This is a genomic window from Pirellulales bacterium, assembly GCA_019636335.1.
Taxonomy (GTDB): Bacteria; Planctomycetota; Planctomycetia; order Pirellulales; family JAEUIK01; genus JAHBXR01.
This window is the reverse complement of record JAHBXR010000017.1, coordinates 57,672-115,342: the sequence shown is the minus strand read 5'-3', so window position 1 is coordinate 115,342 and position 57,671 is coordinate 57,672. Positions and strand designations below refer to the sequence as shown.

The window sequence follows — 57,671 nt, the reverse complement described above, 5'->3', positions numbered from 1 at the left end:
CCGAATCTCCCACCAGCCGGTCGGGCACGTCCGCGTCGATGTGGCAGATGAGCTCGAGCTCCTTCTCGTGCGCCCGCAAGGCGAGCGCATGCAGGGCGTCGCCCACGTCGTCGCGCAGGCGGAATTCGGTGGGATCGAGCGTCAGCTTGCCGGCCTCGATCTTCGAGAAATCGAGCAGCGTATTGATCAGCGCCAGCATGAATTCGGCCGATTCGAGCACGCCGGAGAGTAGCCGCCGCTGCTCTTCGCCCAAGTCGCTGGCGAGCGACAACTCGGTCATGCCGATGATGGCGTTCATCGGCGTGCGAATCTCGTGACTCATGTTGGCCAGAAAGCGGCTTTTGGCGCGATTCGCCTCTTCGGCGACCAGCTTCGCTTCCTTCAGCTCGGCCTCTTCCCGCTTGCGCTGCGTTACGTCGCGGACGATGAAGAGCACCGTGTCATCGCCGCAGACCACGACGCGCGATTCGAGATGGCGCAATCCCTCGGGCGTGGGCAACCGCAACTCCAGCGTCTGCAATTGCCCGGTCGACAACGCGCGATAAATCACCGCCAGCAGCCGATCGGCCAGGTCGTGCGGAAAGTAGTCGGTTACCTTGGCCCCGACGGTGCCGGCGGGAAGCGCCACGCCGAACTCGCGGCTGGCCCGGGCTTCGAGGCATTTCCCTTCGCGATCGACGATCAGCAGCAGGTCGGGGGTGGCATCGAGCATGGCGCGATTCTTCGCCTCGCTCGCGCGCAGGTTTTCTTCGGCCTGCATCTGGTCGTCGATGTCGCGCAAGAACGACAACGACGCCGGGCGTCCCTCCCACGTGACGATGACCGAGTTGATCTCGACCCACAGCTTACGGCCGTCGCTCGTGACGGCGCGAAAGCGGTACCGGCTCGGCACGTCCTCCCCCTCCAGTCGGCGCGTGTAACGCTCGACGACCAGGGCACGATCTTCGGGAGCGATGATCTCGGTGAAGGGCATCGTCGCCAGTTCGGCGAAGGAATAGCCCAGCATCGCCTCGGTCTTGGGGTTGGCAAAGTGGACCGCACCGTCCTGCGCGATCACGATGGCGTCGTTGGCATTTTCGACGAGCGCACGGTACTTTTCTTCGCTGGCGCGGAGGGCCTCTTCGGCCTGGCGGTACTCGTCGAGATAGCTTTGCAGTTGTTCCTTCTCGCGCGTCAGCACGGCCGTCTGCTTGAGCAATTCGAGATCCGTGGATTCGCCGGTTCTCGATGACTCGGGAGGTGTGGCGCCGGGCAAAAGACGCCGCCCCAACAACCAGGCGGCCGGGGCGAGGACCGCCACGGTCATGAGCACCGCCAGAAACCACCCAAGCTCGTTCACGCGATTCGCTCTCCCACACGCGTCGCACTCGTGCCCCGACTCTCACCCTCGGCACGTCGCGAGCCGCGCGAAACGTGGCGCTCAACTCCAGAGTTGCCACCAGGGCCGTTTCGCCCGCGCGCGGAACGCCGGTTGTTCGGCCGTGCGGCCGCGCGCGTTGACGGTGCCGTGCATCTTGGCGCCGACGAGCCGCGCGGTCGTGAGATTGGCCCCCGCCAGGTTCGCCCCGTCGAGATTGGCCCCCGACAGGTCGGCCCCGCTGAGGTTCGCACCGCGCAGGTCGGCCTTCATCAGGTTAGCACCTTGGAGGTTCGCCCGCAGGTCGGCCATGCTCAAATCGGCGCCGGCGAAGTCGGTGCCCACCATGATGGCCCCGGCCGCCTGGGCGTAACGCAGGATGGCCCCATCGAACTTCGCGCGAGAAAGATTCGCCCCGATCAAGAAGGCGTCGGTCAGATTCGCGGCACTGAGCAAGGCCTCTTCAAAATTGGCATTGTTCAGATAGCTGCTGTTGAACAGGGTTCCCTTGAGCCGAGCCCCGCGGAAGTTGGCGTCGCGGAGGTCGCAATTCGCCAGGTTGGCCCCGGTCAGATCCAAGTCGGCCAGGTTCGCCTCGCGCAGCTTCGATCCCGTGAGCTTGGCGCCCGAGAGCGTGTCGGCCTCGATGCGCAGCAGGACCACGGAGGTCTTTCTGTGCCTGATCTCGATCACGGCACGTACCCCAAACTAGGACGCCCGAACGGCGCGGCCTCGCGAGCGCGAGACATGACGCAGACAGGATAAGTGGGGCCTCTCGCTGATCCGACGCTGTCAGGCTATCGCGGCCGGGCAAGTTGGGCAAGCAAATGCGACCTGCCCCCTGTCCCACTCGAGCCACTAGCCCTTTGGACGGCGAGCAACCACCAGCGATTCAGTTTCGCCTGCCGCCGTTCCCCCCACAAGTAGTTATTCTCCCTAGACGAGCAAAGGGGAGCTCAACTGGGTATGTTGGGAAAAGGCCTTGCCGCTTCGCACCGGACAGGAACGTCCCGCTGGCAGCCCTTTCGCCGGCGAACGTTGCAGGTCGCTTCAAGTTTGCCGGGCCAACAGACGAATTGGTCGATAACTCGTCATGGCCCTGTAGGCGTGGGCAAACTGCTCCTCTTCATCCTTCGCCGGAACTTATGCCCCCCGTGGACTTTCGCGTCGATCTCGAGGTCTTTCGCGGACCGCTCGATCTGCTCCTGTACCTGGTGCGCAAGCACGAGGTCGAGATCACCGATCTGCCCGTCTCGCTGATCACCGAACAGTACGTGCGTTACCTGGACGTGATCGAACATCTCGACGTGAATGCGGCGGGGGACTTTCTCGAGATGGCCAGCACCCTGGCCGAGATCAAGTCGCGGCTGGTCCTGCCACACGGCGACGAAGGAGAACTCGAGCTCGAAGATCCCCGCCAGGAGCTCGTGCGGCAACTGCTCGAGTACAAGCAGTTCAAAGATGCCGCCAGCATGCTCGACGAGCGGAGCCGTGCCTGGCAGGAGCACTTTCCGCGGGTGGCCCCCGACGCGCCCCCGCAAAATCGCGACCTCGCGCACGAGTCGCTGCAAGAGGTCGAGCTGTGGGATCTGGTCAGTGCCCTGGGACGCGTCATGCGCGACAACCTGGGAGGTCCGACCTCGAACATCGTGTACGACGACACACCGATCCACGTCTACATGTCGCGCGTGCATACCCGGCTCAACGAACGGGGAAGACTCGCCTTTAGCGACCTCTTCGAGCGTGGCATGCACAAATCGAGAGTCGTGGGCATCTTTCTCGCGCTGCTGGAGCTGGTGCGACACCACTCGGTCCGCGCCGAACAGAACGAGCTGTTCGGCGAAATCTGGCTCGTCCCGGGAGAGAATCGCCGCGAGGACGTCGATTTCAGCGGAGCGGACTCCTACGAGCATCAGCCGGCAACGAACTCGGCGGAGCCGGTCGTGGAATCGACCGCCCCCGCCGACGTGGAAGAAACCACCGAGGCGCCCGCGATCGAAGAAGCATCGACCACCGAGCCGGCCGCTGAAGAACCAGACGAGTTTCCGCAGTAGGCGTGAAGCTTTTTTCGCGGAAGTCGGAAGCTCGTCGGTGTCGCGCCGCATCATCGACGGTGCCACCCGGCTTGGGAACCCGAAAATCAGGCTTTGACAGAGCACCACCTCCGCTGTGCTTAGGTGTGGAACTGGAGGAGCGCGACCATGTACAACAGGTATATCGTCACGAACATGCCTCCTTCGAAGCGCGACACGCTCCGTCCCGTGATGAAGACGGGAATACAGAGCAACGCCACGGCCGCCATGATGGGAATGTCGAAGAACAACAACTGCGGCTCGACAGGGATCGGCTGTGGTGAGGCCAGGCAAGTGATCGCCAGGATCACCAGGATGTTGTAAATGCTGCTGCCCAGCAGATTGCCGACGGCAATATCGCGTTCGTTCTTGATGGTCGCCACGACGGTGGTCACGAACTCGGGCGCCGAGGTCCCCACGGCCACGATCGTCAGGCCGATCATGGCATCGGAGACGCCGAAACTGTGGGCGATGCTGACCGCGCCACCGACCAGCCAGTCGGCGCCGAGAATCGACAACACGATGCCTATGCCGAGGATCGTGGCAAACTTTATCCGCACCCGCCTCGAAGGTTGCACGACCTCGCTCGGCTCGACGCCGAACTGCTCCTGAAACTCTTTGGCCGTGTTGCGAGATTCCTGGCGACTCAGCCGCACCAGCGCCACGGTGTAGAACCCTGCCGCCGTCAGCATGAGCGCGCCGTCGAGCCGAGACAGGATCCCGTCGAACGCCAAGACGGTCATCATCGTCGCGGCGACCACCATCACCGGCAGTTCCAGCTTGAACACCTGCAAGTGCAGCGGGAGCGGACGCAGCAGGGCGCTCAGGCCGAGAATAAACAGGATATTGAGCAGGTTGGTGCCCGCGATATTGCCCACGGCAATCGCCCCGCTCCCCTGCACGCACGCCGTGATGCCGACGGCCAGCTCGGGAAAGCTGGTGCCAATCGCGACCACGGTCAGCCCGAGAATGAGCGGCTTGACCCCCAGCGAGGCCGCCAATGCCGCGCCCCCCCGCACGACGAGCTCGGCGCCGACAATCAGGACGACGAGTCCCCAGATGAATAACGCTGCGCCCCACATATCCAGCTTGCCTCCTGTCGCGCAGCCTGAGCGAAATCGATGTCTGCGATGTACGTTCGGATAGCATTCCCGTTCGACCCGTCCGGCGACGATCAGCAGTCGTGCGACCCGTTGGCGGCTGACTCGACGGGTCCACGCACGATCTGCACTGAGCAGGGCGCGCCGGTCGCCACCGCCAACGAGACGGAACCGAGCAGGAAGCGACGAACCGGGCTGTATCCGTGCGACCCCACCACGATGAGATCCGCGTCCCACCGCTCGGCCTCGTCCAGGATCGCGTCCTTCGGCAGCCCTTCGAGCAACAGCGACATAACGCGTAGACCAGGAGCGCGCTGCTCGAGCGTCTCGACCGCGGCCGTAAGATGGCCTAGTGCCTCGCTGCGCTGTTGCTTCACGAGCTCATCGAAGATCGTGGGCGAGGACTTCAACAGGCTCGGCTCCGCCGGCCGGTGGACCGTCACCACGTGTACTTCGGTATCCGGCGGCCACGGACGCCGGCAGACCTCTTCGACGGCGGCGTTGCTGCAGGGCGAACCATCTACGGCTAGCAGAATCTTCATGCGTGTGTCTCCTGGCGAGATTCACGAATCACTCGAAGGAGCGCTCGTTCGAGCACTACACTTCCGCCGCGAGCAACAAGGCACGAGTCTCGTCGACGGTCTCAGCCTCGCGGAGCAGCCGACGTTTGTCCTCTTGTCCCGCGATGCCCGCGATCAAACTGAGCAGCAGCACCTGCGTCTCGGGGTGTTCCACCGGCGTGACGATCAAGAACACCAACTTCACCAATTCGGCCGAAGTTCCGCCGAATTCGACACCTTCCGCCGAACGACCGAAGACGACCAGCGGATTCGCGAGACCCGGGCAACGCGCGTGCGGAATGGCCACTCCGCCACCCACGTGCGTCGGCAACTCGCGTTCGCGCTCGATGGCCAACTCGGCCACATCGACCCCGTTCGGCAGGCGGCCGGCTGGAATCTTGGCAGCCATTTCGACGATGACCTCCTGCGAGGTGCGCCCCTGCAGTCGCAGCAGGCTCTCGTCGGTCCACAAGACGTCGGTCAACATGAGCTTCGAATGACGAGGATACTCGTCTTCCATGCGACCGATGACACGTTCCAAGATATCCTCGATCGTGAGGATGCCCACCGGCACGCGATTATCTTTCACGACGCAAATCGTGGCGCCATCTCGTTGGAACTGCAGCAGGATCGCTTCGACGTCGTCCTGCGGCGTGACTTCGATCAGCGGCCGTATGAGCGAGGTCCAATCCACGCCCGACGAGTTCAGGGCGATCAGATCCTTGGCCAGCAAGTAGCCCACCGGATCTCCGGCGGCGTCGACCACCGGCCAGCGCGAGAACTTCTGCTCGCCGAGCTGGCGCCGCACGTCCTCGAGATGGGCCGACTGCGACAGGCGGCGCACGCGCGTCCACGGAATCATGATGCTGTGGACCGACTGTGAGCGCAGGTTGGAAACATTCTCCAGAATCAGTCGCAGGCGGATGTCGCGCACGGCGCCCTCGATGCGTTCGCGACCGGCGCCCGCATCCACCAGCACGAGCCGCGCCAGCGCCACGGCGGCCTCGCCTTCCTCGTAGATGGCGGCCGACGCGCCGGCCTGTTCGAGATCTTCGCGCTCGCGCAGGTAGCGGGCGCGCACCAGCACCTTAATGCGGGGATTCAACGTCCGGGCCAGCGTGACGATGGCGGTGCGGTTCGTGGCCTGGGGCAGCGTCAGCACGAGGTAGGCCGCGCGCGGCACGCCGGCCTGCTCGAGGATCGCTTCGCGCGAGGCATCGCCGTAGATGGATGTTTGTCCCTGTCGCTGCAAGTCGATCACGGTGTCAGAATTCATGTCGATGACGACGGTCGCCATGCCGGCATCGCGCAACAGGCGATTGACCGTCTGACCCACGGGGCCGTAGCCCACGACCACGGCCAGCCGCTGTTCGCCGGCCTTGTGCTGCGCGATGTTTTCGGCAGCCTCGACATTGATCTGCCCCACGCGTCGCTCGGCGCGGGAGTTCAACAATGCCCACAGGCGGGGCTTGGTGCGCAGCCAGCGTTCGATGGGATCGAGCGATCGGAACAGAATCGGATTCAGCGTGATCGACAGGATTGCGCCGCCGACGAGCACGTTATGTCCCGCCTCGGGCATCAGGCCGAATTTCGTGGCGGCATCGGAGAGGATGAACGAAAACTCGCCGATCTGCGCCAGGCCCAGAGCGACCGTCAACGCCGTGCGTACGGAGTGCCCCAGCACGGCCACGATCAGCAGTGCGACGAGCGGTTTGACGATCAAGATCACCCCCATTGCCGCCAGCATCATCAGGGGCTCGTGCAGCAGAAACATGGGGTCGAAGAGCATGCCCACCGCGACGAAAAACATGACGGCGAACGCATCGCGCAGCGGCAGCGCGTCGGCCGCGGCCTGGTGGCTCACGGGAGACTGGGCCACCATCATGCCGGCGAGAAATGCCCCCAGGGCCATCGACGCGCCGAATAGCACGTACGCGCCGGCGGCAATCGCCACCGAGAAGACCATCACGGTCAGCGTGAAGAGCTCGCGCGAGCGCAGTCGCGCGACCTGTAACAACGCCCACGGCACCACGCGCGAACCCACGAAAAGGACGATGGCCACGAGCGCCGCAAGTTTGACGAGCGCCATCGTGATGGCCATCCACGGGTTTGTTGCCGCCGCGACCTCACCGGCGGCAACGACCTCCGTGCCCAGCACGGGAATGATCACGAGCACGACCACCGTAAGCACGTCCTCGACGAGCAACCAGCCCACGGCCACGTGCCCCGCCACCGAGTCGAGCACCTCGGCATCCATCAACACGCGCATCAACACCACCGTGCTCGCCACCGCCATCGCCATACCGATGACGGCGCCGGAACGCGGCTCGATATCGAACATCAGGAAGATGGGAATGCTGATGAGCGTCGCAGCCAGGCTCTGGCCGAGCGCGCCGGGAATCGCCACCGATTTGACGGCGATCAGGTCCTCGAGGTGAAAGTGCAGGCCGACGCCGAACATCAGCAGGATGACCCCCACCTCGGCGAGCTGGTGCGCCAGGTGGATGTCGCCCACATAGCCGGGCGTATGCGGTCCGATCAACACACCTGCCAGCAGATAGCCGACGATCGGCGACAGGCGCAGACGCTGCGTCAGCAACCCCAGCACCCACGCAGCCGTAAAGCCCGCGGCAATGGTCGTGATCAGAGGCAGATCGCTCATCTACAGTCCTCATGTCTCTGCGCGCGGCCAATTCGAGCTTGCCCAGCAAGCTCAAAACAGCAAGTCGACGATTTTTACCAAGACCCAGGGAATCAGCACCAGTACCAGGAAGAAGATCACAATCCTCAACATGAACTGGTAGCTCATGGGTTCATATTTTGCATCCGGCTTCGTTTCCGGTTCTTGCTCGCTCATGGAATGCTCCTGTGTGACAGCACAAACCGCGGACGCGGTTCGCCCTTCGCTACAAATCAGGTACGCGAGTTGATTCGACCAACCGGGCGAATCAAACCTGACAGCGAATATGCTGCGACTGGAGCGTATGGGGCGCGGCAGCCACGTGGACCACCGCCGATGATCTGCCTATCTGCGGCGCGAGCGTATCGCCGCCAAGAGTCGAAAACACCCATGCCGCGAGGCTGGGCCGGAACAGGTCGTGAATCGATTTTGTCGAGCGCACGACGATCACCAGCAACAGCGAGCCGCGCCCGTCATCCGAGCGGGCTCCGCAGAGCGCGTCGGGGCGCTCCGGAGCCCCCTCAGGGCAGACTCCGAGCGTACTCACGAACAGCAGCACCAACGTCATCAGCAAGGTGAAACATCGCACGCGGACATTATGCCGGAATCGCTCGTTGCGGTATAGTCAGAGTCCGCTCGATCGACTGCAAAACGCTGGACTTTTTTCCGGACTTTTCATCGCTCGCACCTTCTGCCCGAAAACATCGCGCCATGAAAGCTGCCTACATCACCGACACGGGGCCGCCCGAAAACATTCAATACGGCGAAGTACCAACTCCCGAACCCAAAGAGGGACAGGTGCTCGTGCGCGTCGAAGCCGTCGCCGTGAATCCGATCGACACGTACCTTCGCGCCGGCATGGTCAAGATGAATCTGCCGCTGCCCTACGTCGTGGGCTGCGACCTGGCTGGCATCGTCGAGCAGGCCGGCCCGGGTGCCTCGCGATTCAAGCAGGGCGCGCGTGTCTGGGGCAGCAATCAAGGACTGCTCGGCCGGCAAGGCACGTTCGCTCAGTTTGCCGCTGTCGATGAACAACTGCTGAATCCGCTGCCCGACGGAATCGATCCGCAACAGGCGGCGGCGCTGGCCCTGGTGGGCATCACCGGCTGGCTGGGGTTGGTCCCGCGCGCAAAGCTGCAGCCCGGCGAAACCCTGTTCGTCAATGGCGGGTCGGGGGGCGTGGGTTCGACCGTGGTACAGATGGCCAAGGCGCTGGGCGCCCGTGTCCTCACCACGGCTGGCACGCCCGAGAAGGTGGCCAAATGTCTCGAGTTCGGTGCCGACCGGGCCGTGAACTACAAGACCGACGATGTCGATGCCGCCCTCAAGGCGTTCGCCCCTGGCGGGGTGAACGTCTGGTGGGAGACACTGCGCGAGCCCGACTTTGAACGGACCGTAGGCCACCTCGCCCCGGCCGGCCGCATGATCCTGATGGCGGGCCGCGATGCGAAGCCGGCCTTTCCCGTGGGTCCCTTCTACGTGAAGGGGTGCTCGCTCTACGGCTTTGCCATGTTCAACGAGCCGGCCGCCATGCAACGGGCCGCCGGCAACCAGATCAACATCTGGATGAAGGAAGGCCGGCTCAAGTCTTGCATCGATCGGGTACTCCCTTTGGCCGAAGCCGCCCAGGCACATCGGCTGCAAGAAGAAAACACGATCGGCAAGGCCGGGACGCTGGCCGGCAAGATCGTGCTCGTACCGTAAACGTGTCGCGCCTAGGCAGCGGCGCTGTGGCTCGTGCCTTGCCCGGCTCGACTGGCCAACACTTGCAGGAAGTACGTTTCGTACTGCTGCGCGATCGACTCCACGCGAAAGCGCCGGCTGTGCGCCAGAAATGCCTTGTGGATGGCCAGCCTCCGCTCGTAGGGGAGCAGTTCGGCAATGGCCTGCTCGAGCGAGGCCTCGTCGCTAAAAAAGCGGACGTTGCCGTCGTCGGTCTCGCGGTACGAGGACTCTTCGGCATGCGCCACCGCAGGCAGGCCGGCCGCAAACAGGTTGGCCAGCTTGACGTTTGATTTGTAGCGCTTGGCCATCAGCGTGCCATGGCGCCCGCCCCGCACGGCTAGCCCGATGTCGAGCGTTCCGAGCGCGGGAGGATTGATCACGAACTCGAGCCCGAGTCGCTCGCACACGCGGGCGGTCGTCTCGGCCCAGGGACCGAGATAGTCTTCGCGCCCCTCGTAACCCACGCGTTGGGCCTGGCGACAGACGATGATCGGCTCTTGATAGACCCGATGGTGGTGATAGAGATGCACCGGATTCGGCACAAGCTGGCCCAGATCGCCGAGCATCGTAGCGTTGGGAAAGATCACGCCATCGACCGGCATCGGCACCAGCAGGCGGCGAAAATAGGCGATCGCGTCGTTCAGCGTGGGATGCGCTTCGCCATCTTCCGGCTGCTTCCAGGGATCCACGACGTCGTAGACGACGGCCTTGCCCTGCGATCGTAGCCATTCGGCCTTGGCGGCATCGAACCGCTTCACGATGCAGAACAGATCGAAGCGCGCCACGTCCCCCGCACGAAGATCCTTCGTGGCCAGGGCCTCCCAGGCCGGATTCATCTCGGCGATCTGCGCGGCGCGCATCTGCCACGAACCGGAAACGCCGTCCCCCAGAAAACAGACGCGCACGCCCCCCCCCGTTGGTTCCGCGTCGCGTCGCCACCATCGTTGCCAGGATTTGAGCCACTGAAACATGCGAGTCATTCTCTACCGCGTGAAAGCTGGGCCTCAGGCCACTTCCTGATCGAGCTTGCGGTTACGAAACTGTGTTGTGCGTTCGAGCCAGGCGGGATCGCGATGCTGGGCGGCACGACTCAACCATTGGGGATGGTTGAAGCACGTGAAGGCCGTCTCTCCCACCTCGCACAGGCGCAATCCCAGGGCGCGCACGAGAAACGACGCGCCGATTTCCGCCGCAATCGCTTCACCGTAATTTTGTCCGAGCGGAAATCCTCCGATGCGGGCCAAGACCTCGCGCCGCGCGAACATCACCAGCGATTGCACGTGCGCGCCGGTCGGCGCCGGCGGAATCCCCTGGCGTCGCCAGAAGTCGCGATAACAAGTCAGCCGATCGACCTGTCGACCACTTACTTCGTGCCCCGGCAGAATCTTCTTGCCGAACTGCCATTCGAGATGCGACCAAGACAGATCCCAGGTCGGCGGGATACGTTCGCCGACGAGCCCGACGTCGGACTGCGACGCTTTCTCGACGAAAGGAAGCAGCCAGTTCTCGCGTGCGACGATGCACTCGTCTTGCAAAAACAGATACGCGTCGCGCGGCGGATCGAGGCGCCAACCTTGCTCCCAGGCGCCGATATTGAAGCCGCGATTCTCGCGATGGACCACCGTCAAATGGCGATGGCGCTCGGGCAGTTCGCAGGGGCGCCACGTCTCGTGGTTGATGACGACCCGCACTTCATAGGGAAATCCCGCGGGCGTCTCGGCCAGGCCATCGAGCAACTGCACCAGCGGCTCGATGGGGCGCGCGTCGTAGTGCGAAACGATGACCCCGACAGGGCCTTCGATCTTGACGTCTTCCCCTTCGCCGACGAAGTGCTGCACGGCATGCCCGATGCGCCGACCGGTGCTCCAGGTCGAGTTCAGCTTGGCTCGAAGTCGTTGCCAGACGTTCACGACCAGTACCTCGTTCAACTCGAACAGGAGTGATTCCAGGGGAGTGGGTTTCCGCTAGGCTGCCTGCCGCAGGGCGAAATTCGTCGAGCGGAGCGAAAGCTGCGGATGATAGTAGGGATCTTCCGCAAGCAGCCGTCCCCAACGCCGTTGCATCCAGGCAATCGCCTGCTGGAATTGGAGGTCGTCGCGGGTATCGCGCCCGCGACTGACCGACTCGTGGTGATACAGCTCGGCCGTCGGCGTGAAGACGATGCGGTGCCCGCGTTCGCCCAGCCGCAGGCAGAAGTCGACGTCGTTGTAGGCGCGGGGCAGCGATTCTTCCAAACCACCGACTTGCCAGAACAAATCGCGGCGCGTCAGCAGGCAGGCGCCGGTAACGGCACTGCACTCGCGCACCGAGGTGAGCAGGCCGTGGTAGCCGACATCGCGGCGCGAGAACCGCTTGTGCGGATGCGAGGCGATCCCACCGATGCCGAGCGCGACTCCGGCGTGCTGAATCGTGCCGTCCGTGTAGAGCAGCTTCGCTCCCACGGCGCCCACGCCAGGCTGCTCGAGCCAACCGACCATATCGGTCAGCCAGCCCGGCGAAATCACCTGGGTGTCGTCGTTCAGCAGCAGGATGTAATGCGAGCTCGTCTGTCGAATGGCCGCATTATTGATCGCCGAAAAATTGTACGGCTGTGGATCGTGGAGCACGCGCATGCGATCGTGCGCGGCGAACTGCTGCAACATCTGACGCGTGGCTGGTTCCGTGCTGCCATTGTCGACGAGTACCAATTCGTAGTTGGGATAGGTCGTGCGGCGCAACACACTCTCGACGGCAACCTTGAGATGGTCTCCCCCATCGCGCGTGGGCATGATGATCGAGACTCGCTCCAGACGTTGCGGCACGGGCGAGACCACTTGCGTGTGGGCGCTGCGTCCGAACGTGACCCGGGCCACGACACGACGCCGTTCGAGAGCCGCTTCGACCGCGCGACGCCGGGCACTTGCCCCGCGGCGCGTCGCCAGCCAGGCCGCCCCCCACACCGAGCGTCGCGGACGGTCGCCCGACACGTCGGGGACATAGTGCGATTCCGCGCGACGGTGGTAAAGCACCGAGGGCAGGTGCGAGATCGTCTCGGCCACTTCCGTGTAGCGCAAGGCGAGATCGTACAAGCGAGCATGCCCCCAGCCCTCGCGCAGTCCTCCCGCCTCGACGAGCAATGGTCGGCGGTAGAACGCGGGGTACACCGTGTAGGGCTGGCTCAGCAGCAGTGCCGGTGACCAGTCGGGTTTGTGAAACGGGTGGCTCAACACCCCGGCCGCATCGAGTTGATCTTCGTCGCCGTAGACGAGGTCTGCCTTGTGGTTCTCTTCGACGTGCTCGGCAAATGCGACCAGCGTCTCGGGAGCCAGGCAATCCCCCGCCTCGACGAACAGCACGTACTCGGCATCATGGCGTGCCACCAGGGCGTTCACCTCGGCCGCGCCATCGGACTTGTGCAAGGTATACGATTCGACCACCGAGAGCCTGCCGGGGAGCGGAGTCATCGTCATCGTCGTGCTGTCGCGCCCCACGACGATGGCGCTCCAGTTCGAGTAGATCACCGCCGTCAGCGAACGCACCGTGCGCGAGACTTCGGACGCCGGGGCATCGTCGGCCAAGATCAGGCACAGCACGCGCGGCGCCGCGGTGAGCGCGCGGCAGCGTTCGGCCAGCGACTGTCGTTCGCCGGCCGTCGGCGGCAACCAGTTCGCAGGCGGGACGGGAGCAAGCTGCGCCGGAGCGGGACGCCACAGCTTGAGCAACGTCTGACCCTGCCGCCAGATCCTGCCGCCGGTCGACGGGCCCGCGGGTGTGCTCGTTCGTGCACGATTCACAGGCGTCTCCTCTAGGCGATGCGGCGCAGCATGAAATTCGTGTGATTCAGCGAGAGGTTGGGATTGTAGTAGGGGTCGTCGCAGAGCGCCGTTCCCCATTTATCCTGCATGCGCAGTTTTTCGAGCTCCCAACGCTCGTCTCCTTCCTTGTCTTTGGCGCGCGACGCCGACTCGTAGTGATAGAGCTCGGCTTCGGCTGTCCACACGATTCGGTAACCGGCCTGCCGCAGCTTGAGGCAATAGTCGACGTCGTTGTAGGCCACGGCCAACTGCTCATCGAGTCCGCCCACCTGCTGGTACACGTCGCGGTGGGTCAGCAGACAAGCGCCCGTCACGACGCTCAAGTTGCGCGTCGTATGGAGGTAACCGAAGTAGCCACCATCGTGGCGTGGAAAGAACTTGTGACTCGACATGGCCGGCTTGGAACCCTTGCCGCCGCCGCGGAGGATCACGCCCGCGTGCTGAATCGTATCGTCGGAGAAGTAGAGCTTCGCGCCGACGGCGCCCACGCCGTCGAGCTGGCAGTAGCCGGCCATCACCGAAAGCCACTCGCTGGCGATCACCTTCGTGTCGTTGTTCAACAACAGCACCAGCGGCGAGCGGCACGCGTCCACTGCCAGGTTGTTCAGCCGCGAGTAGTTGAACGGGCCGGGCGAATCGATCACGCGAATTCGTCCGTCGCGCGACCAGGATCGAAACAAGGCGTGCGTCCGGGGCTCGACGCTGTCGTTGTTGACGATCACGATCTCATAGTTCGCATAGTCGGTCAGACGCAACACGCTCTGCACGCAAGCATGCAGCAGTGCGGCGCGGTCGCGCGTCGGAATGATGATCGAGATACGCGGCTCCTGCCGCGGATACAATCGCACGCCAAACACGCCGGCCGTGCGCGTGGCCTTGATCTCGCCTTCGAGATCGCGGCGCAGCAGGGCATCGCCGATCGCCGTCAGCGCATCGGGCCCCGTCGCCACCAGCGGCGAGTTGCTGCCCGGCGCCCCGGTGCGGGCACGGCGGTGATACAAAACCCGCGGAATGTGGATGACTTCTCGCGCCTGTTCACTCGCGCGCAGGGCCAGGTCGTGGAACAGCGCGCCGGGAAGCTGCGGCCGCAATCCGCCGATCCGATCCAGCAACGACCGGCGATAGACGCTGAACTGTCCCGTATAATGCTGGCACAGCAACAGCTCGGGCGACCAGTCGGGTTTGTGGAACGGATCGTTGCGGTAATCTTTGTGATCGAGCAGATCCTCGTCCGAATAGAGAAAATCGGCCTCCGGATGTCGGGCCAGATGCTCCGCGCAGACGAGCATGGTCTCGGGCGACAGCGCATCACCGGATTCGACAAAGCCGATCATTTCGCCCGTGGCCGAATCGACCGCCGTGCTCAGCGTCTGCGCGGCGACGTCCGCGCTGGTCGTGCGCAGCAAGCGTAACCGGGGATCTTGCGAGACTTCCAGGTCGAGGCGAAGCTCCGGCGTGGCGGTCACCGGGGGGGGCGTTACGACCAGCAGTTCCCAGTCGAGATAAACCTGGTCGCGGAGCGAATTGTAGGTCGTGGCAAGATACTTCTCTGCCCCGGGCCGCACCACGGAGAGTACCGAGAAGCGGGGCCGGTGCTCGAGTGCCGCGAGCCGGGCTTGCAACTCGCGCCGTTCGTTGGCCGAGAGCGTCAACCGCGGCACGCGCGTCGTCGGATGCAAACAGCCCAACACGTTCTTGGGCCTGCTCGAGATCTTCGCCCGCGCCGCCCACCGCATCCGCGAAAGGGTCTCGCGCGTGCGGATCGCCAGCACGCGACACGAACGCCAACCCTGCCGCGCTACGGCCAGGGGCCAGATTTCGTCCGACACGGGCACCGCACCGACGGGCTGACTATCTGAGTTTTGTGTCGGAGCCGCCATGTTCGCCGTACTGCCTCGGAACCGTGATCGCGGATCAATGATGGGGAGGGCCGGTCTGTCTTGCCGCATGCCCGCACGCCGCGATTTAGTCGTCGCGGCGCACGATGAACTGATCCATGTTCTGATAGCCGCCGACCTTGTACGACTCGACCGTCAACAAGCCTTCGAGTTGCTGGCGGGTGAACTCTTCATTCACGAGCGCGGCATCCTTGTAGTGACCTTCGTGGTGGATGTAGGCCTGGCCCGATTTGCCGAAGGCCTCGACCATGTCGAGGGGGACGCTGTAGTTCGACGGGTTCTTCAGAATGTCGCTCCCCTGCACGGTGAGCAGGGCCTTGCCGCCCGGACGCAGCACGCGGCGGATCTCCGCATACCAGGCACGGTGCAACTTCGGCGGAATGTGCGTCAGCACGCTGAAGGCAAACAGGCCCGTGAACGTCGCGTCGGGGTAGGGTAGCGGGGGATGATCGCCGCAGACCTCCAGCGGGCATGGCGTGTTCTCGCGCAGCCACTTGATGGCAGCGGCGTCGACGTCGCAGCCACGGTAGTGTTCGCGCCAAGCCGGGCTGTTCAGCAACCAACGCAACGTGCGACCGCAGCCGCAGCCCCAATCGAGCACGGGACCCGCAGGCTCCGCGCCGAAAATATCGCAAACGCGAGTCGAAGAGGAGAGCCCCTGCGCCCAGAAGTTGGCGGCGGTCGTACGCGTGCCCACGTGCAGTCGAAGTTCCTCGGGAGGCAACGGCATCTGATGGTAATGCCGCTTCAGCAGCTTATCGACGATCGACGTGAGCTGTTGAATCTCGCGTTGGGGCTCCTGGCGCAGCTTCCCCTCGAGCTCGCGAATGCGCATCTTGCGATCGTGCAACCGCGCATTCTGATCGCGAACCGTCCACTCCAAGCGCGAGATGGTCTCCGCCGGGCTGTTGTCCTTGAGGGCTACGTTCGGCGTGGGCTGGCTAATCATGCATCGAACTCCTGAGCGTGAATCGAGCGAAAGGCCGTGGGCCGCAGGACGGCAATCAGGCCGCGTGGCGCGCCGCTTTCGCCTGGCGATGGGCCACGATGCAGACGCGCGGTCCGTTGCGCTCGGCACGCTCCTGCACCACTTCGACCGTGGCATACCCGGCGTCGCGCAGCACCTGGACGAGCGCGTCTTGATCCAACCAGCGCGAGGCGGGCTCGACCCCCGAAAAAACATCGGACCAGCCGCCTTCGCGATACAGGTGCGCGCGGTACGACTTGCCGTTGTACTGAATATCGTCGCGCGGAAACGCCGTGTCGGCGTGCGTGACGTGCGTATCGAGCACCAGGCTATCGGCCAGATCGCGAATGGCGAACAAGTGCTCGACCGGGTCCATCAGGTGATAGAGCACGCCCACGTGGAACAGGACGTCGAAGTGCCCTTCCTTCGCATCGAGGAAACGCGCGTCCGCCAGCTTCACCGTCACGTTCTTGATGTCGTGGACGAACAAACGCGTCAGCGTGCAGACGATGTTCTTCGGACGCACGTCGAGCGCGGTGACGTGCCTGGCAACCGCCGCCAACTGCAACGTATGGATGCCCTCGCAACAGCCGACCTCGAGCACGGTGCCGTGCGCGGGATCGATCATCTCCTTGACGAGCGCGACCCGCGAGTCGTTCCCCTTCGAGACCTTGCCACGCTTGCCTTCCACCCCCAGCACGCGGCCGTCGGGCAGGCACATACCGGTCTTCCAGTCGACCGCTTCCTGGAAGTCTTGAAGATCGCGGTCCGACAGCTTGATCATGACGAGCCCTCTCGTGCTAGTGATGTGCGAAGCATGAATCGAAATGAATCGCGGTCGGTCGATTCCGCCGCGAAGCGACGCCCGCTGCGGAATCGACCGACCAGCGAGTTATGAACCGAGCAACGTGCGCTTGAGAAACCGTAGCGGACGCTTGGCGGCACGACCCAAGGGAGATGCCCACAACCGTTCCGTCGGACGCATCGCGTGTGCCTGGTGGACCTCAGCAAAGCCGCGGGCAGCGGGCTTCGACGGCGCGTCCGGGGGCAACGCGTCGGCCAGCGAGGCCTTCAAGTGGCCGGCGGCAATGCCTTGTCGCACTTCGGCCGGCACGACGATGCCCGCCGCGACCGCCTCGCGATAACCTTGCATCCAGACCGGCGCGAGCGGATTTTCGTCGTTCTTCCACGGCTGCGTCGGCACCACCGTATAGTGCAGCAGCTTCGTCCGCTGGGCCTCGTACCACTCGAGACAGTTCCATTCGGGTGGAATGTCGTCGCAGATTTCGTCCGGCTTCACCACGCACATCTCGAACATCAAGTCGCGGTAGCCGTACTTGCCGGCGTCCATGTCGGCAACGATCTTGTCAGGATCCCAGTCCAGCCGCGAGCAGTCGAGCAGCATCACGCTCATCTGCCGGCCGGGATGGAAGAACGTGTTCGGCCCCTTCCAGGCCGTCGGCGTCTCCGGCTGGTTCGTACACATCACCTTGTGCTTGCCGAAGGGAATGCGCCACAGCTCTGCCAGGTCGGAGAAGACCTGCATGTCCGCGTCGACATACAGCGCCCGGCCGCGATAGCCACACAGCTTGGGAATGGCAAAACGGAAGAAGGAGAAGCCCGTGCGCGGGCGATTCGCCGGATCCTTCGGCGTGGGGATCGGCAAGTGGAACATCGGGTGGTAATTGACCGGCGCCGAAGTGTGCTTGCGAATCGAGTGCTCGAGCACGCGCGTGGCGACCCGTTGCGACTCGTCGGTGCCGACGAAGACGCGCATCGGCTCGACCAGCGGAGCGTAGTCGATGCCCGCGCGGCGGCAGATCGTCTCCATCTCGTCGAACTGGTTGTTGAACGTCTCGTGCCCGTTGGCGAGCATCGTCTGCCGTTCGAGATCGGCGAACTCGGGGCTATAGCCACGGCCGCCGTCGATGCCCAACGAGCGAATCTTCTTGGCGCCGAGCAAGGAGAGAATATTCAGCGCGGCTTCGGCGCTGAACCATTTCGCGCCGATCACGGGCGATTCGCCCACCGGCGTGGAACTCGACAGGTTGTACCAGACCAGGCGGTTCTCGGCCGCGAGCTGGCGCAGCACGGGCAACTCGTCGAAGTAGTCTTCGAGCAGCTTCGGGCCCGGATCGCAATGCACGTGCGGACGGCGCGGCATGACGAGGTACCCGGCGTTGCGCACCAGGTGCTCGGCGCACGACTCGACGACGTCAATGTCGATGATATGGGCCACGTCGACGCGTTGAGCACGCACCACGTGGTTCAATGAGATCAGGTTGTATTGCGTAAGGTCGAAGTCCTTACGCATCGAGAACGAGGGGCCCTTGCCGAGCATCAGCCAGGGACGTTGGGGCAGCGAGAGTGTGCGCTGCCACTGGGTCAATTCGAGCATGAGATCGGTCCTCCATGACCTGTGCCGGCGTAGTCTGATGCGGTCGGCGGGGCGGGAGTATGGTTCGTTTGGCAAACTGCGTCAAGACGACTGCCGAACGAGAGACCCCGCATCGAACCCGCGCGAAGTTGGATAAACTCTGGCAACTGCGAAGTATCGCTCAGGCCGCGGACTGGACGCGCGTGACCCCTTCGACATGCACGCTAGCATTCAGGTCGACGATGCCCGTGGCATGTCCGGCCGGCAGCACCCGCAGCACGAGCATATCGCGGCGGCGGTGCAGAAAGACCGGTTTTTCGTGCCGGATGTCGACGCAGCCCACCGTGAGGTAGTAGTTGCCCGCCACTAGCCGCAGAGACAAGCGGAACTCGACGCGCACGGTTTCTCCCGCCTCGCGCGCGACGACCGGAATGGCCCGATACATCGTATTCGTGCCATACACGCGCACGCCGTCGAGCCGCGTGAGCGACATGCCGTAGTGGGGCGTCGCCGCGGGGGCGTCGAATCGTACGTCGTAGCTCAACGTGACGGCGTCGCCACTCTGCCACGTTTGCGACTGCCGACCTTCATCGTCGACGATCCGCACGTTGTCGATCTCGGCCTCGCCCGTGCCGTAGGGGAATTCGTCCTTGCCCACGTCCATGAGTTCGAGCGGCACCATCAACGACGGTGGCAAGGCGACCTGGTCGGCCGGTGGCGCGGGGGCCGCTTCCTCGACCACGCGGGGACGGGGCTTCTGCGGCGTGGCCGTATTCGCTCCACGAGGCGCGATTCGTCGCAAAGGGGCAGAGGATCCCGCCACGCCATCGATGAGACGCGAGTATTCGTTGAGCACGTCGATCGGCTCGCCCTGGGCCATCACCGTTCCTTGTTCGAGCAGCACCGCCTGATCGCACAAGGCCTTGACCGTCTCGAGCGAATGCGACACGAACAGAATGGTCGCGCCGTTCTGCTTGAGCGATTCGATCGTGGCCATGCACTTGCGCGCGAACATGGCATCGCCGACCGAAAGCGATTCGTCGACGATCAGCACGTCGCGCTCGACGTGAATCGCCGTGGCGAAGGCCAGGCGCATCGCCATGCCGCTCGAGTACGTCTTGACCGGGCGTTCGAGAAACTCGCCCAGTTCACTGTACTCGGCGATTTGCTGGTAGCGGGCCTTGGTTTCTTCGTGCGAAAGCCCGTGAATCCCCGCGTTGAGAAAGACATTCTCGCGGCCGGTGAACTCGGGATTGAAGCCCGAGCCGAGCTCCAGCAGCGCGGCGACGCTTCCCCGGATCGAGACCCTGCCGGTGGTCGGGCGGGTGGTGCCGGCCACGATCCGCAGCAGCGTGCTCTTGCCCGCCCCGTTGCGCCCCACGATGCCGACCGTGTGGCCGGCGTGGATGGACAGGTTCACGCCCGACAAAACGCGGATCTGGCGGTGCCGCTGCCGGCGACCGAGCGTGACCGCCTCGGCGAGACGATCGATCGGTCGCTCATACAGGCGATAGATCTTCGAGATGTTGTCGAGCCGAATGACGGGCTCAGATGACGTCGGCAAAGGCATGCTTGAAACTCATGAACACGACATAACCCAGCCACGCGATCAGCGCGGACAATAGTGTCGCCACCGCCAAGCCGCCCCAGTCAGGCAACTGGCCGAAGACCGTGACCGAACGCGAGTCCTCGACGATGCGGGCAATCGGGTGCAGCCACAGCCAGGAGCGCAGACGCTCCGGCACGATCGAGATCGGGTAGAACACCGGCGACAGGTAAAAGACGATTCGAATGATCATGCCCATCGAATGCGCCACGTCCCGCACGAAGACCCCCAGGAAGGCGAGAAAGTACGCCACGCCCAGGGTGAGCAGCGCCATCGGCACGACGACCAACGGGAACAGGACGAACGTCCAGGGGACGTATCCCTGCACGATCCACACCGAGAAGAACAAGATCACCACACTCGGCAGCGCCCGCACCAACGCGGCCAGGGTCCGCACGAGCGGCAGAATCTCGAGCGGAAACACTACCTTCGTCACGAGATTCGGATTCGACGTGACGATCGACGGAGCGGGTGTGGCCACCTCGGCGAAGATGTAGAAAACGACCAGCCCGGCGTAGAGCACCACGGCGTATGAACCGACAGTTTCGTTCGGATCGACGCCCCAGGTGCGCTGGAACACCACCGAGAAGATGAAGGTATAGACTGCTAGCATCAGCAGCGGATTGAGCACGCACCAGAAGAGCCCCAGAAACGAGCCCTCGTAGCGTCCCAGGATCTCGCGCCGCAGCATCTGGCGGACGAGATTTCCCCGCGCGTAGAAATGCCGCGCGATCGCCCAGGGCATGATGGGAAACATCCGTCCCGCCCCGAGTTGAACGAGCCGCGAGCCAACCTGCCGCGCGAGCGATGTGGATTCGACCGATGACATCGTGCTTTGCGCACCTCCGGACAGTAGCAAAACTCAGACGCGGCCATCCCCTCCGGCACGCAAGCGCGAAATGAGCGCAGTCGTCGGGTGGTTGGCGAGCCGCGAACTTGTAGAAACCGGCTCCCCAGGTGTCAAGATCAAGTGCTGTTGACCACCTTCGCCACCAGCGGTACAACCTCACGCCGCTGGGGAAGTTGCGCTCGCTTGGGATGGTACGCCAGCAGGTCAGGAGGACCGCATGGGCACGACGATCGTCGTCCTGGGAATGCATCGCAGTGGCACGTCGTGTGTCACGCGCATGCTGAATCACTGTGGCATGGACCTCGGGTCCAACGTGCTCGACACGGCCAGCGTGTCGAACATGGCGGGCAAGTGGGAAGCCCGCCCTGCCGTCGAAATCAACGACGCCCTGCTGCAGGCCTCTGGTGGAAGCTGGGACAATCCTCCCGCCCAGGTCCAGCCCGACGAAACCGCCATGGCGCAGATGCGCGAGTTTCTCGGCAGCCTGGCGCCGTCCCCCATGTCGGGCTGGAAAGACCCGCGCACCGTGCTGACATTTCCGCTCTGGAAGTCGCTGCTCGGTTCGTATCGCATCGTGGCCTGCCTGCGTCACCCGCGCAGCGTCGCGGAGAGCCTAGCCAAGCGCGAGGGCTGGCCCCTCGAGCGCGGACTCGAGTTGTGGCTCGCCTACAACGAGCGGCTGCTGAAGATTCTCGATCAAGAGCAGGACGTCGTCTGGTTCGACTTCGACCTGTCGATGAGCCATATCGAACCCTGGCTGCGCAATGCCTGCGGTCGTCTGGGGCTCGAGTTCAATCAGGCGGCGGTCGAATCGTTCAACGAGTTCAACCGTCATCATCGCCACGCCGACACGCCGGAAGACACGCGGATTCGCGCGGTTTATCAGGATCTTTGGTTCCGCGCCCACCAGGACGACATCTATCAGGCGATGAGCGCCGCGTCGCGCAGCGGAACAGCCGCCACCGAGCGACTGCCGACAGTCTCCGCCACACCGGTAACCAGCATGCCGGTTGTCAGCTCGACGGAATTGGCGGCCGCGCACGAGCGCATCCGCGCCCTGGAACAATCGACCGAAACACTTTCGATGCAGTTGCGTTATCTGGCCGACGCGCATAACTCACATCACACGCTGACGCAGCCGATCGCCCGCGGCTTCGACAAACTCCGGGCCCGTTGGGAAGACATGGAGCGCTGGCAGAAGAAAACCGACGATTGGTCGACGGTCGTCGAGAAGCGCACGGGCAAGTTGATTGCCTCGGTCAAGACGATGACGCAGCAAATCGAGACGATCGAGGGACGTCTCACCGGTCACGACGCGCGCGATCTGCAGCTCGAGAAGATGATCAACAAGTACGGCGACCGCTGGAGCCTGCACGAAGGCCGTCTGTCGCAGGCCGAGGCCTGGGCAAAATCGTTCGAGCAACGCGTCGAGTCGGACATGTCGAAGCGGCTCGCCAAGCAGGATCACCGCCTGGCCGCCTGCGAGCTGTGGATCGCCGAATACGAGCGCAAGGTGGCCGAGTACCGCGCGCGTATGGCCGATTGCGAAAAACTGCTGAATCAATGCGCCGACCGCGTTTCACAGTGCGAAACCGTCGTCTCGGATCTGAGTCGCAGCCGCCTGCGGTGGATGCTCAGCGCCGCCAAGGCCCGCGTGCGCCGCTTGCTGAACTGGCTGGGAATGCGGCGATGGTCGAGTGCCGACGCGGCCGGCCGGACCTCTGGCCAGGTGCCCCCCCCCAAGGGGCACGGCACGGGGCGGCCGACCTCGCGACCGGCGGCAGGACAAAACCTGAGAGTCGATCGCGAGTAATGCCGCACGACCATCGACGACGCGAGACGCTCGCCCCGCGCCGCACGATTCTCCGCGCGGCGTTCGCCGTGTTGCATTTTCTTTGCCAATGGACCGCCTGGCTCGCACGGAATCCGGCCGCGTGGTCGACCACCATCGCGCGCACGCTGCTCATCGTGCGCCAGGGAGGCATCGCCTCGATCTGGGGCGCCGTGCTCTACAAGTCGATCGCGCGACAGTCGGGCACCGATGCGAACGCCTGGTACCAGCGCTATCGACGCCGCGCGGCGCGATCCGATCGTACTCGCGAAGTATGGCCCGGCGATGCACCACTGCTGAGGATCGTCGTCTCGCTGGCATTGCTCGACGAACGTGGCTGCCGCCGGCTGCTCGAAAGCGCCCACGCGCAAGGCTATCCCCATTGGGAACTGTGGTGCCTGGCGCCGGACGGCGCCGAGACTGGCGCCAAGCGTTATGCGGCACACTTCGCCTCCTATGACCCCCGCGTTCGTCTGACGACCGTCGGCGAAAGTGCGCCATTGCTCCTGGCTCGCGACACCATCCAGCGCGAGCTTTACGTGCTGTTGGCCGAACGCGTTCTCGAGTTCGTGCCAGGGGCGTTTGCCCAGCTCGCCGAAGGTGTCGCCACGAGCCACGCCGACGTCGTGTATGGCGACCATCTGCTAGCGGACGCCGACGGCGTTTCGCAGGTGCGCGAGGTGGCGGCCTTGCCGGGCTACTCGTACGAGTATTTCCTCGCGTCGGGCTACTTTGCCGGTGGCGCGGCTGTTTGCGCCCGCGTGCTCGAACAGCTCGACCCAGCCGTGCTCCAGCGAGCTCTCGCCTGCGATTCGTTCGAATTGTTGTTGCACGCCCTCGAACGGGCACATCGGATCATGCACGTGCCGGCGCTCGTGGCGCATTGGAACGTGGCATCCCCGGACCTTGATGAACGTGCGCGGGCCGTGCGGTGGCATCTTGCCTGCGTGGGCCACTCCGACGTAGTTCAAGCCAGGCACGATCTGGGGGTGCTCGATGTTGGGGCAGCGCCAATAAAGGAAATACCCACTCGCCGGGTGGCAATTGTGATTCCTACCCGCGACGCCCGTCCACTGCTCGAACAATGCATCGAGAGTCTGGAAGCGACAGGTGCTCTTGAGCGTGCCGACCTCTGGATCGTGGATCACCTTACCCAGGAACCGGACGCGGTAACGTATCTCGAACGGTTGGCGCAACGGCATCATGTGGTACGCGCCACAGGCGATTTCAATTTCTCGCGCCTGGTGAATCAGGGAGTCGCGGCGGCCGGACGCGATTATTCGCATTACTTACTGCTAAATAACGACATCGAGGCCACCGAGGCGGGCTGGCTCGATCACTTGTTGGCCACGGCCGGACGCCCCGAGGTGGGCGCCGTGGGGGCGACGCTGCTCTATCCCGATGGGGCGATTCAACATGCTGGCGTCGTGCTAGGCATGCGCGGACTGGCCGGTCACTATCATCTAGGAACCAGCTTCCACGACGAGTCGGGTATCCGCCGAACCGCTGTCCCCCCAAGCCTGGTCGCAACTCGCGAGGTGTCGGCCGTCACGGCAGCTTGCGTACTCGTAAGCCACGAAGCATGGCATGCCGTTGGCGGCTTCGATACGAACATCGCTGTCGGTTATGGCGATGTCGATTTCTGTCTGCGACTGCAGATGGCGGGCTTCCGTATTCTTCATGACCCCCACGCCCTCCTCGTGCATCACGAATCGCGCAGCCGTGGGCGAGCCGTGTGGGACCCCCATCCGGCTGACACGAAGTGCTTTTTGCGCCGATATCACGGTGTCATTCTAGCGGGCGATCCTTTCTATAGCCCGTTGCTATCGAACGTGCTTACCCAAGGTCAGTTGGGCGGCACGCTTCCTGGAACGCCGCGCATAACGACGCGGAATATTCCGCGTCCGATTTCCCTGCCAAGGGGAATTATTGACTGTCGGGACGATAACCAAACGCCTGTGACACGTACCGCAGCCTAGTCGCATTCGGCGGCCAACGGGCGTTTGAATTTGGTCCCGTTCGGGTCCCCAAGCAGCAACAAGATGCGCTTGGCCCAGCTACAAGGGACAGGGTAGTTGCATCGTTCCAATCGTGCGACGCACGGGCGCGTTGCAAGCGGTGGCGAGTGTGGATCGCATCTCATTCCCGGCCCCTGTCAAGCGATAGGCGTGCATGGATACTGGCGATAACGCTCGCAGTGCGGCGTTGAAATCATCGAATGGTCATGGCTCGCCGAGCCTGTCTCCGGCCGAGAACGTTCGTTTTGTGCGCCTGGCGGAAGCGTCCAAGGCGGCCCTCTGGGAGTACGATTTCGCGTCCGGACGGCTCTCGGTCGATCCGCCTCCACATCGGCGGCTGGGGTATTCTCCCCAGGAGCTCCCCGATCACGTCGACGCCTACTGGCGGCTCGTGCATCCCGACGATCGACCGCTCGTCTCGGCGGCTTTGGCCGCGCATCTGCAGGGGGCGGCCCCCGAGTTTGTCGTACGCTGCCGACTACGGCAACATGACGGATCGGTGCGGTGGTACCATGCCCAGGCAGCCGTCGAGCGTGATACGTTCGGCCACCCTCAACGACTGCTGGGGAGCATCGTCGACATCACGCGGCAGAAGACGCTCGAGAACGACCGGCGTCTGTCGCGCATCCGCTTCCGCAGCCTGTTCTACAACCTGCCCGTCTCGGCCTGGATCGAAGACTACAGCGACGTCCACCGCTGGACGGTCGGCCTGCGCGCCCAGGGGGTCAGCGACCTGCGAGCTTACCTGGCCGAGCATCGCGACCAGGTGGCGCATGCCATGTCGCTCGTCAAAGTGCGCGAGGTGAACCAGGCATCGCTCGAGTTGCTCGGCGCGGTCGATCGCTCGCAACTGATGCAACAAGCGCTGGCCAGTTTCCGCGAGATGGCCGCCGACGCCTTCCTCGACGGGCTCGTGGCCTACTGGGAAGGCCACACCTACGTCGAGGCGCGAACTCATGCGGTGCGCCTCGATGGCAACCGCGTGGGCTACACAGTACGCCTCTTCGCTCCCAAGAGCGGCCACAAGATCGACTTCAAGAACGTCTTCGTGCTGCTCTTCGACGCCGATGATCGTCGGATCGTCGAAGAGGCACTGCTCCAGACGCGAGCCGAACTCGAGCGCAATGCCAACGAGCGAACCGCCGCGATCGAAGGAATCAATCGGCAACTGATGGCCGAGGCCGACGAACGCCGCCGTGTCGCCTCGGCCCTGCACACCAGCGAGCAGCGCCTGCAGAGCATCCTCGAAAACACGAACGCCGTGGTCTACATGAAGGATCGTACGGGGCGCTATTTGATGATCAATCGCCGCTATGAACACATCTTCAGGATCTTGAAAGAAGAAGTCCTCCGTCGCACCGACGCGGAGATTTTTCCGCCGGCGATCGCCGAATCGCTACGCCAAAATGACTTGCTCGTCCAAACGACCGGCACTCCGCTCGAGTTCGAAGAAATCGTGCCGCAAGAGGATGGCCAGCACCACACGTACCTGTCGGTGAAGTTTCCGCTGCGCGACGAGTCGGGCCAGGTCTCGGCTGTGGGGGGCATCTCGACCGATATCACCGATCGCAAGCGCGCCGAAGAGGCGCTCCGCGAGAGTGAATCCCGCTACCGCCTGCTGGCCGAGCATTCGACCGATATTGTCAGCCGCCATGCGCCGGACATGTCGATCAACTTCGTTTCGCCATCCTGCGCCACCGTGCTCGGCTATGCGCCGGAAGAATTCCTCGGCCTGTCCCCCTACGACTACATTCACCCGGCCGATCTGGCCCAGTTGGAGTCGACGCTGCGCGCCGGTCGAGAAACCTACCGGGTGACCTTTCGCACGCGCCATCGCGACGGGCATTACCTGTGGCTCGAATGCCACGGCCGCGCCGTGATCGATCCCGAAACAGGTCAGACGCGTGAGATCATCAACCATGCCCGCGACATCACCGAGCGCGTGCTGCAACAGGAGCGGATGCAGTCGCTCGAAGGGCAACTGGCGCACGTCAATCGCCTGAGCACGCTGGGAGAGATGGCCTCGGGGCTCGCCCACGAGTTGAACCAACCGCTGGGGGCGATCGCCAACTATGCGGAAACGAGCCTCGCCTCGCTGAACGCCGAGCGTTTCGACCCGGTTCCCCTGCGGAAAGACATGGAACAGATCGTGCGGCTCACGTCGCGCTGCGCCGCGATCATCAAGCATCTGCGCGGCTACGTGAAGCGCGCCCCGGCAGCGCGGGCCGAAGCCGACGTGGCCCGGCTTGTCGAAGAAGTGGTCGAGTTCTGCGAGCGCGAATTGCGGGCCGCCGAAGTGGCGCTCCACGTCTGTTTCGTCGAACGTCCGCTGTGGATCGTCGTCGATTCGATCCAGATTCAGCAGGTGATTCTCAATCTGTTGCGCAACGCGCTCAGCGCCACCTCGGCGTTGCCGGTGGCCGAACGCCGCATCGAGATCGTGGCCGGCTGGACGCGCGAAGATCGGCTCGAGCTGCGGGTCACCAACTCCACCGACGGTGTCGGCGCCAGCCAGTTGGCACGCGTCTTCGAGCCGTTTTATACCACGAAAGAAGAAGGGCTGGGACTCGGACTCACGATCTGCGAATCGATTGCCCGCGCCCACGGCGGATTGCTGACGGCGTCGTTGAGCGACCACGAAACCGTTTCTTTTCGCTTGGAAATTCCACGTCGAGGGGATGATTATGTTGGTCGATGAACCTACGGTCTTTGTGGTCGAGGACGACGAAGATATGCGTCAATCGCTCGAGCGATTGTTGGGCAGCGAAGGTCTGCGCGTCGAATCGTACGCCGGTCCGCAGGCCTATCTCGATGCCTTCGATCCGGCGCGCCCCGGTTGCCTCCTGCTTGACCTGCGACTGCCGGGCATGTCGGGCCTGGAAATGATCGAACGCCTGCACGGCTTTGAGCCGCGGCCGCCGTTCATTGTCATCACCGGCCACGGCGACGTCCCCACGGCAGTGCATGCCATGCACGACGGGGCGCTCGACTTTCTCGAGAAGCCGGTCTCGCGACAAAGCCTGCTCGAACGGGTACACGAGGCGTTGGCCACCGATGCCCAGGCTCGCGCGCGGCACGCGGCGCGCCGCCAGGTCGAAGACCGCCTCAACCGGCTCACGCCGCGCGAACGCGAGGTGCTCGACCTGATGCTCACTGGCACGTCGACGAAATCGATCGCCGAGCGGCTCAAGATCAGCACCAAGACGGTCGAGATTCACCGTGCCAACGTGCGCCAAAAGATGGGGGTCAGCTCCGTTGCCCAACTGGTGCTGATGGTCACGAAGCGCATCGTGCCCTCGCCCGACGTCGACGAGCAGGAAGCGTAACGCTCGCCCTACGGGCGGTCCGGCGCCCCCTCGGGGGGCGGCTTGACGGTCAGCACGCGGCAATTCGCGCGGCGGACGATCGCCTCGGCCACGCTTCCCATCAGCAGGCGCCGCAGCCCCGTGCGCCCGTGCGTGCCCAGCACGATGAGATCGACCCCTTCTTCCTCGGCCAGCCGCACAATCTCGGCGGCGGGGTCGCCCACGATGAGCCGGTGCTCGTAGCGCACGTCGGGCGCGTTCGGCGTCACGGCCTTGAGCATCGCCACGATCTGCTCGTTGTTCGGGTCGGGCACGCCGTAGTACATCTCGCCGCCGCCGTACGCGGTGGGGGGCTCCTCGACGTGAACGATCAGGAGCAAAGCGCCCGACTCGCGCGCCAGGGCCGTCGCCTCGCGCAGGCCGGCGTCGCTCGAGGTGGAAAAGTCGGTCGGGAAGAGGATTTTCTTGGCTTGCATGGCAGTAGCTCCTATTCTTGGCACGGAGCTGATCGCGAATCCGACCGAGCGCCACCTTCCTAATTTTTGCGCTGTGGGCAACGTGCGACAACCCCCTGTCGCAACGCCGTACCACGGCCAACGACCTCAGCCCCAACGGGGCCCAATAGGGTAGCCCAGGCCAACGGCCTGCCGGATGGGAATGCAATCGCCTTCATGCCGGGCGATTTCCAGGTGAGCGAGTCGGACATCTTACCGTTCAGCATCCACACCAGCTCTTGCTCGACGATGGCAGTAGCGTGGCGATCTCGGCGGCGCTACGCGAGCTTTAGTCGGCCTTGCTGCTGCCATTCTCGCGGAACAGCAGTGCGAATACCACCAGGACGACGGCCGCCATGGCCGCCGGCACCAGCCAGATGCTGCGCCAGTCGTGGACTCCTTCAGCAGTTTGGAAGGCCTGCACGACGTCGCCCGAGATCCATGTGCCGATGAACCCGCCCACGCCCAGGGTGACGAAGGCGATGAATCCCTGCGCCGAGGCGCGAATGCTCTTCGACGCCTGCTGGTCGACGTAGATCTGCCCGGTGACGAAGAAGAAATCGTAGCAGATACCGTGCAGCAGAATGCCGATGGCGAGCATCCAGAATAGTTCACTTCCGTTGCCAAAACCGAACAGCACATACCGTGCGGCCCAACACGCCATCCCCACCAACAACATGTACTTGACCCCCAATCGCACAAAGAAAAGGGGCATGAGCAGCATGAATCCGATTTCGGACACCTGCCCCAGAATCATGATCGAGGCAGCATACGGCACCTTGATTTCGTTCAAGAAGACGTTTGTCCAGGCGTAATAGAACTGCAACGGAATGCAGATCAGAAACGAGCAGATGACGAACACCGCGAAGGGCCAACGCTTCATGAGTTTGAGCGCGTCGAGTCCCAAAACCTGCCGCGCGGTAATCCGCCCCTCGGGATTCGCCGGCGGAGTATGCGGCAGGAAGAAACAATAGAAACCCAACACGAGAGACGTTACCGCGGCGATGCGCATGGGAGTAGCTGCCGCCTCGATGCCGGTGTAGCCCAAGAGCTGCGCGAGTCCCAATGCCAATCCGGCCGCAATCCAACCGCCTGTCCCCAGCACGCGAACGCGGGGGAATTGCGTCTCGGGGTCGCTCATGTGATGGAACGAGAGCGAGTTGGTCAGCGCCAACGTCGGCATGTAGCACAAGTAATAAACCAGCAGCACCGGATAGAGCAGCCCGAAGCTATCCACGTACGAGGCATAGAACAACACCCCCGCCCCCACCAGGTGCAGCGTGGCCAGAATGCGTTGCGTGGCGAAAAATCGGTCGGCCACCATGCCCACGATAAAGGGAGAGATCATGCCGGCCAGGGCCGCCGTGCCGTAGATCTTGCCCACCTGGTCGCCGGTGAACTTCTGCGTCTGGCTGAGATAGGTCCCCAGCGTGACCCACCAAGCGCCCCAGACGAAGTATTGCAGAAACATCATCACCCCCAGCTTGCCCCAGGTCGTCACCGTGAACAGGGGCGTGCCCGACTCCATGTTGGGAGCTTCGTAGGGATTGCGCGTCATCGTGCGGGTCACCTTGCAGCGGGCGTCGTGGGGTCTCGAAACGGATCAATTCGGGCGGTCGATCGGCGGCCAGCCCGGTCGCAAAGCGAGCCATTCTAGGGGCAAGCGGGCCGCGAATGAACCCTTGAACAGCGTTCGGCCGGCGGAATGCCTTCGGCCGCACCGGGCGACCCCCTCGAGTCGGCCAAAATCTCGTTTACAGCCCCCATTCCGCCGGTCAAACTGAATTAAACCTGCTCGCCCGGCCGCGGCCCGAGCAACGCCCCGGTTCGTCCGCCGCCGACACTGCCCGCGCCCCTACTTGAACCTCACGCATCTGGAGATGTGTTCGATGAAACGTGCTTTGTTCGCCGCGCTTCCCGCCCTGGCTCTGGTCACCTGCGTGGCCCTGGCCGATGAGGCCAAGCCCGACGCCGACGGCTGGGTCGAACTGTTCGACGGCAAGACCCTCACAGGTTGGAAGGCCAGTGAGAAGCCGGAAAACTGGACCGTCGAAGAAGGCACCATCACCGGCCGCGGCGAACGCAGCCACCTCTTCTATGTCGGCTCCGATCCCGATCATCCCCAGGAGTTCGAGAACCTCGAGTTCATCGCCGACGTGAAACTCAACAAAGGGGGCAACTCGGGCATGTACTTCCGCACCGCGTTCGGCCCCGGCTGGCCGAAGGGGTACGAAGCGCAAGTCAACAACAGCAGCGGCGACCCGGTGAAGACGGGCAGCCTCTATTACCTGAAGAAGGTCTTCGAGCAGCACGTCCCCGACGACACCTGGTGGACGCAGCACGTCATCTGCAATGGCAATCACATCGTGATCAAGGTCAACGACAAGGTGCTCGTCGACTTCGTGGATGAAGACAACACCTACAAGCAGGGCCTGCTCGCGCTGCAACAGCACGACCCGGGCAGTGTCGTCCACTACAAGAACCTGAAGGTCAAGAAGCTGCCGTAATGCCCACACGCGGCCGTTTCGCGCCGACCATTCGCCTTTCCCGGAGCTAGAGAAGCCATGTTTCGCCGAATCGTCCTCCTGAGTTGCCTGGCCTTGGCCACCTGCGCAAGTGGCGGTCTGGCCGCGGCCGAAGATGCCATCCTGCAAGACCTGTACGGCAGCGGAGTCCACGCCTACTTCGCCGGGCAAACGCAGCAGGCCGACGAGTACCTGACCGCCGCGATCGACGGTGGCAGCGAGGATCCTCGCTGTTACTACTTCCGCGGGCTGGCCCGGCTGCGTGAAGGGCGCCGCGCGGATGCCGAGACCGACTTTACCAAGGGCGCGCAACTCGAGAACGGCAACAGCCAGCGCTTCTACGACGTCAGCCAGGCCCTGCAACGCGTGCAAGGGCAGGCCCGTATGATGATCGAGCGCTATCGTGGCGCCGGTCGACTGGCGGCGATTCGCGAAGCCGAGAAAGAACGCGCCGCGCGCTACCGCCGCACCGAAAGTGGCGAGGGCGTGCTGACGGTCGATACACCAGTGCCCGGTGGTGAAGTCGCCACGCAGGTCGAAGACCAGTTGGGCGATACGATCGCGGTACCGCCGGCGGCCACCGAACCGGCCTTCGACGACACGCCGCTGGGCGAAGCCCAAGTGATGGAGACCGAGCCGGTCTCCGATTCCTCCGAGGCGGACGATCCCTTTGCCGACGTGCCCACGCCGGTCAGCCCTGAACCGACCGATGTCCCGAACACGCCGGCTGGCCTTCCGCCGGTCGAGACCATGCCGGCCGAACCAGCCAGCGACGATCCATTCTCCGCGCCCTTCGAGGAGACGCCCGATCCGGCGTCGAGCGATGCGGCCGACCCGTTTGGAACGCCAGCACCTGCGCCTACGACACTCGTGCCGGCCGCTCCGGCGGACGCCGCTGATCCGTTCGGCAGTCCAGCCGAGACCGCGCCGGCGCCAACGGACGAGGCCGACCCGTTCGCCAATCCGCCGGCCGAAACTCCTCCGGACGTTCCGTCTCCCAGCGACGAGCCCGATCCTTTCACGACGCCCCCCGCCGACGGTTCGATGCCGGCAGAGACGGGCACGCCAACGTCACCTCCTCCTGCGCCGGCTGACGATGCGGCCGATCCGTTTGCCACGCCACCGGCAGAGACGACGCCTTCGGTGCCCGCTCCGGTCGAGACCGACGCGGCCGATCCGTTCGCCACACCAGCGCCGGCCTCCGCGCCCGCCAGTGCTGCACCTGTTCCTCCTGCGCCGGTGGATGCGGCCGATCCGTTTGCTGATCCTGGGGCGGGGGCTGCCGTGCCGGCCGAGCCTTTGAGCGAAGACACGGTGCCCGCGCCACCGGCGGCGACGAATCCCCTGGCCGACGACACGCCCCTGGGAGAGGCACAAGTAATGGAAACCGAACCCATTTCGGATCCTTCTCAAGCCGACGATCCCTTCGCCGACGTGCCGACCCCCGTGACGCCGCGGGCGAACAGTGCGCCGAACACGACGGTGCCGGCTGCCAACGCGGTCGCGCCGATAACCGCGACTCCGGCGACGGGCTCGGTGCTCCCCGGCACGACTCCGGCTCAAACGCCAGCGGCCACTCCGCTGCCGGCTCGTGCCGCTGGGGCTCCCGCCTCGCCGAACACACCGGCGGCCAATCCCGTGCTCCCCACGCCCGCCACGCCGGCCACTTCGACGCCCAACCCGGCGAACTCGATCGACGATCCCTTCGCGGAATGAACCGTCAGGCCACGGTTTGAATTCGTCTACTGTGCAAGTAGATGATTGAGCCTATTGCTCGTAAGGAATCTTCGCGCTCTTTGCGTCTTCGCGGTGATTTTTTTGTTCCATCCCACCAGGCGTATCGGCTGCCCCCTTAAGGGCGATCCCGGCTACTTCGCCTTGGCCGGTTCGATCTTGGGAAAGAGCGGTTCCACCTTGCCGTCGGCCGTCAAAGCGGCGGTGACGCGCAGATCTTCCACCAGCGCGGGGCGTGTCGCGATCTGGTCGTAACCCGCCTCGGCGAAGGGCGTCGGAAAATTGAAGCCGGCGTAGATTCGCTCGGCGGCGCGCGGCAGGAAGGGCCGAATCAGAATGGCCGCCACGCGGACCGCCTCGGCCAGGTTCGCCAGCACGCGGTTGCAGGCGGCCAGGTCGTACTCGGGCTTCTGCGGATTCGCCAGCAGCCAGGGACGCTGCTCCTCGATATAGCGATTCGCACGGTCGAGCACCTGTCGCCAGATCGTTTCCAGCGCCAGGTTGTAGCGGCATGCCTCGATATCCTCGGCAATGCCGCGCACCGTGGCCAAGAGATCAAGATCGCCGAAGACTTCGCTCGGCGCCACGTCGCGCGAGCCGGCCAGCACGCCATCGAAATAGCGCTGCGCCATGCTGGTCGTGCGGCTGAACAGGTTGCCCAGGTTGTTCGCCAGATCGGCGTTGTAGCTGGCCACGAAGCGCGAAAAGCTGAACTCGCCGTCGCCGCCGAAGGGGCACTCGCGCATGAAGTAATAGCGGAAGGCATCGCTCGAAAACTCACGTACGATATCCATCGGCTCGATCACGTTGCCGAGCGATTTCGAGATCTTCTGCACTTCGTCGGTGGCCTCGTTCTTCACGTAGACGAAGCCGTGGGCGAAAACCTGCCGCGGCAGCTCGACGCTCGCGCTCAAGAGCATCGCCGGCCATAGCGCACAGTGGAACCGCGTGATGTCCTTGCCGATGAAGTGGACGTCGGCCGGCCAGAAACGTTTGAAGAGCGCCTCGTCGGTGCCGTAGCCGATGCCCGTGATGTAGTTCAACAGCGCGTCGAACCAGACATAGATCTTGTGTTCGGCATCCCAGGGCACGTCGATGCCCCAGGTGAAATCGCGGCGGCTGATCGAGATGTCTTCCAACCCGCCGCGCACCAGGCTCAAAATCTCATTGCGGCGCGTCTCGGGACGAATGAAATCGGGGCGCTCGTCGTACAGCGCGAGCAGTCGCTCCTGATAGCTCGACAGCCGGAAGAAGTAATTCTCTTCCTCGACGTGCTTCAGCTCGCGGTTGGGATGGTTCGGACAGCGGCGCTCCGGCGAGAGTTGGCTTTCGGTCTTGAACTCCTCGCAGCCTTCGCAATAGAGCGCCTGGTAGTTCTTCTTGTAGATGTCGCCCGCTTCGTAGACCTTGGAGATGAACTTCTGGCAGCCGATGCGGTGCCGCTCTTCGCTGGTCTGGATGAAGTCGTCGTACGAGATATCGAGCGCCCCCCAGACCTCGCGAAACTGGCGGGCCATGTCGTCAACATAAGGCTTCGGCTCGAGCCCGAGTTGCTCCGCCCGCTCGACGACCTTGATCGTGTTCTCGTCGTTGCCCATGAGAAAATAGACCGGCCGCCCCTGCTGGCGCCGATAGCGTGCCTGGACGTCAGCGCCAATTTTCTCGAAGGCCGTGCCGATGTGCGGCCGGCTGTTCGGGTAGTCGATGGCGGTCGTGAGATAGAACTTTTCGGACATGGTGGGGCGTCGATTCCGCAGGTGGACACGAGACAATCACGAGAGCGAACGTCAGCCGGGGCAGCGTGCGGGCATTGTAGCCGACCGTGCTCGCGGCCGGCAGACGAGTCCGTCGCACACGCAAGTCTAGGTTATGTCGGGCTTTGAGCAGAGCACGCGCGGGAGCAATGATCGGGTGAAATCACCGCGTGCTAGCAGCCCTTGGTACGATGGACGATTCCTAACCCGAAGCGTGAGCGAGGGGGCATTACAATCGATGTTGTTTCCAAGAATCCCCGCGCTGACGCTTCGGGTTAAGTTCGAGACGCCATCGCGCCACAAGGTGGTTCGCTCGATTGGCCGATTTTTGGCACGGCGCGTGCATCTCTGAAACTCGTCGGTCTTGGCGGACGACCGCGTTCGCCGGGCTCGAAGCGTCTCAAGTGGTTCCACGACCGCTGTTTTGCTCGCTGGATGGGGGCAGTGGTCGAAATCGAGCCGCACGATTGGGATTGTAAGAAATGCCGTGGGCGTGCAATATGCCGCCCTTCGTGACCCAAAGTTTTGGTGGTTCGCTACGACAACCCGCCGTCGCACGGTTCTGCCCGAAACAGAATCGGCCACTCGCGCAAGAGGCGCAGTGACAGCGACACGGTCGGGCGAGCCTTTTGATGGCAACAGGGAGGTTGCGCCAGCCGTTGAAGCTCGGGCCCTGTCCGCGCTCGGACCGCCGGTCCGCCAGAGCTTCAATCCCCGTCCGCGGCTGCCGTTCTCTTCGCTGCGCCGTCGTTCGCCGTTCCGCACGGCACGTGCGTGACGGCGAAAAACGCAGCTCTAGATCCAAGGAGGGATCGATGGCCACGCTTCAGGCGGCCTTCGTCGCGTTTTCGTTGCTGGGGGCCAGCGACACGGTTCTCGTCGACTTCTCGGCCGATTGGTGCGGACCGTGTCGACAGATGGAACCCGCGGTCAACCAACTCGCCGCGGCGGGTTATCCGGTCCGCAAGGTGAACATCGATCGCGAACGCGAGCTCGCCGCCCTCTACCACGTGCAAAGCATTCCCTGCTTCGTGCTGTTGGTCGACGGGCGCGAAGTCGATCGCACGGTCGGCTCGACCAGCCTCGAACACCTGCAATCGATGATGCACAAGGCGGGAGTCTACCCGTCCAACAGCGCCGGTGGTCATGCGCGCGGTCAATCGCCCGATTATGCTCCTCCGGCGGTCGTCACGGCGCCCGTCGCTCCCTTGGTCCCGGTAACCATGCCAGCCACGACGAGCAACGCTCCGCTGGCCGCGGCGGTCTCTGCTCCGGCGCCGGCAGCGCCGCAGATGCTACCATCGACGCCGGCCATGCCTTCGAACAACCACAGGGCCGCCGATCGCGCCACGACCCCGGAAGCGATCATGGCCGCGAGCGTCCGCATCAAGGTACAAGATCCCGACGGCCAGTCGGGGGGCAGCGGCACGATCATCGACGCCCGCGAAGGCGAGGCGCTCGTGCTGACGTGCGGTCATATCTTTCGCGATTCGAAAGGGCAGGGAAAGATCACCGTCGATCTCTTCGGACCAGGCGCCCCGCAGGGCGTTCCCGGCGAGCTGATCTATTTCGACGATAAGACGGACCTGGGCATCCTGGCCATTCGTCCGGGCGTGCCCGTCGTGCCCGCTCGTATCGCCCCCGCCCATTACGCACTGCAACCCGGCCAACCGGTGACCAGCATCGGCTGCAATGGCGGCGCCGATCCGACCGTGCAGCAGAGCAAGATCGACTCGCTCAACAAATTCCTCGGTCCGCAAAACATTCAGGTCGCGGGCCAGCCGGTCGAAGGTCGCAGCGGCGGGGGGCTCTTCAGCGCCGAAGGCTACACGATCGGCGTCTGCAACGCGGCCGACCCCACGGACAACCAGGGATTGTTCCGCGGACTCGAAGCGATCCAGAAGTTGCTCGACGAACAGCAACTGGGCTACGTGTATCAAGCGGCGCCCGGTGCGTCCGCGGCCGGTCTTGTAGCAAACGCGGCGCCTGCCACGATCGAACCCCCCAGTGCCGAAGGTTGGATGCCGGTGACCCCGCCAGCGATGCCTGGCCACATGCCCGCGCCCGAGCCGACGGCGATTGCCGCCACGCCGCCCGACGCTTCGGCTCCCTCGGGACAATACGTGCCCGCCGCGATGCTACCGGCGAGCCATCATCCTGGTCCGGCGGCGGGCGTGGCGGTCTTGCGTGACGTGGCGGGGACGCAGCCCGACGCGGCCACGCTGGCCAGGCTGTCGCCCCAGGAACGTGCCGCGCTCGAAGCGATCAACAAGCATTCCGGGGGCGCCGAAGTCATCTGCGTCGTGCGTCCGCTGGCCGATCCTCGCGCCAAGAGCGAGATCATCGTGCTCGATCACGCCTCGCCCGCCTTCCTGCAGCAACTGGCCGCCGAACGCCAGGTGCAAGACGCGCGGCATCTCACGTCGACGTCGTCGCAGAACGGTGGCTTCCGCCCGCTCCGCCCGAGCGGCGTCGTGACGCAGAGGTAGTAGTCGATCTATCGATGAATGTCAGGTTGAGGGTAGAGTCTTCTGGTTCGCTTTTTGGGGAGAGCCACCTGTCCCGTGCCTGACATTGAGCGATAGACCTTCATAGAAGGTCAGGTACCCCGTACCTGACACGGTTCGACGTGGCGAACTCGAAAGACTGTCAGGTACGGCGTACCTGACCTACATGAGCTGCCATTCAGACAAAGTGGCACAGGTTGGCAGCCTGTGCCACTTGCTGTTTCTAATGCGAATCCTGATTTGACTACTCACTCTCGCCCGCCTAACATCGTGGCTCACGAGAAGCCACGACATGACGCGGAACGATCACGAAACGAGTTATGTCCTGGCCCTGGACCTGGGGAGTGGTGGCCCCAAGGTGGCGCTCGTCTCGGAGCGCGGTGAGATTCTGGCCAGCACCCGCCGTTCGACCACCACGTATCTCGTCGGCGAACGCGGCGTCGAGCAGGATCCCGAGGAGTGGTGGTCCACGATCTCGGATGCCGCACGCGAGATCCTGGCACGTCAGCTCGTTCCGCGCGAACGCATCATCGCCGTCGCCTGCACCAGTCAGTGGTCGGTGACGACCCCCGTCGATGCCGAGGGCCGCGCGCTGATGCGGGCCGTTCACTGGATGGATGGCCGGGGCGCTCCCTACACCAAGGCGATGACCGATGGGCTCGTGAAGATCAGCGGGTACAGCCTGCCCACGCTCGTGCGCTGGATTCGCAACACCGGCGGCGTGCCCACCCACTCGGGCAACGACGTGCTCGCGCATCTGTTGTTCATCAAGCACGAGTGTCCCGACGTGTATCGCCAGGCGGAGGCGCTCCTCGAGCCGATGGATTACATCAACCTGCGGCTTACGGGTCGCACGGCGGCCTCGCATGCCACGATTTTTCCTTACCTGCTGACCGACAACCGCCGCAATCCGGGTATCGTCTACGCCGACTCGCTGATCAAAGCCGCGGGGCTCGATCGCGCGAAGCTGCCCGAGCTGTTGCCCGTCGATACGATCCTGGGCACGGTGCTGCCCGCGGTGGCGCAAGACTGGGGCCTTTCGCCGCAGACGCAGGTGGTGATGGGCATGTGCGACACGCATGCCGCGGCGTTGGGTTCGGGCGCCGTGGCCGATGGTGAGGTACACGTCTGCATCGGCACGTCGTCGTGGATTACCTGTCATGTGCCCTTCAAGCGGACCGACTTGTTCCGCTATATCGCCACGATGCCCTCGGCCTTGAAGGGCAAGAACATGGTCGTTTGCGAGGTGCTGGCGGCCGGCAAGTGCGTCGAGCTATTCGTCAAGGAGTGGTTTGCCGACCATTTCACCGCCGTGGGGGGCGATCGCTATGCCGAGTTCGAGCGGCTGGCGAGCAGCGCGCCGCCGGGCTGCGAGGGGCTCGTCTTTCTGCCGTGGCTCGGTGGAAGTGGGCCCCCCACGAGCGATAGCACGGCACGAGGCGGTTTTATGAACTGGTCGCTGCGGACCACCCGGGCCCAGGCGGCCCGTGCCGTGCTCGAGGGAATCGCCTACAATCTGCGTTGGGCGCTCGAGGCGGTCGAACGCTTCATCGGGAAACGTCAGCCGCAACTGCGCTTTATCGGCGGCGGCGCGCAATCGGCGCTGTGGTGCCAGATTCTCGCCGACGTGCTCGATCGCCCGATCGTGCAGGTAGCGGAGCCGAATCAATCGATCGCCCGCGGGGCGGCCTTGTCGGCCTTCGTGGCCCTGGGCAAACTGCGCGTCGAGGAACTGTCGCAGCGCGTGGCTTTGGGCCACACGTATCGGCCGGACGCCCGCCGGCGCGATTTGTATGAACGAGTCTTTCGCGAGTTCCAGAAGTTCTATCACGCCAATAAGCCGATCTTCGGACGGCTCAATACACCCCCCGCGGAATAAGTGAGGTCTTTCGATGTCCGAACAGAACACCGTCGCCACCGATCCGCTGTCGATGATCGACCAGATGATGCATCCCTATCGCGGCGAGTTGGGCATCACGACCGAGATTCCCCAGCAGGGGCGCAGCCGTGACGAGATCTTCGCCCTGATGCAAGAGCTGCGCGGACGCGAGATGCCGCGTTGGAAAGAGGGTTACGCCTCGGGTTCCGTCTACCACGGCGATGAATCGCACGTCGACTATCTGAACCAGATCTACGCCGTGCAGTCGCAGGTCAACCAGTTGCATTCGGATCTCTGGCCCAGTGCCGCGAAGTTCGAGGCCGAGATCGTGGCCATGACGGCGAACATGCTGGGGGCCGGCCAGACGACCGCGCCGTTCGGCTCGCCCGAGGGCATTTGCGGTTCGGTCAGTTCGGGCGGCTCGGAAAGCATTCTGCTGGCGATGAAGACCTACCGCGATTGGGCCGAGGCGACGCGCGGCATCACGCGGCCGGAACTTGTCGTGCCCGTCTCCGCGCACGCCGCCTTTCACAAGGCGGGGCAGTATTTCCGCATCGAAGTGAAGAGCATTCCGCTCGACGAGCAGTTCCGCGCCGACGTAAAGGCTGCCGAGGCGGCGATCACCGAAAACACGATCGCCCTGGTCGGCTCCGCGCCGAATTTTCCCTTCGGCACGATCGATCCGCTCGAAGAAATGTCGGAGATCGCGCAGAACCGCGGCATCGGTTTCCACGTCGATGCGTGCCTGGGCGGTTACTTTTTGCCCTGGGCCGAAAAGCTCGGCGCGCCGGTGCCGAAGTTCGACTTCCGCCTCCCGGGCGTCACCTCGATGTCGTGCGACACGCACAAGTACGGCTACGCCCCGAAGGGAACCTCGACGGTACTCTACCGCGGCGAGCAACTGCGGCGCTATCAATACTTCACGATCGCCGATTGGCCGGGGGGGTTGTACTACTCGCCAACCTTCTCGGGCAGCCGTCCCGGCGGACTGAGCGCCGCCTGCTGGGCCGCGCTCGTCACCATCGGCGAAAAGGGCTACCTCGACGCCACGCGACAGATCCTCGACGCCGTGGCAATCATGAAGCGGGGCGTGGCCAGCATTCCAGGTTTGCGCCTGCTGGGCGATCCGCTGTTTGTCTTTTCTTTCGCGGCCGACGACATCGACATCTACCAGGTGCTCGACCAGATGTCGTATCGCCGCTGGGCGCTCACCGGTTTGCAGCGTCCGGCCGCCATTCACGTGAGCCCCACCTTGCGTCTGGCACAGCCCGGCGTGGCCGAGCGGTTTGTCGAGGACCTGCGAGCTTCGGTCGAGTACGTGCGCAACACGCCGAACATCGAAGGGGGCATGGCGCCGATCTACGGCCTGGCGGCGGCGATTCCCGACCGTTCGTTCGTCCACGACATGCTCAAGCAGGTGATGGACATCTACTACCGTCCATAAAGCGAAGGCGGCGATTGGCCGTTTCACGCGATCTTCATTCCGCTGGCAAGCTGCGCATTCTGCGAGAAGTTTGCTTCGTATGCCGGTATTTGCCGCCACACAGTGGCGAGAGGCAAAGCCGCGCGCCGATGGAAATGCTGCGCCTGTGATGAAGATTCCGATTGGACGGTGCGCGCCCAGGAGTCGCGCGGGGCGTCGGCGCGCGGATCTGTGAGCTAGATTTGCCTAGCGCGCCTTCCGGTGAATAATTTGCCGAAGAGCGCCGCGCCGTCGATCACCATGCCTCGCCACCGAGGAGTCGCTAGCAGTGCTGTGCCACGTTCGTACGCTCGAGATGCTGTCCGCGGTCGCCTTGCTTTTCGTGTCGTTCGTGCCAGCAGCGCAGGCGCAGTCGCCGCCGGCGAAGAAAGTCTCGACACCGTCGCCGCTGAAGCTCGCCAAGCCCATCGGCACGGCGCCGGGCGAGCTGGCGCCCAAGCCGGGGGAGCATCCGCTGCGGCCCTTGATCCGCTGGGGTACCGAGGCCGCCGAGGCATTTCGCCAGGTGCCCGGCTACAGTTGCACGCTCGTCAAACGCGAGCGTCTCAACGGCGAGCTCGGACGATACGAGCGCCTCGAGATGAAGGTCCGCCACGAGCCATTCAGCGTGTATGTGAGCTTTCCCGGCGCCAAGGGTAAGCCGCTGCAAGAGGTGATCTTCGTCGAGGGACAGAACAACGGCATGATGTGGGCCCACTCGGATCGCTACAAGATGATGGGCACGGCCTCGCTCTATCCCGACGGACGCCGGGCGCTGCAAGAAAGCCGCTACCCGCTCACCGAGGCGGGCATGCTCAACTTGATCGAGCGCCTGGTCACCATCGCCAAGAGCGATGCCCGCTACGGCGAGTGTGACGTGAAGATCGACCGCAACGCCAAGATCGACGAGCGTCCCTGCATATGCATCGCGGTGACGCATCCCACGCCGCGCAAGCAATTTCGCTTCCATCACGCGCGGGTCTACATCGACAGCCAGTGGCACGTGCCGGTGCGGTACGAATCGTATAGCTGGCCGCAGAAGGCGGGCGACAAGCCGATCCTGCTCGAAGAGTACACGTATCTGAACTACCAGTTCGATCGGCCGCTCGAAGACCGGGACTTCGACATCCGCAACCCGGCCTACTTCTTCCCCGAGCCGGATAAGGTCTCGAGCGGCGAATTGGCAGCCGAGTAGGTGGACAACAATACCATCGACTACACGAAGATATCCGACGTGCAGTCGCCGCCGGGGTAGCGCATTTCGTGGGCGCGGGCCGCGCCTTGCGGTTCGAGGCCGAAGTCGACGAGGAAATCCTCGTTCAACGTGAGGCCCCCCTTCTCCGTGTCGCAATCAACCTGCAAGAGCACCGAGCCCGCCTGGGCCATGTCGGGATAGAACTGGTTGTCCCACACGCTGTAGAGGGAGTTGGTCACGTAGAGCCGACGGCCGTCGAGGCTCAACTGCAGCATCTGCGGACCGCCGATCAACTTGCGGCCGCGGAACTCGGGGTTCTTGCCCAGCAGGCCGCCGCACCACAACTGCCCCACGAGCTTCGGCTTCGCCGGGTCAGTGATGTCGTACTGGCGGATATCGCCGTGTAGCCAGTTCGAGAAGTAGAGATAGCGGTCGTCCATCGAAAGAAGCAGATCGGTGATGAGTCCCGGGATGGGAGCGTCACTCCCCGGCGGCGTGGCGCTTTCGACCTCGATCACCTTCTCGACCTGCCACTGGTCTCCCGGCTTGTGCCAGTGCCACATCGTGCTCGACAGCGCGGCGCCGACGAAGCCGTGCGTGCTGGCGGGATCGTGGTGGAAGCGTACCTCGAGCGGGATGAGCCCCGTGCCGCCGAGATCGACCGTCTGCGCGATCTTGCGTGCCTGCCAATCCCAGAAGTGAATCTGCTGGCCGAACTTGCCCGCCTCGACCTCTTTCGGACTGAAGCCGGTTTGATAGGTCTTGGGCGCGGCCCATTCGCTCGAGACCATCACGTTGTGGCGGGGCTGGTACCAGAAGTCGTAGTTGAACTTCATGCCGCCTAGATCGCGTTCCCAGCGGCCGGCCACGTCGAACTTGTCGTCGAGCAGCAGAAAGCCGCCGGGGCCGTTGCCGGCGGCATCCCCCAGCATCGAGATCATCACCTGCCCGTCGGCCAGGCAGTGGACCGTGTGGGGCGCGCTGAGATTCACCTGCTTCTTCACCACGTCGGGATCGAGCACCTTGACCAGCTTCGGCGCGCGGGAATCGTGCGTGTCGACGATATGAATGCGGCTCGAGGCGTTGCCCGGCACGATCAAGTAACGGCGGTGTTTCTCGCCGTCGCCGTGGCAACTGCTGCACGTGTTCCAGCCGAAGTGATGCAGCTCGTCGCCGACGTAGGGCATCGGCAGGCGGTGAATCACTTGCGAGTACGTAGGCGATTTCGGATCGACGTCGATCGTGGCCAGGTAGTCGGGCTTCTTGACCGGCGTGCCGGCATAGAGGGCCACGGTGTAGAGCAGCTCTTCGCGCGGCGCTTGGATCGCTTCGGCGGGCGAAGCGAAGCCGGGCCCACAGCAGGCCTCATCGGCGTGAGTTTGGGTCGCGCCGAGGGCACGCGCGGCGAACGAACCGGAGAGGGTAGTCGCCGCGGCTGCCTGCAAGAACTCGCGTCGTCGCATGGTTCGGCTCCGCTACTAAGGGGGCGCGCCGATCTACGCAACTACCTGCGACGGCGCGCAGATTATGGTAGACGGTCTCGCCAGCGCCGCACAACGAGACAGACGAATTATGAAGAAACCCGTCGCATAACAAGGACGGACCAGACGCCGGAGTGAACGGGTCCAGCCCCGTTGAGGCTGTGCCGCCGCACGACACGCGGCCGACTCGATGGGCGCTCGTGGGCGAAAGGAACGCGGGGAGCGTTACTTCTTCTTCTCGACGTGCATCGTGTGCTTGCGGAGACGGGGCGAGTACTTGCTAAGCTTGAGCTTCTCGCCCCCCGTCTTGCGACGGAGCGTGTAGTTGTAGTCGCCGGTCTCCTCGCAGACGAGGAACACGGTCTCGACCTTCTTCTTCGACTTGGCCATCCGAAAAAACTCCTCGAGATAAAAAAGTGGTCTGCCGGCGGGCCGGGCCATATCCTGGTGCGTGTTGCAGAGGAGGCCGCGGCGGCTCGGCCGATCTGTCCCACTCTCGCCGGCAGGGGCGCAGGGACAAGCTGTTCGATTGAAGGCCGCCCAGTATAACGCCTTGGGGTAGCCGATCACCAGCCCCAATTTCGCGGCCGAGTAGCTGAAAAGGGCGAATTGGTGGGGCGATGGGGCCGGCTGGCGTGGCCGAGAGGGGTGTTTCTCCACAAGAGGCGACGTGCCTTGTTGCGAACGAATGTCCGGATGCGACTGAGCAGACGGCCCATTCACGCCGCGCGGCGTTCCCTGGCCCCTGCCGTTTCCGTGAGGGAAAGCAGCAGATCGATGGTGCGCGTGGTGGCCCCCAATTGCTGGGCCACGAGTTGCCTGGCTCGCCGCCCCAAGGCCGCGGCCTCTTCCGGGGCATCGAGGGCCCGGCGGACGAAAGCGGTCAGTTCCTGCCCGTCCCGGACGACCTCGGCTCCCCCGGCCGCCAGCAGCGTTTCGACCACGTCGCGGAAGTTCTGCGTATTGGGGCCAAAGCAGGTAGCCACGCCGTAGGCGGCCGGCTCGATCATGTTCTGGCCGCCGCGCTGCGTCAGGCTGCCCCCGACGAAGCCGACCGTTGCGGTCCCCCACCAGGCCCCCAGCTCGCCGATCGTGTCGACCAGCAGCACGCGCGCCTCGGGCGATGGCCGCTTGTGATGGGGACCAAGTTGCGAACGTCGCACAAAGGGGACGCCTCGCGAGCGCAGCATCTCGGCCACCTCGTCGAACCGCTCGGCATGACGGGGGACCAGCACCAGCCGCAGCTCTGGATGGTGGGGTCGGCAACTCAGGAAGGCGTCGACCGCCAGCGATTCTTCGGGATCTTGGGTGCTGCCGGCCACGAAGACGGGGTCTTCTGGCGCGATGCCCGCCAGCGCCGCCAGCGCCCGGGTCGAGGTGTTCGAGCGGTCGGTCTGGGCGCCGTCGTACTTGAGCGACCCGGTGACTTGCACGCGATGGGCCGGCGCCCCGAGCGCGCGAAAGCGCGCAGCGTACTCCTCGTTTTGCGCGGCCACGAGATCGACCCCCCGGAGCAGCCGGGCCGCGAGCCAGCCGATGCGCTCGTAGCCGCGAAAACTTTTGGCGCTGAGCCGCCCGTTGATGACGGCGACTCGGGCGCCGCGGGTGCGGGCCGCGGCGATCAGATTGGGCCATAGTTCGAGCTCGGCCAGCACGAGCAGGTTGGGCCGGACGCGCGACATCGCCGCGCGGACCGCCCAGGTGAAATCGAACGGGCAGTAGAAGACGAGTCGCCCGGCGAAACGCTTCCTGGCCAATTCATAGCCGGTGACGGTGCTCGTCGAGATGACGCATTCCCAATCGGGCTGGCGTTCCTCAAGCTCGGCCACCAGCGTGCGGAGCAGGTTCACCTCGCCCACGCTGACGGCGTGCAGCCAGACGCAGTAGCGGTCATTCGTGCGTCGCGGCACGCGACCGGTCAACTTGGCGCGCCAGCCGCCGCGGCGCTTGCCGCGCAGCAGGTCGGCGACCAGCAACCAGGGCAAGACCACGACCAGCGCCGCGAGATAGGCCGCATTGAGCAGGTACGCCACGGGGGGGAACTCCTTTTCCCGCTTGACGTCGTTGTTCCGCCACGAAAGGCTAAATCGGGCTGCCGCCCCCCTTGCGCATGCAGCAGTTCTTGAACTTCTTGCCGCTGCCGCAGGGGCAGGGATCGTTGCGTCCGACGTGCTGCTGCCGGTTGCGGATCGGCTCCGATTTTTGAGTCGCTTGCGAGGCGTCGATCGCGCTCTGCTGCTGCTCGGCAATCTCGCTGGGGGGGGGGGCATCTTCGTGGATGGCACGCTGCTCGACCCACAGCGAGCTGATCCAGTTCTCGTCGAGTTGTTCCATGCGGAAGACGAGATCGGTCACGCGTTCGCCCACCGAGTGCCACATGGCCTCGAAGGTCTTCATGCCTTCGCGCTTGTACTCGACCTTGGGGTCGACCTGGGCATAGCCACGCAGACCCACACTGTGGCGCAGGTGATCCATCGCCAGCAGGTGATCTTTCCAGGCGGCGTCCAAAATCTGCAGCACGAGCGAGCGTTCCATCCGCCGCATTTCGGGGCGGAAGCGATCCTCGAGCGCTCCTTCGAGATGGCGTTCGAGCTCCTCGTGTTCGAGTCGCGCCAGATTGTCTTTCACGAGATCGACGTCGAGCTCGTCGCTCACGTAGTCGACCAGCGACTGCAGGGCGCCATTCGACCCGCTCACCGCCGCGCCGACCGTCGTCCCCGGGGGGGCGTGTTCGCCGAAGATGCGCGACACGCGCCGGTGCAATTCCTTGCGCACGGCATCGGCCTGGGCCTGGTGCTTGCGGCTGATCTCGACGAGCAGAGCGCGAGTCTCGTCCGATTGCTTGTTGCGAAGATTGTCGATCGAGAAGTCCGTGTCGAAGCGATCGCTGGCCCAGGCGACGAGCTTGTCGCGTTCGAAGTGCTTTTGACCCTGCGCATCGCGCGAGGTGTAACGATACAGCCCGGCCAGGACGGGGAACTCGGCCTCCTTCAATGCGTAGGCCTCGGCCGCCTTCTGGCGAACGTGATCGGCGAAGGCTTTCGGCTCGAGAGGGCGGACGTCGTCCGGTTTGAGTTCGATGCCGAACTTCTGCTGCACCCAGCCGATGGCCGACTGGAGGCCGAAGTCGGGATCGAGCAGACGCTTGCCTTCCGAGAGATCGACGTCGGCGATCGCGGCACGGGCCTGCTCGAGCAGCAGCTCGGCGACGCCGTCGCGGCCGACCTTCTTCAGATCGCGATCGCGCAGGTTGAGCTTCCAGCGGAGATTGGCCCGCTTGGCCAAGGCCTCCCAGTTCCACTCGTCGGTGTCTTCCCCCTCGGGCAGGTTCTCGTCGATGGCTTCTTGCACGGCGCCTTCGGCCATGCGTTCGGCTTCGTCCTTGGCGACCTGCTCGGCGGCGTCGAAGTCGAGCCCACGAAAATCGCGCGGATCGTACTCCTGGCCAAAAATACCGCTTACCCAACTGGCGAACGTGGCGGTGCTGTAATCCTTATCGAGTAACTGGCCGAGGTAATGATCGATCTGGGTATCGATCATCTCGAAGATCAGCTCTTTGCAGTTCGCGCCGTCGAGAATCGACTGCCGGTAGCCGTAGACGCGCTTGCGCTGCTCGTCCATGACCTCGTCGTACTCGAGCAGGTTCTTGCGAATCTCGAAGTTGCGTTCCTCGACCTTCTTCTGGGCCCCTTCGATGCGGCGCGAGACCATGCGGCTTTCGATGGCCTCCCCCTCCTGCATGCCGAGACGCGTGAGGACGTTCTTCACCCATTCGCCGGCGAAGATGCGCATCAGGTCGTCTTCGAGCGAGAGGTAGAAGCGGCTGCTGCCGGGATCCCCCTGGCGACCGCAGCGACCGCGCAACTGCAAGTCGATGCGGCGCGCCTCGTGGCGCTCGGTGCCGATGATGTGCAAGCCCCCCATCTCGGCGATGCGCCGGCCTTCGGGCTTCATGTGCTCGCGCTCTTCGATCTCGCGCACCAGGGCGTCCCATTCCTCGGGGGGGACGTCGAGGCGCGTGGGATACTTGTCCTGAAGCTGCGCCCAGGCCAGCGTCTCGGGGTTGCCGCCGAGCACGATATCGGTACCGCGGCCGGCCATGTTCGTGGCGATCGTCACGGCGTCGCGTCGGCCCGCCTGGGCGACGATGTCCGCCTCGCGTTGATGGTGCTTGGCGTTGAGCACCTGGTGCGGGATGCCGCGGCGATCGAGCATCTCGGAGAGCCGTTCGCTCTTCTCGATCGAGACCGTGCCGACCAGGATCGGCCGGCCGTGGCGATCGAGCTCGACGACCTTCGAGCGGTCGATCTTTTCGGTCTGCTTTTCCCCTTTCGGCTCGAACTCGAGCTCGGTCTCCGATTCGCGGACGATCTTCCCCACCCGCATCGTCTTGTCGTCGAGCAGCACCGAGTCCCACTTGTGTAACCGCTCGATCTCGTCGGCGATGGCGTGGAACTTCTCGCGCTCGGTGCGATAGATGACGTCGGGATAGTTGATGCGTTGCAGGCCGCGATTCGTGGGAATGGCGATCACGTCGAGCTTGTAGATCTTCCAGAACTCGCTCGCCTCGGTCATGGCGGTGCCAGTCATGCCGGCGAGCTTGTCGTACAGCTTGAAGAAGTTTTGCAGGGTGATCGTGGCCAGCGTCTGCGACTCTTCCTTGATGGTGACGCCTTCTTTGGCCTCGACCGCCTGGTGCAGACCGTCGCTCCAGTTGCGGCCCGGCATGAGGCGGCCGGTGAACTCATCGACGATGATCACCTCGTTGTTTTGCACGACGTAGTTCACGTCGCGCTTGTAGAGGTGGTGCGCCTTGAGCGAGTTGTCGATCAGGTGGGGCCATTCCATGTTGCCGGCGGTGTAGAAGCTTTCGACCCCGGCCAGCTTCTCGGCGGCGCGCACGCCCTCTTCGGTCAGGTGCGCGGTGTGCTCCTTCTCCTTGACCTCGAAGTGCGAGTCTCGCTGCAACTGCCGCGCGATGCGATCGGCCTTGGCGTATTTGGTAACGTCGTCGTGCGCGGGACCCGAGATGATGAGCGGCGTACGCGCCTCGTCGATGAGGATGTTGTCGACCTCGTCGATGACGGCGAAGTGCAGGTGCCCCTGCGCCTGCTGCATGTGCTTAGGGTATTTGTCATCGTCGCGCGCGGCGGGACGCATGTTGTCGCGCAGGTAGTCGAAACCGAACTCGTTGTTCGTGCCGTAGGTGATGTCCTTGGCGTACATCAACTGGCGCTCGCCCGACTCCATGCCGGCTTGGATCGCGCCGACGGTCAGCCCGAGCCCCATGTAGAGCGGGCCCATCCACTCCATGTCGCGACGTGCGAGATAGTCGTTCACCGTGATAACGTGTACGCCGCGTCCTTCGATGGCGTTGAGATACGCCGGCAGCGTGGCGACGAGCGTCTTGCCTTCGCCGGTGACCATTTCAGCAATCGCCCCCGAGTGGAGCACCATGCCACCGAGCAACTGCACGTCATAGTGGCGCATGCCGAGGAAGCGGCGTCCACCTTCGCGGCAGACGGCAAAGGCCTCGATGAGAATGTCATCGAGCGTCTCGCCCGCGGCGAGTCGACGGCGAAACTCATCCGTCTTCCCTCGCAATTGTTCGTCGGTAAGGGTCTGCAGCGACGGTTCCAGCGCATTGACCGCGGCGACCTTCATCTCCAGACGCTTCAAGAAGCGCGCATTCGAGGAGCCGAACAGCGAGGTCAGACTGCGTTCGACCCCTCGGGCCACGCCGCTGAAAACATCGCCGACAATTTCCCAACTACGTTCGAGTAGGTCCATGACCAGAGCCAGAGAGGATCAGGGGGCAGAGCACGCCCAGGCGCGGAGCCAGCAAAGGCACCGAGCGGGCCGATTAGGCAAGCAGTTCCGTTAGCGCAACGTGTGCCAGCAACGTAATTTATAGCTTTGCCGGCAGAGGGTCAAGAACGGTTCTTCGCCTTGCCGGCAAGGCTCTTGGGGCTCTTGTCGCGCTTTTGTGCTGCGCGGCACCAATCCTTCGCGCCCCGAACGATCGAGACTCCACGCGCCGAACGAAGCCAGGGCCAAGGCGCGGAACGAGACACGCCTTGACGCCGCAACGTTTCCGCCGGGGCCCCGATCGGGGTAACATAACTCGCGGCCGCGAGCTACCAGTCGTCGCTCGACACCTCGCCGATCCCATTCCCTTGGCCCTGTTCGAACCCCGTGCCACATACCCCCTCTTCGGTCTCGGTCACTGGCAAGCTGCTCTTCCTGGGCACGGGCACCTCGATGGGGGTACCGGTGATCGGCTGCGATTGTGCCACCTGCACGAGCGCCGACCCGCGCAACAATCGATTGCGCTGCGGACTGGTGCTGGGGCTGCCCGAGGGGAATCTGCTCGTCGACACCCCCCCCGACCTCCGCACTCAACTCTTGCGCGAGAAGATTGGGATCATTCACGCGACCGTGTTCACGCATGGGCATGCCGATCACGTTTTCGGACTCGACGATCTGCGGTTATTTCCCTACTACCTGGGGAACAAGCTGCCGGTCTATTGCGAGGAAGAAGTGGAAGATCGGATCCGCAAATCGTTCGACTATGCCTTCGACGCGGTGGCGATGAAGTACCCCGCCGGCGGCGTGCCGCAGATCGTCTTCGAGCGGATCGCGACCGAGCCGTTCGAGGTCTTGGGGGCGCGCGTGACGCCGATCCGCCTCTGGCACGGACGTTCGGCCGTGCTCGGCTTCCGCTTCGGCAACATCGCCTACTGCACCGACACGAATGCCATCCCCGAGGAAAGCTGGCCGCTGCTCGAAGGGCTCGACGTGCTGATTCTCGACGCCCTGCGTCACAAGCCGCATCCCACCCACTTCAGCCTGGCAGAATCGCTCGCCGTCGTCGAGCGCGTGCGACCGAAGCAGACGCTGCTCACCCACATGTCGCACGACCTGGAACACGAGGCGACCAACGCCAGCCTGCCGCCGGGCGTGTCGCTTGCCTACGACGGGCTGCAGATTCCTCTGAGTTAGTCGCCCCGCAATATTGATCGTCCTCTGCCGCCAAGAAACCTCCCGGCCAGCATTTCCTCCGCCGACAGGCCTGCTAGAATCGGCGGCATCGGGGCCCCCGCAATTTTGCGTGGCGCCGGTCGCACGCGCACGACACTTCTCTTCAGGGCAGGGTTCTTTCATGAGCAGCGCGCCACCAGAGTTTTCCAGCGCCGGTTTCGTCAAGACGGTCGTCCTTCCCGGCTTGCTCGTCTTTCCTCTGCCGACGGTTTCGCTTTTCTTCTTTCTGTACGCGCAGCGCAGCTTCAATGCCGACGCGCGGAAGATCATCCTCGAACAAGTACGGGCAGACGAAACGCTCTCTCCAGCCGAGCGCGAGGTGACGGTCGCATTCTACACGTTGAATCCCATGTCGGAGTTGCTCAAGAGCCCCGATTTTGCCGACATGGTCGATGGCAAGACTCGCTTCGACTACGCGACGTTTCGTTGGGCGATTCGACTTTCGCTAGCCTCGATCGCCAGCGGCATCCTGGTCTTTGCCTTGGCGGGCGTGTGCGTCTGGTGGTCGCGCCGTTCGCAGCGCGCGCAATACCTGAGCCTGCTCATCGGTGGACAAGTCGTGCGGATCTACGCCGCGCTGCAAACGATCGTGCAGGGGGCGCTGCTCGTCGCGCTGTCGTACTGGGTGACGGCGCTGTTGTTCAATATCTACGTTCCCAAGCTCATCCTCATCGTGGCCCTGCTCGCCTTGACGGGCGTCGGCGCCATTCTCAAGGCCATCTTCAAGCGGCCCGATAATCGGCTTGCCGTCGAAGGCCTCGAGCTCGACCGCCAGGCGGCGCCGCGCTTGTGGTCGGAGCTCGACGCCCTCTGTGCCCAGGTCGAGACCGCTCCGCCCGATCACGTGATTGTCGGCATCGACGACAACTTTTTCGTCACCGAGGCGCCCGTCACCGTTGGAGAGCGGACGCTGCACGGCCGGACGTTGTTTGCCAGCCTGGCGCTGCTGAAGCAGATGTCGGGGGCCGAGGCCGATGGTGTCCTGGCGCACGAAATGGCACATTTCAGCGGGCAGGACACGGTGTACACGAAGAAAATCAATCCATTGCTGCAGCGCGATGCACTCTACCTGCAGGCGCTGCACGAGAACCCCCTCACGTGGCCGGTCTACTACTTCATGCTCTGCTTTCGGGCCCTGTTCGAGCTGACGTTGGGCGAACGTAGCCGGCTGCGCGAGTTTCGCGCCGACCGGATCGCCGCCGAGGCGACCACGCCGCGCGATTTTGCCCGGGCGCTGGTGCGGATCTCGGCCTACTCCGACTATCGCCGCAACGTGCAGGAAGAGCTCTTCAAGCAGGAGCGAGCCATGGAGACGGCGAATATCTGCGGCCAGATCGAAGCGGGCTTCCATCAGTATGCCGTCTCGTTCGCGGCCAAGCCCGATCTGGAAACGCTGGCCACGTCGCATCCCTTCGATAGTCACCCTCCCATGTCGCAGCGGCTCGAGGCGTTGGGCGTGTCGTTGCAGTCGCAGGAGGCGCAGTCGCTCGTGGCCAACCCCGGCGACGGACGTTGGTACCGGACGATCGACCGCGCCGACGAGATCGAACGGGCACAGTGGGACGAATACGAGGAACGCTTTCGCCACATCCACGAGCAGTCGCTCCCCTATCGCTTTTTGCCCGAAACCGACGAAGAGCGGGAAATCGTGGAACAGGCCTTTCCGCCCCTGGTCATCGAAGGGAAGAAGGGCTCGCTCATGCTGGATTGCGAAACGATCCAGTATTCCCCCTGGCCTGGAAGTCTGGCCTACTCAGAGATTACAAACTGTGTGTTGAACGACGGCGCGCTCGAGATCCACTACGAGCGCGAGGGCAAGCAGCACGTCACGATTCCGCTCAAGAAATTCGGCAAACATCAGGCCGAAGCCCTCCAGGCGATCTCGAACTATTACGGTCGCTATGCGGCGGCCAAAGAGTACCAACAACACAAGCAAGACCAGCCGCCGACGACGGGCGAGTAACGCGCGGCCATCGGTCACCGTCAAGCCAAGGCTGGATACTTTTCCTGGATCCAGCTTTCAATCAACTTTCGTAGCTCGTTGGTCTGCTCGATGATTTCATCGGCGTCAGCGCGTGACGCTACATTCGCTCGATCGTAGTCGATTTCGTTCCGCTTTCTTCGGCAGAGATCGAAATAGTCTGTCAATGGTTGGACGGGGACACCGACACAGTAAGGCAGCGCGTCGAAGGCAGTCTTGTGATGGCCCCCCAGTTTTGAATCCAGGCGGTAACCCGCACACGCTAGCGCCATCTTTGCCAACAGCAACGCCGCGCCGTAGGCAGTCGTGAAACGGGTGTCGTCCGAGATATCAGTCGACTTGGCGTCTTTCAGTTTTACCGCCACGCCGCCGCGTAGTTCGTCGAGTTCCTGCTTGCTTGTCTTGTGGGGTTTGATCCGTCCGTCGGCGTGTAGCTTTTTCAAGGTCACTGCTGCTGCCCACCACGAAGATTTTTCCGGGATCAGCGATTACCGTCCGCACGAAATGATTCCCTGTACGCAGCTTTTGCACAAGCTCTTTTTTCGGATACACAGTCGGGTTCACGGGCCGACCTAGCTCGCGCTCCACGACGCGCAGCGCCGACGCCAGATCTGCAAGCTTTACATCGCCTACGATCATCACATCGACATCACTTGCGGACCGCTCTTCTCCCTTGGCCACCGATCCGAAAATGAAGGCACAATCGATACGGGAACGCCACGGTTCGAAAGCGTCTGCAAGAACCTGTGGCAGTCCAGCAGTTTTGCGGACCAGGGCCCTTAACTCGGCGAGATAGGGACAGGCCGGATCGGGCGAATAGTAGACTTGGCGGCCTTCTGCGCGACGTCGCAGCACTCCGGCTGCGACGAGTAGCTTCAATTCCCGATGCAGATGGGCCGGCGCACAGCCCAGGTGGCGCACCAATTGGGTCAGATACCATTCGCCTTGCGGATGGAGCAGCAACGTGGCCAACACGCGCTGACGCACGCGAGGAAAGAGCAATGCTTCCGCCGGGCGCTTAATTCTCATATTAGAGAAAGTATATTCTCTAAAAGGGAATCTGTCCAAAGGCCCGAGCTAACGTTTCGGTTCCACTCTCTCCGTTCCCAAACATTCGACGCTCTCGCGGTTTGCCAAGTGAGTCTCAATGATTAGAAAGGTGTGCTACTGGATACCCGCGATCGATGTCTCCTGGCAAGCGATTCCTCCCCATGCACCTGCGTTCTCTGCTCGGACAATCCTGGAAATCCTTTTCCTACTGGGGGCTCGTCGTCGCCGCGCTCTTCTTCGCGGCGTCGTTGACGCCGTCGCTGTTGCCGCGGCATTTTGCCGTGCAAGGTGTTCTCTCGGGGATCGCACTGGCCGTGGGGTATGGTGTCGGCGTGTCGCTCGTCTGGCTGTGGATCTTCATGGAGCTGCCGCAGCCGCAGGCCAGGCTCGAACGCTCGAGCCGGCTGCTGGCCGCCATCGCCGTGGCCATCGTCGCCATCCTTTTTCTCTGGCGGGCCGCCGTGTGGCAAAACTCGATTCGCGAGCTGATGGAGATGGATCCGGTCGAGTCGGCTTATCCCTTTCGACTGGGGGCGATTGCCCTTGCCGTGGGCGTGCTGCTGGTGGCGACCGCGCGCGGACTGCGCAAGTGCTGGCAGTACGTCGATCGCCGTACGAGCCAGTTTCTGCCGCGGCGCGTCTCCTATGTGCTGAGCGCGCTGTTGGTGCTTGTCGCCATGTTTCTGCTGGCCAATCACGTCGTGGCGCGATTGGCGCTCAACGCGGCGGACTCGATCTTCCTGCAGATCGATAAGGTGGTCGACGAGGACGTGCTGCAGCCGAGCAATCCGCTGGCCTCGGGAAGCGCGGAATCACTCATTCCCTGGGATACCATCGGCCTGCAAGGCAAGCGGTTCATAGCAGCGGGGCCGACGCAGCAGTCGATCCGTGAGTTTTGGGGGCAGGAAGCCAAACAGCCGCTCCGTGTCTACGTTGGCATGCGCACCGCCGAAGAAATGGAAGAGCGGGCCGACCTCGCGCTCGAAGAACTCAAACGCATCGGCGGATTCGATCGATCGCTACTGATTGTCGCCACCCCGACCGGCACCGGCTGGCTCGACCCGGGCGCGGTCGACACGATCGAATACCTGCACCGCGGCGATACGGCGATCGTCACGACGCAGTATTCCTACCTGCCGAGCTGGATCACGATCCTGGTTGATCCCGAGCGTTCGCGCAACTCGGCGCGAATCCTCTTTGACAAGATCTACGATTACTGGACGACGCTCCCCGCCGACGATCGGCCGAAGCTGTACTTGCATGGCCTGAGCCTCGGCTCGCTGGGCTCGGAGTCGAGTGCCGATCTCTTCACCGTGTTCGAAGATCCGATTCAAGGAGGCGTCTGGAGCGGGCCACCCTTCCCGAGTACCGAATGGGCCAATGCCACGCAACACCGCAACCCCAGCTCGCCCATGTGGTTGCCGACGTTTCGCGATGGATCGATGCTGCGTTTCACGGCGCTCGAGAATGCCATCGACGCGGGAGGCAAACGCTGGGGGCCGATGCGCTTCGTCTATATCCAGCACGCCAGCGATCCGATGTGTTTCTTCTCTCCCGATCTGGCCTACCGCCGCCCCGAGTGGCTCGTAGGCAAACGCGGGCCCGACGTCTCGCCGTTTCTGCAATGGTTTCCGATCGTCACATTCTTGCAGACGGGTTTTGATTTGCCGATGGCGACCGCAGTGCCGATCGGCTACGGACATAACTACGCGCCCACCAGCTATATTGATGCGTGGATCGCGGTGACCGATCCGCCCGAGTGGGACGAGGAGAAAACAAAGCGACTTAAAGAACACCTTGTCACACCCGAGTAGTACCAGGCGCTTGTCACGGCGCGGCGCTTTTCGCGGAAACGCGCGTGACGAGGCACACCGAATCGGCTTCGCCCTCCTTCGGCGATGTGCCAATCGACACCTTTCCCGGCCCCGTTACCCGCGGAACGCTACCTGTTTTCAACGAGCCGCCGCGACGTGGGTTGAACCACTCGACCTTGTACTCGCCGGCCGGCAATTCAAGATCGGTGGTGCCACCTCGAGGGAGATAGATGGCGTACACCTCGCCCGGTTTGGCGAAACAGTAGTTCTCGGCGTTCGACGTCAGTTCGTCGGCCGATTGCATCTCGGCGAAGGGGAGATGCCGTTGCAAGAAATCGACGGCGATGCGGCTCAACTGCCAGAGATGATCGCGACTGCGGAAATCTTCGAGGTTGATGTCGTTGTGGGGAAAGGAATAGCCGAAAAGCCATTCGACGCCGGCTCCGCCCGACATGAAGTGGGGCCAGAGATGGTCGCGGCGCAGTTCGTCGTGCTCGTAATCGGCGAAGTCGGGCTTGGCGCCTACATCGGCCGGACCGATCTCGTCGAGGCACACGACCCAGGGGCGACCGGCCACCGCCGATTCGCGGATCCAACGGCGTGTCTGTTCGCGCGTGTCGTTCGTTTGCAGCGAAACACCTTCGATCGCTGGATTGCCCAGGAGTGGCGTATAGACCTTCTCTTGCTGCTTGGGAAACGTGTGAACGACGACGGGATGGTCGTAAGCATCGAGCGCGTGCAGATGCTCGGCATGCGCGATGCGCTGCGCATCGGTGTTCGTGTTCTCCTCGCCCAGGTTCCAGACCAGCGCCGGATGATGCGCGAAGCGCGCCACGAGCTCGCGCAGGTAGAGCCGGCGCTGCGGCCCCAGTTCTCCCTTGTCGAGCAACTGATCGTTTTCCTGCTCCTGCAACACGACGTGCTGCGCAATACCCAGGCGATCCATGTGCGTAAAGACGAGCTCCCACTGGTCGAGCTTGCTCACGTCGAAGCGGGCCCGTTCCTGGTCGCTCGTCCAGGGCCAGACATCCTGGCCGTCGCCGCGGACGTTCATCGTGAGGAAGTAGATCGAATTCACGCCGCGCGAGGCGAGATAGTTGAGCGCGCCGATCAGATTGCGGCCGCGCCCGCCGCGCCAGGTGGGATCCCCCGGCCGGAAGTCGAGCAGATGGGGGCCGTAGCGATGGGTCGGCGTGGTGCCGTCAAACTCGTCGTAAGCGAGCAGATTCTCGGGACTGTCGGCCCCGCACTTGAGAAAGTAACGCTGCGACCCGGCGAATTGCCAGTAACGTCGGCCGACGTAGTCGAGTCGCCCCTCGCGCAGCGCGCCCGCCGCGTGCGGCGATGCGTCAGCAACTTCCAAGCTGCCGTGCGCACCATCGAATGCCACCGGTTTGCCGGCGGATGCGTCCTCGGCAATCGCGACGTCTTTACCGGTGCGGAAGCTTGCCCGCCACTTCCAGACGCCTGGCGCCTCGGGAGTGAAGCGCACTTGCCAGCAATCGCCGGCCGCGGCGCCCGATTCGGCGGCGCGGCCATCGGCGGCAAAAAAGCCTGGCACCGTGTGGCGTCGCTCGCCCTGCTCGAACGTCACGTCGAGCCGGTAATCGGTAAAGGGATTGGGCGTCCCCTCTTCGCTGAGCGATGGTCCCTGAAACTCGAGCGCCAGGGGATACCACACGCGTTGCTCGCCCTGCACGGTGCCCTGGGCCGTCGAGGCGGGCGTGGCCGATGGCGGCGCGGCTGCGTCTTCTGGCGTACGCTCGGCGACCGGCGTACCGGCGTAGGCGATCAGGCGCAAGCGTTGATTGATGACACTCTCGGCGTCTCCCGGTTCGTTGCGCCCCCAATCGGCGTCTCCGGCCACGACCACCAGTCCCAGCGAGGGCATCATCACCGAGCAGTTGCCACGCAGGCCAAGGCTCATGAACGTATCGGGCGGAGCGTCGGGCCAGGCTCGTGCCTGCGGATGACGCGGCCCACGGCCGTTGAACCACCAGTTGAAACCATAGATGCCCGGGCCGGCGTTGCTGAAATGATCGGACTCGCCGCCGTAGGTGCCGATGCCTAGGTAATCATTCGTTTTGGCGGGTTGCGTATTGGGCGTGTCTGCCGAGACCTGCGACTGGAGACAGTCGTCGAAAAGCGCGCGGTCGATCAGCGGATTGCCGTTCCACTCGCCACGATTCAACCAGAGCCACGCGATCCGAGCAAAGTCGCGCACCGAGGCGCTGATCCGCCGATTGCTCTCGCGAAACTTAAGTCCCTCTTCGAGTTGCAGCGCCCCGAATCGCTCGGGTGCCCCGACGACATTCTCAGGCGAGTCCCGAAAGACACGATCGAAGAGTGTCTTCTGATAGAGTTGAATCGCATAGTCGTTGTAGGCCCAGGCCTCGCCCGGCTTTTCCGGTCGGGCATAGCCGCTGGTCATGGCGCCGAGATGGCGAAACGTCATCGTGCGATCTTTCTCGGCCAGTTCCCAACCGAAGTCGGTCAGCCGAGCATCGAGGCTGCCCACCTTGCCCTCCTGTACGGCAAACAGCAGTAGCGTGCTGAGGATCGGCTTGGCCGACGAGAACAGGTCGCCACGATCGGATTGCGAACCCCACGCCTT

Annotated in this window: 41 protein-coding genes (2 of these 41 cut by a window edge); 15 read left to right on the top strand and 26 right to left on the bottom strand. The window is 63.8% G+C overall.

Annotated elements, in window-relative coordinates:
* Together KF708_16710 and KF708_16705 are read right to left on the bottom strand one after the other, a co-directional pair.
* On the bottom strand, positions 1 to 1,339 hold the 5' end (the start) of the coding sequence (locus KF708_16710; GenBank protein ID MBX3414331.1) for a response regulator. 1,676 nt of this gene lie to the left of the window's left edge; only the first 1,339 of its 3,015 coding nucleotides appear in the window; its start codon is at positions 1,337 to 1,339; the stop codon falls past the left edge of the window.
* Positions 1,340 to 1,420: 81 nt separating this feature from the next.
* Positions 1,421 to 2,020: a pentapeptide repeat-containing protein gene (locus tag KF708_16705; protein MBX3414330.1), complete on the bottom strand. Its 600-nt coding sequence runs from the start codon at positions 2,018 to 2,020 to the stop codon at positions 1,421 to 1,423.
* Positions 2,021 to 2,511: 491 nt separating this feature from the next.
* On the opposite strand from KF708_16705, the gene KF708_16700 reads away from it, so the two are divergent.
* Positions 2,512 to 3,411: a segregation/condensation protein A gene (locus KF708_16700; GenBank protein ID MBX3414329.1), complete on the top strand. Its 900-nt coding sequence runs from the start codon at positions 2,512 to 2,514 to the stop codon at positions 3,409 to 3,411.
* A gap of 119 nt (positions 3,412 to 3,530) precedes the next feature.
* Here the strand turns inward: KF708_16700 and KF708_16695 are convergent, their stop codons facing one another.
* The 5 genes from KF708_16695 to KF708_16675 all read right to left on the bottom strand — a co-directional run bounded on the left by KF708_16695 (position 3,531) and on the right by KF708_16675 (position 8,343).
* Positions 3,531 to 4,511: a calcium/sodium antiporter gene (locus KF708_16695; protein ID MBX3414328.1), complete on the bottom strand. Its 981-nt coding sequence runs from the start codon at positions 4,509 to 4,511 to the stop codon at positions 3,531 to 3,533.
* Positions 4,512 to 4,603: 92 nt separating this feature from the next.
* Positions 4,604 to 5,071: a universal stress protein gene (locus KF708_16690; protein MBX3414327.1), complete on the bottom strand. Its 468-nt coding sequence runs from the start codon at positions 5,069 to 5,071 to the stop codon at positions 4,604 to 4,606.
* A gap of 55 nt (positions 5,072 to 5,126) precedes the next feature.
* Positions 5,127 to 7,751, bottom strand: coding sequence for a cation:proton antiporter (locus KF708_16685; protein ID MBX3414326.1), 2,625 nt, complete (start codon positions 7,749 to 7,751; stop codon positions 5,127 to 5,129).
* Positions 7,752 to 7,802: 51 nt separating this feature from the next.
* Complete coding sequence (locus KF708_16680) at positions 7,803 to 7,946, bottom strand: hypothetical protein (GenBank protein ID MBX3414325.1); 144 nt, start codon at positions 7,944 to 7,946, stop codon at positions 7,803 to 7,805.
* Between the two features lie 91 nt (positions 7,947 to 8,037).
* Positions 8,038 to 8,343: a hypothetical protein gene (locus KF708_16675; GenBank protein MBX3414324.1), complete on the bottom strand. Its 306-nt coding sequence runs from the start codon at positions 8,341 to 8,343 to the stop codon at positions 8,038 to 8,040.
* Positions 8,344 to 8,480: 137 nt separating this feature from the next.
* Here KF708_16675 and KF708_16670 point away from each other — a divergent pair, with 137 nt between their 5' ends.
* Positions 8,481 to 9,473, top strand: coding sequence for an NADPH:quinone reductase (locus tag KF708_16670; protein ID MBX3414323.1), 993 nt, complete (start codon positions 8,481 to 8,483; stop codon positions 9,471 to 9,473).
* An 11-nt stretch (positions 9,474 to 9,484) separates the two neighbouring features.
* On the opposite strand, the gene KF708_16665 is transcribed toward KF708_16670, so the two are convergent.
* The 9 genes from KF708_16665 to KF708_16625 form a co-directional block, all read right to left on the bottom strand.
* Positions 9,485 to 10,465: a hypothetical protein gene (locus KF708_16665; protein MBX3414322.1), complete on the bottom strand. Its 981-nt coding sequence runs from the start codon at positions 10,463 to 10,465 to the stop codon at positions 9,485 to 9,487.
* A gap of 33 nt (positions 10,466 to 10,498) precedes the next feature.
* Complete coding sequence (locus KF708_16660) at positions 10,499 to 11,404, bottom strand: hypothetical protein (GenBank protein ID MBX3414321.1); 906 nt, start codon at positions 11,402 to 11,404, stop codon at positions 10,499 to 10,501.
* 54 nt (positions 11,405 to 11,458) lie between these two features.
* Positions 11,459 to 13,267 (bottom strand): glycosyltransferase family 2 protein, encoded by a 1,809-nt coding sequence (locus KF708_16655; GenBank protein ID MBX3414320.1) that lies wholly within the window; start codon positions 13,265 to 13,267, stop codon positions 11,459 to 11,461.
* Positions 13,268 to 13,278: 11 nt separating this feature from the next.
* Entirely contained in the window at positions 13,279 to 15,117 is a 1,839-nt protein-coding gene (locus KF708_16650; GenBank protein MBX3414319.1) for a glycosyltransferase family 2 protein, read from the bottom strand.
* Positions 15,118 to 15,253: 136 nt separating this feature from the next.
* On the bottom strand, positions 15,254 to 16,135 hold the full coding sequence (locus KF708_16645; protein MBX3414318.1) for a class I SAM-dependent methyltransferase: 882 nt from the start codon (positions 16,133 to 16,135) through the stop codon (positions 15,254 to 15,256).
* A gap of 55 nt (positions 16,136 to 16,190) precedes the next feature.
* Positions 16,191 to 16,937, bottom strand: coding sequence for a class I SAM-dependent methyltransferase (locus tag KF708_16640; protein ID MBX3414317.1), 747 nt, complete (start codon positions 16,935 to 16,937; stop codon positions 16,191 to 16,193).
* Positions 16,938 to 17,045: 108 nt separating this feature from the next.
* On the bottom strand, positions 17,046 to 18,551 hold the full coding sequence (locus tag KF708_16635; protein ID MBX3414316.1) for a hypothetical protein: 1,506 nt from the start codon (positions 18,549 to 18,551) through the stop codon (positions 17,046 to 17,048).
* Positions 18,552 to 18,711: 160 nt separating this feature from the next.
* Positions 18,712 to 20,100 (bottom strand): ABC transporter ATP-binding protein, encoded by a 1,389-nt coding sequence (locus KF708_16630; GenBank protein ID MBX3414315.1) that lies wholly within the window; start codon positions 20,098 to 20,100, stop codon positions 18,712 to 18,714.
* Positions 20,078 to 20,965, bottom strand: coding sequence for an ABC transporter permease (locus KF708_16625; protein ID MBX3414314.1), 888 nt, complete (start codon positions 20,963 to 20,965; stop codon positions 20,078 to 20,080). Before KF708_16625 ends, KF708_16630 begins: the two co-directional genes overlap by 23 nt.
* A 238-nt stretch (positions 20,966 to 21,203) precedes the next feature.
* On the opposite strand from KF708_16625, the gene KF708_16620 reads away from it, so the two are divergent.
* The 4 genes from KF708_16620 (at position 21,204) to KF708_16605 (ending at position 28,161) form a co-directional block, all read left to right on the top strand.
* On the top strand, positions 21,204 to 22,799 hold the full coding sequence (locus tag KF708_16620) for a sulfotransferase (GenBank protein ID MBX3414313.1): 1,596 nt from the start codon (positions 21,204 to 21,206) through the stop codon (positions 22,797 to 22,799).
* Positions 22,799 to 24,796, top strand: a complete 1,998-nt coding sequence (locus KF708_16615) for a glycosyltransferase (GenBank protein ID MBX3414312.1) — start codon at positions 22,799 to 22,801, stop codon at positions 24,794 to 24,796. Before KF708_16620 ends, KF708_16615 begins: the two co-directional genes overlap by 1 nt.
* A gap of 193 nt (positions 24,797 to 24,989) precedes the next feature.
* Positions 24,990 to 27,533, top strand: coding sequence for a PAS domain S-box protein (locus KF708_16610; GenBank protein MBX3414311.1), 2,544 nt, complete (start codon positions 24,990 to 24,992; stop codon positions 27,531 to 27,533).
* A complete protein-coding gene (locus KF708_16605) occupies positions 27,520 to 28,161 on the top strand; it encodes a response regulator transcription factor (protein ID MBX3414310.1) in 642 nt (213 codons plus the stop codon). Before KF708_16610 ends, KF708_16605 begins: the two co-directional genes overlap by 14 nt.
* An 8-nt stretch (positions 28,162 to 28,169) precedes the next feature.
* Here the strand turns inward: KF708_16605 and KF708_16600 are convergent, their stop codons facing one another.
* Positions 28,170 to 28,616, bottom strand: a complete 447-nt coding sequence (locus KF708_16600) for a universal stress protein (GenBank protein MBX3414309.1) — start codon at positions 28,614 to 28,616, stop codon at positions 28,170 to 28,172.
* A gap of 307 nt (positions 28,617 to 28,923) precedes the next feature.
* Positions 28,924 to 30,192, bottom strand: coding sequence for a nucleoside permease (locus tag KF708_16595; protein ID MBX3414308.1), 1,269 nt, complete (start codon positions 30,190 to 30,192; stop codon positions 28,924 to 28,926).
* A gap of 331 nt (positions 30,193 to 30,523) precedes the next feature.
* On the opposite strand from KF708_16595, the gene KF708_16590 reads away from it, so the two are divergent.
* Positions 30,524 to 31,141 (top strand): DUF1080 domain-containing protein, encoded by a 618-nt coding sequence (locus tag KF708_16590; GenBank protein ID MBX3414307.1) that lies wholly within the window; start codon positions 30,524 to 30,526, stop codon positions 31,139 to 31,141.
* A gap of 57 nt (positions 31,142 to 31,198) precedes the next feature.
* On the top strand, positions 31,199 to 32,875 hold the full coding sequence (locus KF708_16585; protein MBX3414306.1) for a hypothetical protein: 1,677 nt from the start codon (positions 31,199 to 31,201) through the stop codon (positions 32,873 to 32,875).
* A 152-nt stretch (positions 32,876 to 33,027) separates the two neighbouring features.
* Here KF708_16585 and metG read toward each other — a convergent pair whose 3' ends face one another.
* Complete coding sequence (gene metG / locus KF708_16580) at positions 33,028 to 34,629, bottom strand: methionine--tRNA ligase (GenBank protein MBX3414305.1); 1,602 nt, start codon at positions 34,627 to 34,629, stop codon at positions 33,028 to 33,030.
* A gap of 833 nt (positions 34,630 to 35,462) precedes the next feature.
* Between metG and KF708_16575 the strand changes: the two genes are divergently transcribed.
* From KF708_16575 to KF708_16560, 4 genes are all read left to right on the top strand, one after another.
* Positions 35,463 to 37,136, top strand: coding sequence for a trypsin-like peptidase domain-containing protein (locus KF708_16575; protein MBX3414304.1), 1,674 nt, complete (start codon positions 35,463 to 35,465; stop codon positions 37,134 to 37,136).
* A 310-nt stretch (positions 37,137 to 37,446) separates the two neighbouring features.
* Positions 37,447 to 39,033, top strand: a complete 1,587-nt coding sequence (locus tag KF708_16570) for an FGGY-family carbohydrate kinase (GenBank protein ID MBX3414303.1) — start codon at positions 37,447 to 37,449, stop codon at positions 39,031 to 39,033.
* A gap of 13 nt (positions 39,034 to 39,046) precedes the next feature.
* On the top strand, positions 39,047 to 40,477 hold the full coding sequence (locus tag KF708_16565; GenBank protein MBX3414302.1) for an aminotransferase class V-fold PLP-dependent enzyme: 1,431 nt from the start codon (positions 39,047 to 39,049) through the stop codon (positions 40,475 to 40,477).
* A 307-nt stretch (positions 40,478 to 40,784) separates the two neighbouring features.
* Positions 40,785 to 41,690: a DUF1571 domain-containing protein gene (locus tag KF708_16560; protein MBX3414301.1), complete on the top strand. Its 906-nt coding sequence runs from the start codon at positions 40,785 to 40,787 to the stop codon at positions 41,688 to 41,690.
* Between the two features lie 20 nt (positions 41,691 to 41,710).
* On the opposite strand, the gene KF708_16555 is transcribed toward KF708_16560, so the two are convergent.
* The 4 genes from KF708_16555 to KF708_16540 all read right to left on the bottom strand — a co-directional run bounded on the left by KF708_16555 (position 41,711) and on the right by KF708_16540 (position 48,961).
* A complete protein-coding gene (locus tag KF708_16555) occupies positions 41,711 to 43,153 on the bottom strand; it encodes a selenium-binding family protein (GenBank protein ID MBX3414300.1) in 1,443 nt (480 codons plus the stop codon).
* Between the two features lie 243 nt (positions 43,154 to 43,396).
* Positions 43,397 to 43,561, bottom strand: coding sequence for a 50S ribosomal protein L33 (rpmG, locus tag KF708_16550; GenBank protein MBX3414299.1), 165 nt, complete (start codon positions 43,559 to 43,561; stop codon positions 43,397 to 43,399).
* Positions 43,562 to 43,890: 329 nt separating this feature from the next.
* Positions 43,891 to 45,204 carry a 3-deoxy-D-manno-octulosonic acid transferase gene (locus tag KF708_16545; protein MBX3414298.1) on the bottom strand — a complete coding sequence of 438 codons (1,314 nt, stop codon included), beginning with the start codon at positions 45,202 to 45,204 and terminating at the stop codon, positions 43,891 to 43,893.
* Positions 45,205 to 45,253: 49 nt separating this feature from the next.
* Entirely contained in the window at positions 45,254 to 48,961 is a 3,708-nt protein-coding gene (locus KF708_16540; protein ID MBX3414297.1) for an SEC-C domain-containing protein, read from the bottom strand.
* Positions 48,962 to 49,432: 471 nt separating this feature from the next.
* On the opposite strand from KF708_16540, the gene KF708_16535 reads away from it, so the two are divergent.
* Together KF708_16535 and KF708_16530 are read left to right on the top strand one after the other, a co-directional pair.
* Positions 49,433 to 50,173, top strand: a complete 741-nt coding sequence (locus KF708_16535) for an MBL fold metallo-hydrolase (GenBank protein ID MBX3414296.1) — start codon at positions 49,433 to 49,435, stop codon at positions 50,171 to 50,173.
* 160 nt (positions 50,174 to 50,333) lie between these two features.
* Positions 50,334 to 52,175 (top strand): M48 family metalloprotease, encoded by a 1,842-nt coding sequence (locus KF708_16530; GenBank protein MBX3414295.1) that lies wholly within the window; start codon positions 50,334 to 50,336, stop codon positions 52,173 to 52,175.
* Between the two features lie 20 nt (positions 52,176 to 52,195).
* Here the strand turns inward: KF708_16530 and KF708_16525 are convergent, their stop codons facing one another.
* Both KF708_16525 and KF708_16520 read right to left on the bottom strand, forming a co-directional pair.
* Positions 52,196 to 52,558 (bottom strand): hypothetical protein, encoded by a 363-nt coding sequence (locus KF708_16525; GenBank protein MBX3414294.1) that lies wholly within the window; start codon positions 52,556 to 52,558, stop codon positions 52,196 to 52,198.
* Positions 52,524 to 53,222 (bottom strand): nucleotidyltransferase domain-containing protein, encoded by a 699-nt coding sequence (locus KF708_16520; protein ID MBX3414293.1) that lies wholly within the window; start codon positions 53,220 to 53,222, stop codon positions 52,524 to 52,526. The genes KF708_16525 and KF708_16520 overlap by 35 nt, the downstream gene beginning before the upstream one ends.
* 182 nt (positions 53,223 to 53,404) lie before the next feature.
* Between KF708_16520 and KF708_16515 the strand changes: the two genes are divergently transcribed.
* The gene (locus tag KF708_16515; GenBank protein ID MBX3414292.1) at positions 53,405 to 55,057 is read left to right on the top strand and encodes an alpha/beta-hydrolase family protein; all 1,653 of its coding nucleotides are present in this window, start codon (positions 53,405 to 53,407) and stop codon (positions 55,055 to 55,057) included.
* 13 nt (positions 55,058 to 55,070) lie between these two features.
* Here KF708_16515 and KF708_16510 read toward each other — a convergent pair whose 3' ends face one another.
* On the bottom strand, positions 55,071 to 57,671 hold the 3' portion of the coding sequence (locus KF708_16510) for a DUF5060 domain-containing protein (GenBank protein ID MBX3414291.1). The gene runs 240 nt beyond the window's last position; the window shows 2,601 of its 2,841 coding nt (coding positions 241-2,841); its start codon lies off the right edge, out of view — the gene reads right to left on this strand; its stop codon occupies positions 55,071 to 55,073.

What these genes read in the sequence shown, in the direction of transcription:
- KF708_16695 (MBX3414328.1), bottom strand. Translation starts at nt 4,511, where the DNA reads ATGTGGGGCGCAGCGTTATTCATCTGGGGACTCGTCGTCCTGATTGTC.
- KF708_16690 (MBX3414327.1), bottom strand. Translation starts at nt 5,071, where the DNA reads ATGAAGATTCTGCTAGCCGTAGATGGTTCGCCCTGCAGCAACGCCGCC.
- KF708_16685 (MBX3414326.1), bottom strand. Translation starts at nt 7,751, where the DNA reads ATGAGCGATCTGCCTCTGATCACGACCATTGCCGCGGGCTTTACGGCT.
- KF708_16680 (MBX3414325.1), bottom strand. Translation starts at nt 7,946, where the DNA reads ATGAGCGAGCAAGAACCGGAAACGAAGCCGGATGCAAAATATGAACCC.
- KF708_16670 (MBX3414323.1), top strand. Translation starts at nt 8,481, where the DNA reads ATGAAAGCTGCCTACATCACCGACACGGGGCCGCCCGAAAACATTCAA.
- KF708_16665 (MBX3414322.1), bottom strand. Translation starts at nt 10,465, where the DNA reads ATGTTTCAGTGGCTCAAATCCTGGCAACGATGGTGGCGACGCGACGCG.
- KF708_16645 (MBX3414318.1), bottom strand. Translation starts at nt 16,135, where the DNA reads ATGATTAGCCAGCCCACGCCGAACGTAGCCCTCAAGGACAACAGCCCG.
- KF708_16640 (MBX3414317.1), bottom strand. Translation starts at nt 16,937, where the DNA reads ATGATCAAGCTGTCGGACCGCGATCTTCAAGACTTCCAGGAAGCGGTC.
- KF708_16635 (MBX3414316.1), bottom strand. Translation starts at nt 18,551, where the DNA reads ATGCTCGAATTGACCCAGTGGCAGCGCACACTCTCGCTGCCCCAACGT.
- KF708_16630 (MBX3414315.1), bottom strand. Translation starts at nt 20,100, where the DNA reads ATGCCTTTGCCGACGTCATCTGAGCCCGTCATTCGGCTCGACAACATC.
- KF708_16625 (MBX3414314.1), bottom strand. Translation starts at nt 20,965, where the DNA reads ATGTCATCGGTCGAATCCACATCGCTCGCGCGGCAGGTTGGCTCGCGG.
- KF708_16620 (MBX3414313.1), top strand. Translation starts at nt 21,204, where the DNA reads ATGGGCACGACGATCGTCGTCCTGGGAATGCATCGCAGTGGCACGTCG.
- KF708_16615 (MBX3414312.1), top strand. Translation starts at nt 22,799, where the DNA reads ATGCCGCACGACCATCGACGACGCGAGACGCTCGCCCCGCGCCGCACG.
- KF708_16610 (MBX3414311.1), top strand. Translation starts at nt 24,990, where the DNA reads ATGGATACTGGCGATAACGCTCGCAGTGCGGCGTTGAAATCATCGAAT.
- KF708_16605 (MBX3414310.1), top strand. Translation starts at nt 27,520, where the DNA reads ATGTTGGTCGATGAACCTACGGTCTTTGTGGTCGAGGACGACGAAGAT.
- KF708_16600 (MBX3414309.1), bottom strand. Translation starts at nt 28,616, where the DNA reads ATGCAAGCCAAGAAAATCCTCTTCCCGACCGACTTTTCCACCTCGAGC.
- KF708_16595 (MBX3414308.1), bottom strand. Translation starts at nt 30,192, where the DNA reads ATGACGCGCAATCCCTACGAAGCTCCCAACATGGAGTCGGGCACGCCC.
- KF708_16590 (MBX3414307.1), top strand. Translation starts at nt 30,524, where the DNA reads ATGAAACGTGCTTTGTTCGCCGCGCTTCCCGCCCTGGCTCTGGTCACC.
- KF708_16585 (MBX3414306.1), top strand. Translation starts at nt 31,199, where the DNA reads ATGTTTCGCCGAATCGTCCTCCTGAGTTGCCTGGCCTTGGCCACCTGC.
- metG (MBX3414305.1), bottom strand. Translation starts at nt 34,629, where the DNA reads ATGTCCGAAAAGTTCTATCTCACGACCGCCATCGACTACCCGAACAGC.
- KF708_16575 (MBX3414304.1), top strand. Translation starts at nt 35,463, where the DNA reads ATGGCCACGCTTCAGGCGGCCTTCGTCGCGTTTTCGTTGCTGGGGGCC.
- KF708_16570 (MBX3414303.1), top strand. Translation starts at nt 37,447, where the DNA reads ATGACGCGGAACGATCACGAAACGAGTTATGTCCTGGCCCTGGACCTG.
- KF708_16565 (MBX3414302.1), top strand. Translation starts at nt 39,047, where the DNA reads ATGTCCGAACAGAACACCGTCGCCACCGATCCGCTGTCGATGATCGAC.
- KF708_16555 (MBX3414300.1), bottom strand. Translation starts at nt 43,153, where the DNA reads ATGCGACGACGCGAGTTCTTGCAGGCAGCCGCGGCGACTACCCTCTCC.
- rpmG (MBX3414299.1), bottom strand. Translation starts at nt 43,561, where the DNA reads ATGGCCAAGTCGAAGAAGAAGGTCGAGACCGTGTTCCTCGTCTGCGAG.
- KF708_16540 (MBX3414297.1), bottom strand. Translation starts at nt 48,961, where the DNA reads ATGGACCTACTCGAACGTAGTTGGGAAATTGTCGGCGATGTTTTCAGC.
- KF708_16535 (MBX3414296.1), top strand. Translation starts at nt 49,433, where the DNA reads ATGGGGGTACCGGTGATCGGCTGCGATTGTGCCACCTGCACGAGCGCC.
- KF708_16530 (MBX3414295.1), top strand. Translation starts at nt 50,334, where the DNA reads ATGAGCAGCGCGCCACCAGAGTTTTCCAGCGCCGGTTTCGTCAAGACG.
- KF708_16520 (MBX3414293.1), bottom strand. Translation starts at nt 53,222, where the DNA reads ATGAGAATTAAGCGCCCGGCGGAAGCATTGCTCTTTCCTCGCGTGCGT.
- KF708_16515 (MBX3414292.1), top strand. Translation starts at nt 53,405, where the DNA reads ATGCACCTGCGTTCTCTGCTCGGACAATCCTGGAAATCCTTTTCCTAC.